The organism is Marivita sp., assembly GCF_017643905.1.
Taxonomy (GTDB): Bacteria; Pseudomonadota; Alphaproteobacteria; order Rhodobacterales; family Rhodobacteraceae; genus Marivita.
In genome coordinates, this window is the sequence record NZ_JAEPMO010000008.1 from 1 (window position 1) to 50840 (window position 50840).

At 60.7% G+C, this 50840-nt stretch carries 47 protein-coding genes and 2 pseudogenes; 25 read left to right on the forward strand and 24 right to left on the reverse strand.

The window, feature by feature from the left end; all coding sequences use genetic code 11:
- Positions 1 to 221: 221 nt before the first annotated feature.
- The 5 genes from JJ869_RS02140 to JJ869_RS02160 are packed head-to-tail and all read right to left on the reverse strand — an operon-like array spanning position 222 to position 6609.
- Positions 222 to 2330 carry an NAD-dependent epimerase/dehydratase family protein gene (locus JJ869_RS02140; protein WP_292264328.1) on the reverse strand — a complete coding sequence of 703 codons (2109 nt, stop codon included), beginning with the start codon at positions 2328 to 2330 and terminating at the stop codon, positions 222 to 224.
- 13 nt (positions 2331 to 2343) lie between these two features.
- Positions 2344 to 3312: a glycosyltransferase family 2 protein gene (locus JJ869_RS02145; RefSeq protein WP_292264329.1), complete on the reverse strand. Its 969-nt coding sequence runs from the start codon at positions 3310 to 3312 to the stop codon at positions 2344 to 2346.
- Positions 3309 to 4565 (reverse strand): glycosyltransferase, encoded by a 1257-nt coding sequence (locus tag JJ869_RS02150; protein WP_292264330.1) that lies wholly within the window; start codon positions 4563 to 4565, stop codon positions 3309 to 3311. Before JJ869_RS02150 ends, JJ869_RS02145 begins: the two co-directional genes overlap by 4 nt.
- The gene (locus JJ869_RS02155) at positions 4562 to 5494 is read right to left on the reverse strand and encodes an NAD(P)-dependent oxidoreductase (protein ID WP_292264331.1); all 933 of its coding nucleotides are present in this window, start codon (positions 5492 to 5494) and stop codon (positions 4562 to 4564) included. Before JJ869_RS02155 ends, JJ869_RS02150 begins: the two co-directional genes overlap by 4 nt.
- Positions 5482 to 6609 (reverse strand): Gfo/Idh/MocA family oxidoreductase, encoded by a 1128-nt coding sequence (locus tag JJ869_RS02160; RefSeq protein ID WP_292264332.1) that lies wholly within the window; start codon positions 6607 to 6609, stop codon positions 5482 to 5484. The genes JJ869_RS02155 and JJ869_RS02160 overlap by 13 nt, the downstream gene beginning before the upstream one ends.
- Before the next feature lie 265 nt (positions 6610 to 6874).
- Here JJ869_RS02160 and JJ869_RS02165 point away from each other — a divergent pair, with 265 nt between their 5' ends.
- Entirely contained in the window at positions 6875 to 7660 is a 786-nt protein-coding gene (locus JJ869_RS02165) for a WecB/TagA/CpsF family glycosyltransferase (RefSeq protein ID WP_292264333.1), read from the forward strand.
- A gap of 6 nt (positions 7661 to 7666) precedes the next feature.
- On the opposite strand, the gene JJ869_RS02170 is transcribed toward JJ869_RS02165, so the two are convergent.
- From JJ869_RS02170 to JJ869_RS02180, 3 genes are all read right to left on the reverse strand, one after another.
- Positions 7667 to 8305, reverse strand: a complete 639-nt coding sequence (locus JJ869_RS02170; protein WP_292264334.1) for an ATP-binding cassette domain-containing protein — start codon at positions 8303 to 8305, stop codon at positions 7667 to 7669.
- Positions 8298 to 9941, reverse strand: a complete 1644-nt coding sequence (locus JJ869_RS02175; RefSeq protein WP_292264374.1) for an ABC transporter permease subunit — start codon at positions 9939 to 9941, stop codon at positions 8298 to 8300. The genes JJ869_RS02170 and JJ869_RS02175 overlap by 8 nt, the downstream gene beginning before the upstream one ends.
- 82 nt (positions 9942 to 10023) lie before the next feature.
- Positions 10024 to 11229: an ABC transporter substrate-binding protein gene (locus JJ869_RS02180; RefSeq protein WP_292264335.1), complete on the reverse strand. Its 1206-nt coding sequence runs from the start codon at positions 11227 to 11229 to the stop codon at positions 10024 to 10026.
- A 161-nt stretch (positions 11230 to 11390) separates the two neighbouring features.
- Between JJ869_RS02180 and JJ869_RS02185 the strand changes: the two genes are divergently transcribed.
- The 7 genes from JJ869_RS02185 (at position 11391) to JJ869_RS02215 (ending at position 18050) form a co-directional block, all read left to right on the forward strand.
- Complete coding sequence (locus JJ869_RS02185) at positions 11391 to 11996, forward strand: CDP-alcohol phosphatidyltransferase family protein (RefSeq protein ID WP_292264336.1); 606 nt, start codon at positions 11391 to 11393, stop codon at positions 11994 to 11996.
- A gap of 171 nt (positions 11997 to 12167) precedes the next feature.
- Positions 12168 to 13685 carry a 2,3-bisphosphoglycerate-independent phosphoglycerate mutase gene (gpmI, locus tag JJ869_RS02190; protein ID WP_292264337.1) on the forward strand — a complete coding sequence of 506 codons (1518 nt, stop codon included), beginning with the start codon at positions 12168 to 12170 and terminating at the stop codon, positions 13683 to 13685.
- A complete protein-coding gene (locus tag JJ869_RS02195; protein WP_292264338.1) occupies positions 13682 to 14812 on the forward strand; it encodes a peptidase M23 in 1131 nt (376 codons plus the stop codon). The genes gpmI and JJ869_RS02195 overlap by 4 nt, the downstream gene beginning before the upstream one ends.
- Positions 14809 to 16146 (forward strand): S41 family peptidase, encoded by a 1338-nt coding sequence (locus JJ869_RS02200; protein WP_292264339.1) that lies wholly within the window; start codon positions 14809 to 14811, stop codon positions 16144 to 16146. The genes JJ869_RS02195 and JJ869_RS02200 overlap by 4 nt, the downstream gene beginning before the upstream one ends.
- A 54-nt stretch (positions 16147 to 16200) precedes the next feature.
- Entirely contained in the window at positions 16201 to 16683 is a 483-nt protein-coding gene (locus JJ869_RS02205; protein WP_292264340.1) for an RNA pyrophosphohydrolase, read from the forward strand.
- Positions 16683 to 17165: a hypothetical protein gene (locus tag JJ869_RS02210; RefSeq protein WP_292264341.1), complete on the forward strand. Its 483-nt coding sequence runs from the start codon at positions 16683 to 16685 to the stop codon at positions 17163 to 17165. The genes JJ869_RS02205 and JJ869_RS02210 overlap by 1 nt, the downstream gene beginning before the upstream one ends.
- Before the next feature lie 27 nt (positions 17166 to 17192).
- Complete coding sequence (locus tag JJ869_RS02215; RefSeq protein ID WP_292264342.1) at positions 17193 to 18050, forward strand: MBL fold metallo-hydrolase; 858 nt, start codon at positions 17193 to 17195, stop codon at positions 18048 to 18050.
- Between the two features lie 13 nt (positions 18051 to 18063).
- Here the strand turns inward: JJ869_RS02215 and JJ869_RS02220 are convergent, their stop codons facing one another.
- The 4 genes from JJ869_RS02220 to JJ869_RS02235 all read right to left on the reverse strand — a co-directional run bounded on the left by JJ869_RS02220 (position 18064) and on the right by JJ869_RS02235 (position 21862).
- A complete protein-coding gene (locus JJ869_RS02220) occupies positions 18064 to 18840 on the reverse strand; it encodes a transglutaminase family protein (RefSeq protein ID WP_292264343.1) in 777 nt (258 codons plus the stop codon).
- 60 nt (positions 18841 to 18900) lie between these two features.
- Positions 18901 to 19677 (reverse strand): NAD(P)H-dependent oxidoreductase, encoded by a 777-nt coding sequence (locus tag JJ869_RS02225; RefSeq protein ID WP_292264344.1) that lies wholly within the window; start codon positions 19675 to 19677, stop codon positions 18901 to 18903.
- 55 nt (positions 19678 to 19732) lie between these two features.
- Positions 19733 to 21076 (reverse strand): lytic murein transglycosylase, encoded by a 1344-nt coding sequence (locus JJ869_RS02230; RefSeq protein WP_292264345.1) that lies wholly within the window; start codon positions 21074 to 21076, stop codon positions 19733 to 19735.
- A 78-nt stretch (positions 21077 to 21154) separates the two neighbouring features.
- The gene (locus JJ869_RS02235; protein WP_292264346.1) at positions 21155 to 21862 is read right to left on the reverse strand and encodes a YafY family protein; all 708 of its coding nucleotides are present in this window, start codon (positions 21860 to 21862) and stop codon (positions 21155 to 21157) included.
- Positions 21863 to 21961: 99 nt separating this feature from the next.
- On the opposite strand from JJ869_RS02235, the gene JJ869_RS02240 reads away from it, so the two are divergent.
- Positions 21962 to 22684 carry a glutathione S-transferase family protein gene (locus JJ869_RS02240; RefSeq protein WP_292264347.1) on the forward strand — a complete coding sequence of 241 codons (723 nt, stop codon included), beginning with the start codon at positions 21962 to 21964 and terminating at the stop codon, positions 22682 to 22684.
- Positions 22685 to 23286: 602 nt separating this feature from the next.
- Positions 23287 to 23793 carry a hypothetical protein gene (locus tag JJ869_RS02245; RefSeq protein WP_292264348.1) on the forward strand — a complete coding sequence of 169 codons (507 nt, stop codon included), beginning with the start codon at positions 23287 to 23289 and terminating at the stop codon, positions 23791 to 23793.
- Positions 23794 to 23816: 23 nt separating this feature from the next.
- Here JJ869_RS02245 and rnr read toward each other — a convergent pair whose 3' ends face one another.
- From rnr to dapE, 3 genes are read right to left on the reverse strand one after another with little or no spacing between them, the layout of a single operon-like run.
- Positions 23817 to 26105 (reverse strand): ribonuclease R, encoded by a 2289-nt coding sequence (rnr, locus tag JJ869_RS02250; protein ID WP_292264349.1) that lies wholly within the window; start codon positions 26103 to 26105, stop codon positions 23817 to 23819.
- A 48-nt stretch (positions 26106 to 26153) separates the two neighbouring features.
- Positions 26154 to 26582, reverse strand: coding sequence for a GNAT family N-acetyltransferase (locus JJ869_RS02255; RefSeq protein ID WP_292264350.1), 429 nt, complete (start codon positions 26580 to 26582; stop codon positions 26154 to 26156).
- Positions 26579 to 27727: a succinyl-diaminopimelate desuccinylase gene (gene dapE, locus JJ869_RS02260; protein ID WP_292264351.1), complete on the reverse strand. Its 1149-nt coding sequence runs from the start codon at positions 27725 to 27727 to the stop codon at positions 26579 to 26581. Before dapE ends, JJ869_RS02255 begins: the two co-directional genes overlap by 4 nt.
- Positions 27728 to 28001: 274 nt before the next feature.
- Here dapE and JJ869_RS02265 point away from each other — a divergent pair, with 274 nt between their 5' ends.
- Positions 28002 to 29573, forward strand: coding sequence for a Hint domain-containing protein (locus JJ869_RS02265; RefSeq protein WP_292264352.1), 1572 nt, complete (start codon positions 28002 to 28004; stop codon positions 29571 to 29573).
- Positions 29570 to 30649: a Hint domain-containing protein gene (locus tag JJ869_RS02270; protein ID WP_292264353.1), complete on the forward strand. Its 1080-nt coding sequence runs from the start codon at positions 29570 to 29572 to the stop codon at positions 30647 to 30649. Before JJ869_RS02265 ends, JJ869_RS02270 begins: the two co-directional genes overlap by 4 nt.
- On the opposite strand, the gene JJ869_RS02275 is transcribed toward JJ869_RS02270, so the two are convergent.
- Positions 30646 to 30996, reverse strand: a complete 351-nt coding sequence (locus JJ869_RS02275) for a hypothetical protein (protein WP_292264354.1) — start codon at positions 30994 to 30996, stop codon at positions 30646 to 30648. The genes JJ869_RS02270 and JJ869_RS02275 overlap by 4 nt on opposite strands.
- A gap of 113 nt (positions 30997 to 31109) precedes the next feature.
- Between JJ869_RS02275 and JJ869_RS02280 the strand changes: the two genes are divergently transcribed.
- Positions 31110 to 31505 (forward strand): rhodanese-like domain-containing protein, encoded by a 396-nt coding sequence (locus tag JJ869_RS02280; protein ID WP_292264355.1) that lies wholly within the window; start codon positions 31110 to 31112, stop codon positions 31503 to 31505.
- 27 nt (positions 31506 to 31532) lie between these two features.
- Here JJ869_RS02280 and dapD read toward each other — a convergent pair whose 3' ends face one another.
- Positions 31533 to 32360, reverse strand: coding sequence for a 2,3,4,5-tetrahydropyridine-2,6-dicarboxylate N-succinyltransferase (gene dapD, locus JJ869_RS02285; protein WP_292264356.1), 828 nt, complete (start codon positions 32358 to 32360; stop codon positions 31533 to 31535).
- 195 nt (positions 32361 to 32555) lie between these two features.
- Between dapD and JJ869_RS02290 the strand changes: the two genes are divergently transcribed.
- A complete protein-coding gene (locus tag JJ869_RS02290) occupies positions 32556 to 33641 on the forward strand; it encodes a hypothetical protein (protein ID WP_292264357.1) in 1086 nt (361 codons plus the stop codon).
- A 24-nt stretch (positions 33642 to 33665) separates the two neighbouring features.
- On the opposite strand, the pseudogene JJ869_RS02295 reads toward JJ869_RS02290, so the two are convergent.
- Positions 33666 to 34584: pseudogene (locus JJ869_RS02295) on the reverse strand (threonine/serine dehydratase).
- 72 nt (positions 34585 to 34656) lie between these two features.
- Here JJ869_RS02295 and JJ869_RS02300 point away from each other — a divergent pair.
- Positions 34657 to 35499: a TIGR00730 family Rossman fold protein gene (locus JJ869_RS02300; RefSeq protein WP_292264358.1), complete on the forward strand. Its 843-nt coding sequence runs from the start codon at positions 34657 to 34659 to the stop codon at positions 35497 to 35499.
- Here the strand turns inward: JJ869_RS02300 and JJ869_RS02305 are convergent.
- On the reverse strand, positions 35447 to 37510 hold the full coding sequence (locus JJ869_RS02305) for a hypothetical protein (RefSeq protein ID WP_292264359.1): 2064 nt from the start codon (positions 37508 to 37510) through the stop codon (positions 35447 to 35449). The genes JJ869_RS02300 and JJ869_RS02305 overlap by 53 nt on opposite strands.
- Before the next feature lie 239 nt (positions 37511 to 37749).
- Between JJ869_RS02305 and JJ869_RS02310 the strand changes: the two genes are divergently transcribed.
- The 3 genes from JJ869_RS02310 to JJ869_RS02320 all read left to right on the forward strand — a co-directional run bounded on the left by JJ869_RS02310 (position 37750) and on the right by JJ869_RS02320 (position 40270).
- Complete coding sequence (locus JJ869_RS02310; protein ID WP_292264360.1) at positions 37750 to 38772, forward strand: aspartate-semialdehyde dehydrogenase; 1023 nt, start codon at positions 37750 to 37752, stop codon at positions 38770 to 38772.
- Positions 38773 to 38978: 206 nt separating this feature from the next.
- Positions 38979 to 39743 carry a hypothetical protein gene (locus JJ869_RS02315; protein ID WP_292264361.1) on the forward strand — a complete coding sequence of 255 codons (765 nt, stop codon included), beginning with the start codon at positions 38979 to 38981 and terminating at the stop codon, positions 39741 to 39743.
- 200 nt (positions 39744 to 39943) lie between these two features.
- Entirely contained in the window at positions 39944 to 40270 is a 327-nt protein-coding gene (locus tag JJ869_RS02320; protein WP_292264362.1) for a hypothetical protein, read from the forward strand.
- Here JJ869_RS02320 and JJ869_RS02325 read toward each other — a convergent pair whose 3' ends face one another.
- Positions 40271 to 40921 carry a carbonic anhydrase gene (locus JJ869_RS02325; protein ID WP_292264363.1) on the reverse strand — a complete coding sequence of 217 codons (651 nt, stop codon included), beginning with the start codon at positions 40919 to 40921 and terminating at the stop codon, positions 40271 to 40273. It lies immediately after the preceding gene.
- 145 nt (positions 40922 to 41066) lie between these two features.
- On the opposite strand from JJ869_RS02325, the gene JJ869_RS02330 reads away from it, so the two are divergent.
- From JJ869_RS02330 to JJ869_RS02345, 4 genes are read left to right on the forward strand one after another with little or no spacing between them, the layout of a single operon-like run.
- Positions 41067 to 41450 carry a hypothetical protein gene (locus JJ869_RS02330; protein ID WP_292264364.1) on the forward strand — a complete coding sequence of 128 codons (384 nt, stop codon included), beginning with the start codon at positions 41067 to 41069 and terminating at the stop codon, positions 41448 to 41450.
- A 59-nt stretch (positions 41451 to 41509) separates the two neighbouring features.
- Positions 41510 to 42895: a leucyl aminopeptidase family protein gene (locus JJ869_RS02335; RefSeq protein WP_292264365.1), complete on the forward strand. Its 1386-nt coding sequence runs from the start codon at positions 41510 to 41512 to the stop codon at positions 42893 to 42895.
- A complete protein-coding gene (locus JJ869_RS02340) occupies positions 42892 to 43770 on the forward strand; it encodes an NlpC/P60 family protein (protein WP_292264366.1) in 879 nt (292 codons plus the stop codon). The genes JJ869_RS02335 and JJ869_RS02340 overlap by 4 nt, the downstream gene beginning before the upstream one ends.
- 28 nt (positions 43771 to 43798) lie before the next feature.
- Entirely contained in the window at positions 43799 to 45043 is a 1245-nt protein-coding gene (locus JJ869_RS02345; RefSeq protein WP_292264367.1) for an MFS transporter, read from the forward strand.
- A gap of 58 nt (positions 45044 to 45101) precedes the next feature.
- Here JJ869_RS02345 and JJ869_RS02350 read toward each other — a convergent pair whose 3' ends face one another.
- Genes JJ869_RS02350 through JJ869_RS02365 form a run of 4 tightly spaced genes read right to left on the reverse strand, consistent with a single transcriptional unit; the run spans position 45102 to position 48269 of the window.
- On the reverse strand, positions 45102 to 46019 hold the full coding sequence (locus tag JJ869_RS02350; RefSeq protein ID WP_292264368.1) for an ornithine cyclodeaminase: 918 nt from the start codon (positions 46017 to 46019) through the stop codon (positions 45102 to 45104).
- A 21-nt stretch (positions 46020 to 46040) separates the two neighbouring features.
- Positions 46041 to 46502, reverse strand: coding sequence for a YaiI/YqxD family protein (locus JJ869_RS02355; protein WP_292264369.1), 462 nt, complete (start codon positions 46500 to 46502; stop codon positions 46041 to 46043).
- A complete protein-coding gene (gene fghA, locus JJ869_RS02360) occupies positions 46499 to 47329 on the reverse strand; it encodes an S-formylglutathione hydrolase (RefSeq protein WP_292264370.1) in 831 nt (276 codons plus the stop codon). Before fghA ends, JJ869_RS02355 begins: the two co-directional genes overlap by 4 nt.
- A 13-nt stretch (positions 47330 to 47342) precedes the next feature.
- The gene (locus tag JJ869_RS02365; RefSeq protein ID WP_292264371.1) at positions 47343 to 48269 is read right to left on the reverse strand and encodes an AEC family transporter; all 927 of its coding nucleotides are present in this window, start codon (positions 48267 to 48269) and stop codon (positions 47343 to 47345) included.
- A gap of 101 nt (positions 48270 to 48370) precedes the next feature.
- Between JJ869_RS02365 and JJ869_RS02370 the strand changes: the two genes are divergently transcribed.
- From JJ869_RS02370 to JJ869_RS02380, 3 genes and pseudogenes are all read left to right on the forward strand, one after another.
- On the forward strand, positions 48371 to 48532 hold the full coding sequence (locus tag JJ869_RS02370) for a hypothetical protein (protein WP_292264372.1): 162 nt from the start codon (positions 48371 to 48373) through the stop codon (positions 48530 to 48532).
- Between the two features lie 59 nt (positions 48533 to 48591).
- Positions 48592 to 50436: a DNA mismatch repair endonuclease MutL gene (mutL, locus tag JJ869_RS02375; RefSeq protein ID WP_292264373.1), complete on the forward strand. Its 1845-nt coding sequence runs from the start codon at positions 48592 to 48594 to the stop codon at positions 50434 to 50436.
- A pseudogene (locus JJ869_RS02380) lies at positions 50433 to 50840 on the forward strand (DNA recombination protein RmuC); the annotation flags it as partial. The gene mutL and the pseudogene JJ869_RS02380, both read left to right, overlap by 4 nt.

Genomic DNA, 50840 nt, shown 5'->3' on the forward strand with positions numbered 1-50840 from the left:
ACAATCACCCCGGAACAATTGGAGCTCTTCGACACCCTCGATATACCAAAACCCGCTTGATCCCTTCTCGGTAGTCACACAATGGCAGACCTGGCCATAACAATATCAATCACTTAGACGATTTGCTGTCGAACTTGGCTAAGCCGCGTTCTCGATCTGTGACAGTGCATTCTGTCAAGAATACGTCCGATTTGAGGGGATTGTTTATCAAATGAAGGCGATCAGAACCCGAACAGATTGGCTTTCCCGATCGCCTCTTCGATGAAACGGGCCTTATCCTGTTCCGGTTTCCACCCCAATTCCGTCTTCGGTTTGGTGTTCACGAAGGGCGAAAGATGCGCCCGGCTTTTCCAATCCGCAAGCGAAGGCCGGGTCAACCCACGCCGCCGCAACGCATAGACCTTCAGCACATGTTTGACCGCATCCGCCGCCCAGAACAGCGTCAGGTTCCCGGTACTGACCCTGATCTTCGCACCCAACGATTTGTGGATCGCATCGAAATAGCCTTTGCCCGATAGCATCGGTTCCCCGATCAGGTTGTAGCTTTGCCCAACCGCATTCGGGTGTTCGCCCATCAGGATCAAACCCTCGGCCACATCGTCGATCAGGACGAAGGGCAGGATGTTCAACCCATTGCCCCAGATGCGCACAGCGCCCGCGCCATGCCAGCGGCCGATGCCCCAATGCTGCAAAGGTCCGCCATGCCCGACCACGATACCCGGACGCGCGATGACCAAGGGCAATCCATCCCGTCGGTGCATCTCCATCAGCCGTTTTTCGCATTCCGCTTTGGACCGCGCGTACATGTTTCGGTCGCTCATATCGTCCGGGAAGGCCAGGTCTTCGGTGATCTTCTGCTCCGGGGAGGACATGTCATAGCTGGCGATCGTACCTGTATAGACCAGCCGCTTGACCCCGGCTTCCTGACAGGCCTCGGCAATGCGAACGGCCACACCAACATCATGCTCCAGCGCCTCGTCCCACGTGCCTTCCAGTGACCGGGCCAGATTGTAGACGACGTCGATGCCTTGCATCGCCTCGACCAACGCCGCCTTGTCGTAGAGCGAGACTCCGACCGTTTCGACCTCGTCTGGCAGGTCAGGGAAGGGGCCGAAGCGACCCCGACTCAGAACGCGCACATCCTGCCCTTTGGCCACAAGCGCGCGGGTCAGCGCACGACCGATGAACCCGGTCCCGCCAATCACCATCGCAGTCGGCTTCGGATCGCGAGTCTTTGCCTTGGGCGGGGCGGCTTTCAACTGATCTGCCGGGATGAGCGCCAACGCCTGATCCAGCGCTGTCATCACCTTGACTGCGCTCTCGCCCGAGAAGCGCGCATCCGGCGCTTTGTCGGTGCGCAACGCGTCATAGATCGCCGCATCCATCCCCTGAAAGCTCAGCGCGTAAGGGGATTTGCGGTTCAAGGAAAGCACCTGAGTGAACGTATTGCCAAGCCCTTCGCGCAGGTGCTGCCAAGACAGGTCCAACTTCCGCCGCAGCGGGTTCAACACCAGATCGGACGCATTCTCGCGTTCGACCACCAGCGTATCCGCAGCAAAATCCAGCCGCGCCCGACCGGACGACCCCCGCAGGGTCAAAGACCGGTCGTCAATCGTTTCGACCATGGAAATGGTCAACGTCACATCCACATCCCCGGCCTGCGCCATGATCCGCCACGCCTGATGGCGGGTGTCGTCCCCCGGCAGATCAACGGGTTTGGACAGATGGACGGACTGGATGTCTGGCACCCCGAAGAGATCGACAATGAAACCCATCAGGTGCGGCCCAAGCTCCAGAAGCAGGTTCTTTGGCTCGCGCAGCAACCAGATGCCGAATGGTCCCGACCGCAACGGTGCAAGCGGCAGACACCAATGTACCTCGGCCACGGAAACGCGTCCCAGTTCCCCACGCGCCAACATACCCTTGAGCCGGTCATAAGACGGCAGCCCCATGAAGTTGTGACCGGCATGGAACCGCACACCGTGTTCCTGTGCGACTGCCTCGATCTCGGCGGTCTCTGCCGCTGAGGTTGCCACCGGCTTTTCCACCAGCACGTGCATCCCGGCCTTGAGGCACTGGATCGCCAGCGGGTGATGCAGATGCGGCGGCGTCAGGATATGAACCGCATCGCAGACCTTGGCCTCGATCAGGTCGGCCACGTCCCCAAAGGCCCGCACGCCAAGCCCCTCGGCCAAGCCCTTGGCTGCAGCCTCGGACGGATCACAAACAGCGGTGATCTCGACCCCATCGGTCGCCCGCAATGCATCCGCGTGCCAGCTTGCGATATACCCGGCCCCGATCAGACCAACGCGAATTTTCGAAGACGCCATCCGTCTTTACCTCTTACTTGTATTCGATGATGCGCATCTGCGCATTGTTCAGGCGCCGCCAGTGAAAGCGGATCATGCCGATGACATTCGGAAACTTGGACAAGGTGAGGTACACCGCATGCGCGCGCGCCTCCTCTTTCGGCAAGCCTTCGGCGACCAAGCCACGCGTGGTTTTCCAATAGGACAGTGCGTAAAGACCGAAAATCAGAACCGGCATCGCGGGCGAAGACAGCGTTCCGACCACAGCCACAATCGGCAGGAGCAACCCATAGACCCAGCCGCGCTGCCGTTCGCGCACGAAATAGTCGGGATGCAAATGACCCACCTGCGCAAACCCATGCCCGGTGCGTTCGGCCCGTTTCCACCATTGGCTAAACCGCATCATGTTTGCATCATGCCCGGCCATCGGCTCGGCAATGCGCACCAGCCGCCACCCCGCCTTGCGCAGCCGCGTGCAGAACTCATCATCCTCGGCAGCGATCACGCTGGGATTGAACCCACCCACCTCTGCAAAGGCTTCGACACGCACCATCATGTTGCCGGGGCAGGTGAGGATCTCTCCCGCCGGACGTGACCACTCGACGTCGAACATCTGGTTGAACACACTCGCATCGCGCCGCATCTCGCGCTGCTGACCGGTGACCAGCGCAAGATCGGTTTCGGACCGCAACCTTGCCTCGGCCTTGTCAAGCCAGCCATCGGCCATGATGCAATCACCATCAAGGAACTGCACCACATCGGGCGGATTATCCTCCGCCATCAATGCAGCGAACCCTTCGTTGCGCGCACGGGCGGCGGTGAAGGGCACGGACATATCGAGCTTGACCACGACGGCCCCTGCCTGTTCCGCATTGACCACGCTTTGGTCGGTGGAGCCGCTGTCTACATAGACCATGCGCCGCGCCTGTGGCGCGACTGAGGCCAGCGACCGGACCAGTTTCTGCCCCTCGTTTCGCCCGATCAGAACGACATCGACACTCATGACATTGCCTCTTCTGACGGTCGCAAGTGCGGCACGAGACGGCCTTCGCCATAAGCGACGATCAGCTCCGACAACCAGCGCGCTTCCTGTGCCGCGTCATACTCCGCGACCACCTTGGCCCGTCCAGCCGCGCCATAGGCCTGACGCAGGTCCGCATCCGACAGCAACGCATCCAGCGCCTTGGCAAAGGCGTCTACATCGCCCGGCGGCACAAGGCGACCGCTCGCGCCATCTTCGACCAATTCAGGAACACCGGCGATGCGCGTGGTCAGAACGGGCACCTGTGATGCCATCGCCTCCATCAACACGACGGGCACACCTTCGGCAAAGCTGGGCAGGACGAAGACATCCGTTTGTGCGAGTTCCTCGGCCACTTCGGCCTGGGATTTGTATCCCAGAAAGACGATGCGGTCCTGCAAGCCCCGCTTGGCAACCTCCGCTTCCAGCGCTTTGCGGTCCGGCCCGTCGCCGACAAGGCGCAGCGTCAGGTCAGGGTAGGTCGTGGCCAATCGCGCCACGGCGTCGATCAGGATCGGCACGCCTTTGACGCCGGCCAATCGCCCGACAAAGAGCGCCCGCAAGCCGGTTCGAACCGGCTTGGGCGCGTACCGGGACGGGTCCACGCCGCAATGCACGATGTGCAACTTGTGCCAATGTTGCGCGTCCGCAAAACACATGAGTTGCGACCGACAGAAATGGCTGATGCACGACACAAAGGCTGCTCGAGCAGCCTTTTCGTCGATCCGCCAATGGTGCGGCTCGAAAAAGATGTCGGGCCCGTGGATCGTAAAGCTCCACCGCAGCCCTGACAGTTCACCCGCCAGCATCGCCACCGTGCACGACGCCTTTGCAATGTGGTTGTGCAGATGGGTCACGCCCTCGTCTGCCAGCTTGTCGGCAAGCACTCCGGCCTCGACGAAATAGATCAGGTTATACAGCCGCCCCTTGATACCTTTCGGTGCGGTCCGCCACGCCAACCCAAGCGCCGACAGGTAGCGCCCCGGCGTTTTCATCCACCGCCAATGTGCCTTCAGCGTGGTTTTCGGATTGCGCACCGCGTCCAACACCTTGAACGTGCGCGCATGTTCCTCGCGCTGTTCCGGGCCGACGAGGTGTTCCGCGCCGGTTGTCCGGATCGAACACGTTAAAACCTCGTGCCCCAGCGCGCGCAGATTGGCGACCTCGCGCTGGATGAACGTGTCGCTCGCGCGGGGGTATTCGCCGGTCAGATAAGCGATCTTGGGCAGGGTCATGTCGCAGCCTCCCACGCAGGAGAGGGGTCTGGCAGAGTGATCCAAGAAGGCAGGTCGAATTTGTAAGTCATGGGCATCAGCCGTTGCCTCAGGACCGGTGCGCGCAACAGGCCGGGCAGACGGGACGCCAAAGGTGTCAACACGCGCGCGAGGGTCCAAAGAAACCCGAGAGGAAGCGGAAGAACCAGTTTCGGCCAGCCGCTTTCTTGAAGCTTTGCAATCACTTGCCCTCGCGTCGGCAAAGAGGGATCAACCAGTGTGATCGTGTCCCGAAGCCGATGCGCAGTCGCTCGCACAAGCGCTGCGGCGCATCTTTGGACATGACACATCGGCAATGGATCGCCAGACGCAGCGCGGAACAAAGCCGGTCCTGCACCAATGCCCAGATGCGCGTTCCAAAGGTGGTCCGCATCATACACGATGCCCGGCCGTACCACCGTGACAGAGTCAATACCGGCCTTTGAAACTAGGCTCTCCTGCTGGGCCTTCGCATCCGAATAGGCATCGCGCGCGGTATCTGTGGTCACAAGCGGTGTTGTGACGGTCACCGCTGCGCCAATCGCCACTTTGGACGTGTCATACACCGCCAGCGAACTGGCCAGCGTGAGGTGACCAATACCGGCCTTCTTCATGGCTGCGATCACGTGTTCGGTGCCCGCAAGTGTCAATCGCGCATGATCATTCGCATCGCCGGACATGGCGGCGGCGAGGTGGATGACCGCGTCACATCCCGTCATGGCCGATACAAGCGACTCCACGCTGTCCCGTACGGTCAGGTCAACCGAAACGTACGTTACACCCGTACGGTTCGCGCCGATGCGCCTCTGCACTGCCACAACCTCCAGCCCCACGTCCAGCGCAGCGTCGACAGTGGCGCTCCCGATGAACCCCGAGGCGCCGGTGATGAGGACTCGTTTCACCGCGCCCATGGCATTGGCTCCATCGGATCACAGCGGGTGGTCATGGCTTGTGCGCCAGAGTGTTCGCCCGCGTTCTGCATCGCCAGCTTGACCTCGGTCATGTGCAAGGCAAAGTCGTTCGACAGGCGGGACGGGCGACCTTCGCGGAGCGCATCCAGCATTTCTGAAGGTCCGAGCATGAAGTTCATCGCAGCCGCGCCCCAGCGTTTGACCTTGGGATGGGTCTGTTGGCCGAGCTTGATGGTTTTCGGGAAGGGCGATTCCATCAGGCGGCGGCGGATCGTCATGCGTTTGGCAAAGGTGACTTTGGCGGAATTGTCCCACGCCGCCTTGCAGGCCAGAACGCCGCCATCGCCGACGATGCGGATCTGGTGATCATGCGGGGCTACGATGGAGCAGGTGAGCCGCGTCATCGGCCCGTCTTCAAAAAACAGCGTGGCAACCGACAGGTCCGGCGCATATGGCCCGGTGCCTTCCTTGCCGGGAATGGTCTCAGCCGACGCCGCCACCACGGTGCGCACCGATCCAAACCACGAGATCAGCCAGCCAAGGTAGTAACCCGCGTGTTCGAGCGTACAGCCGACGCGGAATTCATCCTCGAACGGCCAAGGTGCGCCGGATTCGGAGATCCATTTCTTGTAGGCGGCCTGCGGCACAAACCCGTCGTCCAGTTCGGCATAGATGGCGCGAGGTGTTCCGGCGATACCGGTGCGCAGCGCATGACCCAAGGTTTGCGCGGCCTCACCCAAGACGCTGCAGGGGGCGGACGCAAGCATCAACCCGGCGGCTTCCGCCTGCGCATGCAAGGCCTTGGCGTCCTCGACCGTCATAGCCAGCGGCTTTTCGGAATAGGTGTGGCATCCGGCGGCAAGGCTGGCAGAGTTCACTTCGAAATGCGCAGACGGATTCGTGAGGTTGAGCACCACGCCATCGCGCGGGTGTTGGTCCAGCAATGCGTCCATCGACGCCACTGAGGGCACGTTCCAGAATGTGCAGAACTGCGCCAGACGTTCGGGGTTCTTGTCGTAAACACCGGCCACGGTGATTTCGTCCATCGCCTGAAGCGACCGCATATAAAGATCGGCCACAAAGCCACAGCCGATGATCGAGACAGTCCCGTTCATGCCGCGACCCAATAGGATGTGCGACCGTAGGCCGAGGCTCGGACGATACGGAATCGGTTACAGTTCACGGGCTGCTCATGTGCTTCTGTGCGTCTTTTCGCAGGGCTTAGACCATCCAATCATGGTCATATTTCGACAAACGTCGGGTTTCTCGTGTGTCTTAGGATAATTTTTGCCGGAATGTCTTGATTTTGCGGCGGCGTGGCCGCGATTTGGCCGCATGATGCATGTAGACATCCCCGAATTGACGAATGAGGAGGCGCTTATGCGCTTTTGGGGCGAAGCCTTTGACGTGACCGTCAACGTACCCGATTGGGTCGCTCTCGAGCGGCACATCTCTTCGCGTCTGCGCGTTGGTGAAGGGTTTTCACTGGCGACAATCAATTTGGACCATTTGGTAAAATTGCGTCAGGATCAACGCTTTCGGGATGCCTACGCCGCGCAGGACCTGGTGGTGGCCGACGGCAATCCCATTGTCTGGATGTCAAAACTGGCCGGACGCCCGGTGTCGTTGATCCCCGGCTCTGATGCGATTCTGCCACTGGTGCGGATTGCTGCGGCGCATCGCAAGACGCTGGCCTTGGTGGGAAGCACGGATGAAACCCTCGCTGCGGCGAAGGCGTATCTCGAACGTGAAGTGCCCGGCACGCAAATTGTCGCAGCGATTGCCCCTCCCATGGGATTCGACCCGATGAGTGCTTCGGCCGATGCGGTTCTGGATGCGTTGTCCAAAGCAAAGGCAGACATTGCCTTCCTCGCCCTTGGCGCCCCCAAGCAGGAATTGTTTGCCGCCTACGGACGAAACAAGCTGCGAAATGTCGGCTTTATCTCAATCGGTGCGGGGCTGGATTTCTTTTCTGGTGCACAAGTGCGCGCGCCCGCTTGGGTGCGGGCGATTGCGATGGAATGGCTCTGGCGCGCGTTGTCTCAGCCGGCCCGGCTGATCCCGCGCTATGCGAAATGCTTTGCGATCCTGCCGTCGGAAATCGCCCACGCTTTGAAACTGCGCTATGGGTCTGTTTCCACCCGGCCCGCGCCGGAAGGTGAATAGACCCGGCTAGTCCAACCGATGAACGCGGCCGCCCGCTGCTTCGGCATCGGCGTGATCATGTGTGACCAGAAGCACCGGCAACCCTTTGGCCCGCGCCTGATCGAACACCAGCGAACGCACCTGATCGCGCCGTTCGGTGTCGAGCCGCGAGAACGGTTCGTCCAGCAACAACGCCTTCGGCGCAGAAAGCAGCATCCGCATCAGCGCGACACGCGCTTTCTGACCGCCGGACAATGTTTCGGGGTCACGGTCGGAAAACCCGCCAAGCCCGATATCTTCAAGAGCCGCCGCAATCTGTCGGCCGCGCTCGATCCGGCATTTGACCGAAGCACGCAATCCGAAGGCAAGGTTTTCGCCCACCGACAGATGTGGGAAAAGCAATTCGTCCTGAAACAGGATACCCACGTGCCGCTGCTCTGGCGCGAGGTTGGTGATGTCGGTGTCGTTCAGAACAACCCGCCCCTTGGCCTCGAATGCCGGGGCAAGCGTGCCTATGATGTAAGACAGCAGCGTGGATTTACCCGAGCCGCTGGGACCCATCACGGTCAACACCTCACCGGGGGCGACGTAATCCGAGATATCGACCAACGTCCGCCCATCCCGGCGGATCATCACATGGTCAAGTGTCAGTCCGGGATCAGGCATGACGCAGCCCCTTGCGATTGCGCCAGACGATGGCGGGAAGAAACAGCGCCAGCGCAAAGGGCAAGAGCGCCAGCGCGGTCTGGCTGAGCGCATAAACTGAAATCACCCGCCGGTCACCCCCAGAGGCCAATGCCACGGCTTCGGTCGTCAGGGTTTGCACGCGCCCCGCACCTGCCAAGAGGGTCGGCAGGAATTGACCGATCGACACTGCGAAGCCTACGGCAGCAGCGGTCAGGATCGGGCGGAGCAGCATGGGCAAACGCACTCGCCAGAGCACACCGTTGCACCCCGCACCCAAGGCCCGCGCGACATGGCCATAGCGTGCGTCCCACGCGCGGAAGGGATCGGCCAGTGACAGGAACACATAGGGCAGGACGAAGATGATATGCACGGCGATCACTGCAGTGCGGTTGCCGTCGATGCCAGTATATATCGCCAAGGTTTGCAGCCCTGTCAGAAAGGCGATCTGGGGCACGATCAGCGGGACATAGAGCAGCCACAGCGCCCAGCTTCCCGGCCTCAGCCCGTGGCGTTCTTCGGCTTCAAGACAGGCGATGGTCAGCAACAAGGCCACCAAGGTTGCAATCGACGCGATGATCAGGGTTTCTGTGATAATGGGCCATAGGTTCATCGCATGGCGCATCCATGTCTTGGCCGTAAACGCACCCGGCAGCAGATCCGGAAAGCTCCAAAGCCCGGCAAAGGACCACACCAGCAGGCCCAGAATGCCGAACACGATGGCGCTGGCGCTCAGGATCGCGGCGGTCAGGGACACCGCTTTGAAACTGCGTGTGGCACCGCCCCGGCGGCCCGACGCCACCCAGCGGCGTCCCATATGACCAACCCCGATTTCACCCAAGCGCCACAGGATCAATGCGCCGATCACCAAGGTGAGTTGCCATACGGCGGCGGCTGACCCGAGAAAGCGCTGTGACAGGTCGGGGTCGTTCATCCACCGCAGGATCTGAACCGCCAGCGTCGGGGGCGTGGTCGGCCCAAGGATCAGGGACACATCCACTACGGTCATGGAAAACGCGAGCACTGCAAAGACGGGCAGCCTGATCTGCGCATAGACGCGCGGGAAAACCGTCTTGAACCACGCCGTAACGGGCGCATACCCGAGGGCCAGAGCCGTATCGCGGGCCTGGCTGGTGCGGATCTGGGTCAGGGCCGCCAGTGTCATCAACAGCAGGAACGGCACTTCCTTGACCACCAAGCCGGCAATGAGGGACAGGCCATAGGGGTCTTGCAGGATCAACAGATCAGGCGGTCTGTCCCATCCCGTCAGCCATGGCGAGGTGGCGCGCGCGATCCAGCCGGAAGGGGCGATCAGGAACGCCAGCCCAAAAGCTGCCGCTGCATGGGGCACGGACAGCAGCGGCGACAGCATCCGTTCGATGATGCGGAACGCATGGGAACCGCTCCACGCCGCACAGATCAGGGCGACAAGCAGCAGCGACAGACCCGTTGCCACAATCCCGGTGGTGACGCTCAGAACGCTGGCGCGGGTGATGCCGGGCCAGTCGAACAGCATGGTAAAGGCGTTGAGGCTGATCCCGTCACCGCCCAAAGCGGGCATGTAGCCAAAGGCGGGCGCAACCGTGCCCAGCAACCCGGCCACTACGGGACCAACCATGATGGCAAGGGTCAGAAGCGGGGCCCATGGCAGAAACCGGGCCCGCGCCGAGGGCGTGTTGCAGCCTGCGCTCACGCCACGCCTATTGCGCGACGCCGTACCGGTCGGTCCAGTCTTCCTCGAGCTTGACCATCCAGCTTGGATGCGGCTCTGACAGGGTCGCGCCCAGCTCTGCCGGGGGCAGCGTGGCAATGCCCAGTTCCAGCGCATCGAACCGCGCACGATCCTCACCGGACAGCTTCGCCAGATCAAGTACGGTGCCCAGGCCCCACACTTCGGGATCCTGCATCATCGCCTGCGCTTCGGGTGACATCATGAAATTGGCCACCACCATCGCACCCGCCTTGGCGTTTGCATTATATGGAATGGCAACAAAGCTGGCATTGCCGATGCTGCCTGCATCCATCACAAAGGTCCGCACTGTATCCTGCAACTGACCATTGGCAATCGCGTTGCTGGCCTCGTTCGGGTTGAAGCTGATCGCAAGGTCGATCTCGCCATCAGCCATCAACTGGATCTGGCGCGACTCGTTCTGCGGATAGGCGCGGCCCGACCGCCAGAGCGTCGGTGTCAGACCGTCCATAAAGGTCCAGAAGTCGGCGGTTGCCGCATCGTAATCGGCCTCTTCGACTGGTGATTGCAGGACAGAGGCATCCGGCACGAATTCGATCAGGGCTTGCTTCAGGAAAGTGGAGCCAAGGAAGTTCGGCGGCTGCGGATAGGTGAAACGCCCCGGATTGGCAGCGGCATAGGCGGCAAGGGCCTCCATGGTGGTCGGAGGTGTCTCAAGCCGTGCGATGTCATAATAGAACACCACCTGCGCCATGCCCCACGGTGCCTCAAGCCCGTCGGTCGGCACGGTGAAGTCGGACACCACCGCCGGTTTGCCCGCCACATCCACATTCGCCCAGCTCGGGGTCTGTTCAACCCATGGTCCGAACAACAGGTCCTGACGCTTCATGGCGGCAAAGTTTTCGCCATTGATCCAGATCATGTCGACGGCCCCGCCTTCATCTTTGCCAGCGGTCTTTTCCGCCAGCACGCGACTCACCGCATCGGCGGTGTCCGAGAGCTTCACATGCTCCAGCGTGACGCCGTAGTCCTCGTTCACCCGCTCGCCGATCCACGCGATAAAACTGTTGATCGTGTCCGACCCGCCCCATGCGTTCCAATAAACCGTTTGACCGCGTGCCTCTTCGGTGACGGCAGTCCAATTTGACGGGTCCGGTTCCGCCTGAGCGGCGAAGGCGGTGACAGTGGCAAGCGTGGCAGCAAGTATGGTGCGCATGAAGTCTGGTCCTTGGTCCTGTGGGCAGCGCCCGGGTGTCTGGCGTTAAAACCAGCACTACCCTGTTCCGGTCAAATGACAAACAAGTGTGCAAGATTTCAGTGTACCCCCATGGTTCGGCCCGGTATGGCGGTTTTCGACCTGTTTTTTGAGGCTGACAGATGATCGACGCTGCCATATTGCCGCTAGTCAAACACGCCATCGACCGCCCAGCCAGGGCGCTTGTCGCGCGGGGGATCAGTGCGGACCAGATCACCATTGTGGGCTTCGGGATCGGTCTGATCGGAGTTCTGTTGCTGTGGATAGGGCTGTTCTGGGTTGCGCTGGTGTGCCTTGCCCTTAACCGGCTCGCCGATGGTCTGGACGGTGCGGTTGCGCGTCTGACGACCCCCTCCGACCGCGGCGCGTTCCTCGATATCGCGCTCGACTTTATGTTCTACGGCCTCTTTCCGCTTGGCTTTGCGCTGCATGATCCAGGCGAAAACGCTCTGCCCGCCGCCGTGCTGATCTGCAGCTTCATCGGCACCGGATCAAGCTTTCTCGCCTTCTCCATCATCGCCGAAAAACGCGGGATCACGTCCGACGCGTACCCAACGAAAGGCATCTACTATCTCGGCGGCCTGACCGAAGGCACCGAGACCATCGCACTCTTCGTCGCCATGTGCCTGTTTCCCGTGGCCTTCCCGTGGTTCGCCTACGCCTTCGCCGCGCTCTGCGCGATCACCACTCTGACCCGCTGGGTGGCGGGGTGGCGGATGTTCGGTTAGTGTGCGCCTGATCTTCTTCTCTTTCCAAATATGCCGGGGGTCTGGGGGCAGAGCCCCCAGCTGATCGGATCGTGCCTGCGGTTCGATCACACAGCCACTGCGCCCTCTCCACATCCCGCGCCACCTCTGCTACACCGCGCGCAAGACCGGGCCGAGCAGAGGACACCGTATATGACCACCCCGAAACCTGTCGTTCTGACCATCCTCGACGGCTGGGGCCTGCGTGACGATCCAACGGCGAATGCGCCAAAACTGGCCAATACGCCGACGATGGATCATCTCATGGCGACCTGCCCGCATGCGACGCTGATCACCCATGGCCCCGATGTGGGCCTGCCCAGCGGGCAGATGGGCAATTCCGAGGTGGGGCATACGAATATCGGCGCGGGCCGGGTGGTGGCAATGGACCTCGGCCAGATCGATCTGGCCATCGAAGACGGCAGCTTTTTCGAGAATGCCGCGATCCGTGATTTTGCCAAGGCAGTCAAAGATGCCGGCGGCCGGGCGCATATCATGGGTGTGGTCTCGGATGGCGGGGTGCATGGCCATATCAACCATATCAAGGCGGCCGTGAAAGCTTTGACGGATCAGGGCGTCGAGGTGGTTCTGCACGCCATCACCGACGGGCGCGACGTGGCGCCGACCTCGGCCAAGGGGTTTATCGACGATCTTGACGCCAGTCTGCCAAAGGGTGCCAGCATCGGAACCGTCATCGGGCGCTACTTTGCCATGGATCGCGACACCCGTTGGGATCGCGTGGAACGGGCCTATAATGCGATGATCCTAGGGCAGGGGAACAGTGCGAACACGGCGGTCCAGGCCGTTTCGGAGGCATACGCCAAAGACCAGAACGACGAATTCATCGAACCCTGTGTGATCGGGGACTACACCGGCCTGAATACAGGCGACGGTTTTTTCTGCCTCAACTTCCGCGCCGACCGGGCGCGCGAAATCCTTGCCGCCATCGGCGATCCCGACTTCGACGATTTCAAGCGGGAGCAGCCAGACCTGTCCGGTTTGCTGGGCATGGTGGACTATTCCAAGGCGCATAATGCCTACATGACAACCGCATACCCGAAGCAGGAGATCCGGAACACGCTGGGCGAATGGGTTGCCAAGCACGGACGCAAACAGTTCCGGCTGGCGGAGACCGAGAAGTATCCGCATGTCACCTTCTTCCTGAACGGCGGGCAGGAGACACCGGAAGAGGGCGAAGACCGCTACATGCCCAAAAGCCCCAACGTGGCGACCTATGATCTGCAACCCGAAATGTCGGCGGATGAGGTGACAGAGAAATTCGTGGCCGCCGTCGAGGCAGGGTATGATCTGATCGTCACCAATTACGCGAACCCCGACATGGTGGGCCATACCGGCGATCTGGACGCCGCGATCAAGGCCTGCGAGGCGGTGGATGCCGGTCTGGGCAAGGTGCTGGCCGCCGTAGAAAAGGCCCGTGGTGCGATGATCGTGACAGCCGATCACGGCAATTGCGAAACCATGGTCGATCCTGAAACCGGCGGGCCGCACACCGCGCATACGACGAACCTTGTGCCTGTGGTGCTTTACGGTGGGCCAGAGGGTGCCACGCTCGCCGATGGGCGGCTGGCCGATCTGGCACCGACCCTGCTGGCGCTGATGGGGCTGCCGCAACCTGACGAGATGACCGGGAAAAGCCTGATCCGCACATGAGGCACCTTGCGCTTCTTTTCTGCCTAATTGGCGTGCCCCTTTCGGCCCAGACCCCGGCCGAGGCTGCGCGCAGCGCGATGGTACAGTTGGAAGACGCAACAGCCCAGCTTGATGCAGCCGAGTCCGCGCGGGATCGGGTACGGGCCCTGACCGAGGCCGTGCACGCGTTCGAGACTGGGCTGGCCGCAATGCGCGATGGGCTGCGGGCGGCGTCGATCCGCGAAACCGAATTGCGCCGCGATCTTGACGCACGCGATACCGAGGTCAGACGCCTGCTTGCGGCGCTGTCGGCGATTGGCCCGGGTGCGGGACCGCTGAACTTTGTGCATCCCGATGGCCCCATCGGGACCGCGCGGGCAGGACTGTTGATGGCGTCGATCACGCCCCCGCTCACCGCTGCGGCATCAGACCTGCGCGCAGATGTGGAAGAGGCAACCGCCCTGCGCCAATTGCAGCAGGACGCTGCGAACACGTTGCAAAATGGGCTGGCCGATATTCAGGCGGCCCGCACTGCGTTAAGTCAGGCGATGGCCGACCGCACGGATCTGCCGCGCAAATTCACCGAAGACCCGGTCAAGACCGCGCTGCTGATCGCAGCTTCTGAAACGTTGGACGGGTTTGCGGCCTGGTTGAGCCAAATCTCTGAGAACGAGGCTGATCTTGATCTGCCCGCCGCCAGCAATCGCAAGGGCCGGTTGCCGCTCCCGGTTACCGGCGAGATCCTGCGCCGGGCGGGCGAGACCGATGCGGCGGGTGTGACGCGACCGGGTGTCCTGATCGCGACCCGGCCTCGCGCACTTGTGACAACACCGGCTGCGGCGACGATCCGCTACCGGGGGCCGCTTCTGGATTACGGATTGGTCAGTATCCTTGAGCCTGAACCTGATATCCTGTTCGTGTTTGCGGGACTCGACACCGTCTTCGGAGAGACCGGTCAGGTGCTGCCAGAGGGCAGCCCGGTCGGTTTGATGGGCGGTCCGGCGGGAGAAACCAACGATATTCAATCACCATCCGGTGAAAGGGCTGGCGAAGCGCTGTCCGAAACGCTCTATATAGAAGTCAGATTGGGCGACACGCCAGAGGACCCCCTAGGGTGGTTCACACAGGATAAGGGAAGGACCGAATGAAGAAAGTAGTCATGGCGGCCATGGGCGGCACACTTGCAGGCATCGTGGCCACGACGCAATTCGTGGGTCCGCTGATCGCGCAGGAAAGCGCGCGCACCACGAATGTGTACGAACAGCTCGACCTGTTCGGGGACATTTTCGAACGCATCCGTGCGCAATATGTCGAAGAAGTGGATGCCGGTGATCTGATTGAAGCGGCCATTGACGGCATGCTGACCTCTCTGGATCCCCATTCCAGCTACCTGTCGCCCGACGATGCCGCAGACATGCGGGTGCAGACGCGTGGGGAATTCGGTGGTCTGGGGATCGAAGTCACCCAGGAAGAAGGCTTTGTGAAGGTCGTATCGCCCATCGACGGCACCCCTGCCGAGGAAGCCGGGATCGAAGCGGGCGACTTCATCACGCATGTGGATGGTGCGTCTGTATTGGGTCTGACGCTGGATGAAGCGGTCGACATGATGCGCGGTCCTGTCGGCTCTGAAATCATCATCACGGTGGTGCGCGAAGGCGAGGCCGAACCGTTCGACGTGTCGATCATTCGCGACACGATCAAACTGACGGCGGTTCGTACCCGCTTGCAAGGTGATGCGGTGGTCCTGCGTGTGACCACGTTCAACGACCAGACCTACGCCAACCTCGAAGAAGGCTTGGCCGAACAGGTCGAAGCGGCGGGTGGCATGGACAATGTCGAAGGCATCGTGCTCGACCTGCGCAACAACCCCGGTGGTCTGCTCAATCAGGCGATCCGCGTCAGCGATGCATTCCTCGAAAAGGGCGAAATCGTCAGCACCCGTGGCCGCAACCCCGAGGATGGTGACCGCTACAACGCCACGCCCGGCGATCTGGCTGACGGCAAGCCGATTGTCGTTCTGATCAACGGCGGCTCGGCGTCTGCATCCGAAATTGTGGCCGGTGCGCTTCAGGATCACCGCCGCGCCATCGTCGTGGGCACCAAGTCCTTCGGCAAAGGCTCGGTTCAGACGGTGATGCCGTTGCGGGGCGATGGTGCGATGCGTCTGACAACGGCACGGTATTACACGCCGTCGGGTCGGTCGATTCAGGCGCTGGGCGTGTCGCCGGACATCGTGGTGGCCCAGCCGCGTCGTCCCGAAGCCAGTGCTGAGGACGAGGAGACAAACGCATTGAGCCGGTCCGAAGCCGATCTGCGCGGCAGCCTCGACAATGACAGCCTGACCGAGGACGAGATTCAGCAGATCGAAGCTGACCGCGCCAAGGCCGAAGCTGCTGCAGCACTGCGTGAAGAGGATTACCAGCTGGCCTATGCCATCGACATCCTCAAGGGCCTGACCGCGCTGCAGCCGTCGAAAGAGTAAGACCATATCGCGGCGCGGGGTGTTCCTGCGCCGCACGTTTACAAAGGCCCCAGAATGACGCCCGAACAGATTGCCAAGCTGCCCTACCGTCCCTGTGTCGGCGTGATGCTGGTCAATCGTGAGGGAAAGGTCTTTGTCGGCCAGCGGCTCGACAACCCCGGCCCGGCTTGGCAAATGCCGCAGGGCGGGGTGGACAAGGGCGAAAGCCCGCGCGACGCGGCGCTGCGCGAGCTGTGGGAAGAAACCGGGGTTCTGGCCTCTCTCGTCAAGGTCGAGGCCGAAACCAAGGACTGGATACCCTACGATCTGCCGCATGATCTTGTCGGCAAGCTCTGGAAGGGGCGTTATCGCGGTCAGGAGCAGAAATGGTTCCTGATGCGCTTTAACGGCACCGACGATCAGGTCGATATCGCGACCGAGCATCAGGAATTCAGCCGGTGGCAGTGGATGGCGCCGGACCAGCTCATCAACAACATCGTGCCGTTCAAGCGGCATGTCTACGAACGGGTGCTGGCGGCCTTCAAGGACCACCTGTGATGAGGTTGGGCGTTGTCCTTGCGGGCCTGCTGATGGCACTGGCGCAACCTGCCCATGCGCTGAGTTGCGCACCGCCGGATATCGCCCGCGACTTTCAGCGGGCCGCGCAATCCGACGACGCCTATATCATCGTCAAAGGCGATCTGTTCTTCGATGAGGCCCAGCTGCCTGACCGCACCGATCTACGCACTTCCCGCAAACGTGACACGAAGGATATCGAAGGCTGGCTGGCCGGATATTCCCTCACCAAGGACGGGTTCACCAAGCGGTTCGAACGCGACGTGATCCTGCGGGTGTCCTGCCTTGGCCCTTGGTGCGGCGGAACAGGGAAAGGCGAGCATCTGGCGTTCCTCAAACAGGAAAAGCTCCAATGGGTTGTGCAGATCAGCCCGTGTCCCGGTATGACATATGCATCACCGACCGCCGAACAGGAGCAGAAGGCGCTGTCCTGTTTCCGCGGCGAAGACTGTAGCGCAGACTGATAAGATCAGTTCGAATGGGAACATGCGATGCTTTGTAAAATCGGTGAGGTCGAAGTCTGGAGACTGCTTGACCTACATGGTCCCTTCATGACGCCCGATGCGCTTTTCCCGACTGCGGGGCCGGATGTTGCCGAGGTGATGGAGAGCCATGTACCCGGCTCGATCTGCAAATCCACAGGCTGCCTGATCCTGCCGATTCAAGGGTTCCTTCTGGTCACTCCGACCCATCGGATTCTCGTCGACAGTTGCGTTGGCAATGATAAAACCGTTCCTGCCTTTCCAGACTGGCACCAGCGGTCAGACGGGCGGTTCTTGGCATCGCTCCATGCGGCGGGTCTGACCGTCGATGACATCGACTACGTATTGTGCACGCACCTGCACACCGACCATGTGGGTTGGAACACGCGGCTCGAGGATGGTCGTTGGGTTCCCACGTTTCCCAAGGCGCGTTACCTCATACCCGCCGCCGACGAAGCGTTCCACAAGGACCGGATGAGCGATCTTTACACCGAAAGCGTCTTGCCTGTGATCGCCGCTCGTCAGGCCGAGATGGTGCAGACGGGGCATATGCTTGGCGATCACGTGACCCTTGTCCCGACGCCGGGGCATACACCGGGTCATGTCTCGGTTCAAATCCGGAGCGGCAGCCGCGAAGCGATCATCACCGGGGATGCCCTGCATTCTGCGGCACAGTGCTGGCATCCGGAATGGCATTTCAAGTTTGATGCAGATGCAAAACAGGCGGTCGAGTCCCGCCGCTTTCTGCTGCAAACTGCGGCTGAGGCAGAGTGCCTTGTGCTTGGAAGCCATTTCACGCTTCCCTCGGTGGGGCGGGTGTTCGCCGAAAAGGACGCGTTTCGCTGGACCGATCTGTCAGAGCTTTGATGGCCCTGCGAGACTAGGCCTGTGTTACAGACACGCTCTGCGCAACAAACTCCGCCTGACCAAAGATGTTGAGGAACGCCACGGCTGCCGCATCCGCACCGACACCGATCCGTGCAATGTCGGCTGACGTCCCCATGCCTGTGGGATCGACAAGGTGCCAGCCGCCGTCCAGATATACCTCTGCCACCGCATGGAAATCAGGCGGGGTCACACCCGGCGCAAAGACGCTGGCAAAGCGCGCGGGGATTGTCGCAGCGCGGGCCAATGTCACCAGCACATGCGCATAATCGCGGCAGATGCCCTGCCGCTGAACAAAGCTGTCCAGAGCGGTGGTCTGCGCGTTGCTGACGCCCGGCACATACTGGAACGACCGCTCGATCCAGTCGCGCATCGCGGTGATCTGTGCGCCGCCTGAAAGATGCCCGAACTCGGCTGCAACGAAGGTCTGGAACTCGTCCGAAGGGCAGTAGCAGGATGGCATCAGGTATCGCACCGTATCACCGGGCAACCGATGCGGAGGCACCGCGTCAAGCAGGCTGAGATCCAAAGACGCGCGGTCGATCCGGACTTCTGCGCGATAATCGCACCGGAAAAGACCATCGGCCCGCAGCCAGATGCGATCGCCCACTCCTTCGTCGGCAGCGACGCGGGCGAAATCGCTGACATCGGAAAAGTCGATTTGCGCATTTTGGACAGGCTGATCCGGCAGATGTGCGGCCTCGATTTGCAGCAGCAGGTCAGTGGGTCTGGACAGCTGGTATTCCAGATGCACGTCGATGTTCAGGATCAAGGGCGCTCTCCCATTGGGCTCTACGCCCTTTAGGCCCGCGCTGTGTCTTGCACAAACACTCTATTCGTCAAACGCGGCCCTGTGACGAATAAATGGGGTGATGGAGGCTCTGTCGCTGCGCAACTGACCCGTTCCGTCGAAATCATCATCCCTATTGAAACGCAGTCTGGGCCGCGTGGAAAACCCGGCCATGATGTCTGTTTGTGCACCCAGCGCTGCGGTCAGGCGGTTGACCAACTGTGTTTCGCGGTCGCCCCGGTGATAGCCATGCACACCATGCACCACGACAGGCTCCAGCACGTCGAACCCCAAGTAGCGCAGGGTATAAGCAGCGGGCCACAACAGAAGGCGAATATCGCCTTCCTTCCCGTTATATGCGCTTTCAGCAGCGTTCGACCCGGTGGTCACACACATCAGCGCTTGTTTGCCCCGGCACATGCCCCTGTCGAACCGGGCGTCGACATCGTGCAGTGCACCATGCTGGGATGCGCGGTCGAACCAGCCTTTCAGGATGGCGGGCGGGGCAAACCACCAAAGTGGGAAGTGCAGGACCATACGGTCGGCTTGCTTGATCTTGTCGACCTCTGCCCCTACGTCTTTCGGAGTTGACCCGGCATCGGCCGCGCGTTCCTGCGCCTTGAGCGGATCAAAGGGCGTGTCCTCGGGCCAGTCCCCATAGTGTGCCGCCCGTTCCACAGGATCGAATCCCATCTGGCACAGATCCGACCGCAGAACCGTGTCACCCTGCGCCAAGGCTGCCGCCTCGGTCGCATCCGACCACGCGCCATTGAATGAGCGCCTGTCGGGATGCGCGAGGACGATCAAGGTTGTTGGCATATCTCGGGCCTTTCGCCGAAGGGGCAGGGATCACACCACCGTTTCGGAGTTCAGCCTAGCGCAGTTTCTTGAGGATGTTCAAAGAGGCGTATCCATCGGGGATATCGCCAATGGACGTTTGGAACGCCCGCACGGCGTTGATGGTCAATGGCCCGATCTTTCCGTCGATCTTCTGGGTGTCAAACCCCTTGGCGCTCAGAAGACGCTGCATTTCGATCCGCTCGTCAAAAGTCAGCGCCCGGTCCTCGCGCGGCCAATCTGACCGGATCGGACCAGCACCAGTGATCCGGTCGCTCAGATGCCCAACCCCGATCACATAGGCGTCGGCGGTGTTGTAGGTTTCGATCACGTCGAAGTTCTTGAAGATCAGAAAGGCGGCCCCCTTGGCACCCGCTGGCAAAAGGACCGAGGCAGACCCATGGTCCGGGACCGCTTTGCCATCCAGATCTACGATCCCGATCTGCGTCCACTCCGAAGGCATGCGCAGGATGTCCCGGTTGGCCAGCGTGTAGTCAAAGCCTTGCGGGATGCGCACCTCGACGCCCCAGGGCATGCCTTTGATCCAGCCGTTCTTCGCAAGGTAATTCGCTGTTGACGCCAGCGCGTCGGCGGGATCGTCCGACCAGATGTCGCGCTTGCCATCGCCGTCGAAATCCACAGCAAGCGATTGATACGAGGTCGGGATGAACTGTGTATGCCCCATCGCCCCGGCCCAACTACCTTTGAAATTCGCAAGGCGCACATCGCCGCTTTGCAGGATCTTCAGGGCTTCGATCAGTTGCTCCTCGAAGAAGTCGCTGCGCCGCGCGTCATAGGCCAAAGTGGCCAAAGACCCGATCACCGGGTTCGACCCCCGGAAGGTGCCATAGGCCGATTCTAGGCCCCAGATCGCAACAATCACATCCTTGTCGACGCCGTATTGTGCTTCGATCCGGTCCAGCAATGCATCGTGTTTGCGCAGCGCCGCCTTGCCATTGTTGACCCTCGCGTCAGACGCGGCACTGTCGAGGTAATCCCAGATCGTCTTGGTAAATTCCGACTGGTTGCGGTCACGGCGGATCACGTCGGCATCGTATTGCACACCGGCGAAGGCAAGGTCGAACACATCGGCCGAAATGCCCTGCCGCAGGGCGCGGGCGCGGAAGCCTTTGATCCAGTCCTCGAACCCGGATTGGGTGGCGGCGGGAACAAGCACTTCGGGTGTCGACGTCACCGCAGGCCGCAAGGCCGGGCGCAGGGAATTGCGCGGTGCGGTGACCGACACCAGCGACACGGCGCTGCGGCTGACTTCGCTGTCGGTGGAGGATCGGCTGGCGGGACGGGTGGTGTCGTCGCCCGTCTGTGCCGGGGCCATGGACCCCGTCATTGCCAATACCGAGGCGATCACCAGATACCGCATGTCTTCAACCCCTGCTGCTCGTGTCCGTTTGCCGGACTTTTCTCAATCCTAGCGCGACCCGGGCTTTTTGCGAAGGGATCAAAAGCGCACCAAGCGGTCTCTTGCCGCTTCATTGAGATTGTCGAGGTAGGTCTTGAGCAACGGCACCCGTCCTGGGCGGAACGAACGGTCGGTCACGTGCAGGTCCGACATGCGATCCAACCGGAACGCCCGGTAGTCATCGCGTGTGAGGCACCACGCCAGCAGACAATGCGATTGATCGAAGAGCATGATGCTCAGCGGTTTCACCTCGCGTTGAGTGGATGCGCCGTTTTTGTCAGTATAGGCAAAGCCGACGATCCGTTCGTCCCAACAGGCCTCGCGCAAGGTGCCTGAATCAATTGCGGGCAGGGCAGGCGGATGGAACCGGTGCGCCACCAGAACCGAATGGCGCAGCCGGTGCGCCTGCCGCTCTGGCAGTCGCGCGCGCAGCTTGGTCAAGGCGCTCCGGGCCGCGTCGGCCAGTGCCGGGTCACCCACAGCGGCCACCTCGCGAAGCCCAAGCACAAGCGCTTCGAGTTCGTCATCCTTGAAACCGAGCGGAGGCAGATGCGCGTCCTCGATCAGGGTGTAGCCAAACCCCGCTTCCCCGTCGATCACGGCGCCAAGTTCGCGCAGCGTGTCGATGTCGCGGTAGAGCGTGCGCGGGGACACGCTGGTCGCATCAGCCAACTGCGCCGCTGTCACAGGGGCGGGCAGATTGCGCAGGGCTTGCATCAATTGGAACAGGCGATGGGTGCGGCTCATATCCCGAGCTTTCTACTATGCCAAACTTTCTACAGCATGCTGACAAAAACTGATAGTGTGCCGCGCTACTTCTGAAGCAGCACTGACTTGGAGACCCAAATGCTCACACTCATCACCTATCCAGAAGGCTTTGACGAACCCAGCCTCAGCCCGTTCTGCGTCAAGTCCATGATCCAGTTGGACATGTCGGGCGAAGACTGGCGGCCCGAATACGCAAATACGCCCTCAGAGGCCCCGATTGGCCGTCTGCCTGCGCTGCGCACACCGGAAGGCGTGATCCCGGAAAGCGGGTTCATCCAGACCTATCTGGAAAAGCGCGGTGCGGAATTCTATCCCGGACTGTCGTCCAAGGACAGGGTGCTGGGTCATGCCCTGATCCGCATGATCGAGGAACATCTGCGCGTCGCTGTTGCGCATGATCGGTGGTTGGATGATCGGTGCTGGGCCAAGCTGGTGCCCTTGGCCTTCGGCAGTATTCCGTCTCCGATGCGCCCCTTCATCGCCAATATGGTGCGGCGGCAGGTGCGGAATGGCCTGAAAGGGCAGGGTTTTGCCCGAATGACAGAGGACCACCGCATGCAATGCGTGACCCCGGACCTTGACTGTCTGACCGACCTGCTTTGGGACAAAAGCTTCCTGCTGGCCGATCATCCGACAGCCCCCGACACGATTGCAGTGCCGGTGCTCAGCATGTTGGCCGGGTTGCCCGCGGATACCGCGATCCGTCGCGCTGTGCGGGGGAATGAAACGCTGATGGGTTATATCCAGCGCGGACGTGCTACGCTCTATCCGAAATTCACCCGTTCCGCCGCTGCCGCGTGACCGTGTGTTTGGTCGTTTGGTTCCAAAAGTGGGCGGCACTTAAGCGCCGCCCATCCTATTTTTCGTTTGAGTCCGTTCAACCGCCGACGCAAAGCCAAACAGACTTCGCTTTCAGTACCCGCTACTTACTTGGGCCAGCCGCGCCAATGAGCGCGGACATGCTCGACGCAACCGAACCGACGACGCCGATAGCGCCTGATCCACAAATGCTTACGCATGCCCTTCTCCTTATGGTGAAGAGGGTTTCACTTGATGCGGCCGGATGTTTGTGGAATACTAGAGGTGCTAGTCGGTAGTTATCCATGGGTATCTGCCCGCGGTTTTTACTGCCTTTATTAGGGGAGCCAGGCCGATTGGTCTGGCTTTTCCCGTTTTAAGGTCTTTCGCGTTGGGCAGCGTCAGCGCGAAAGACCCCGGCCTCTTCTCATACCTACCTCCGTAGTACTACGACGGTTCCCCGTCTGCATACAGAATACTGCAACTGTAGGCCCCGTGCAAGGCTGTGACCCGGGAAAAAGTTCGGTTCTGTATGTTCCGTAATTCAACTCTTGTTGTTTCGGCTTACATCTCGTGATAAGCGTTGTTTACAAGGGGAGATTGCTATGAATGCTATTGGAAAACTTCAGGCTGAGCGTCAAAGGCTGGTGGAGCGACTGGACCAAATTGACAACATATTGCGTCAGTATGAGGAGCTACAGCGTATGGCTGAAAGCTATTTTCTGGCTGATGAGACACCTGAAAATACGTCAATGGCGCGTACCGATTCGGATTCAATGCAGGCCAGCGAAGTTCAGAATTACTACATTCGTAATCGTGTGATGCCGGGCTTTCGTAGGCAAAAGACGCCTATGCAAGAATTTGAAAACATAGTGATTGAAATTCTGTCTGACGCGGATGCCCCGCTTGATCGAAGCGATCTCTATACTGCGTTAACGGAGCGTGACGTGGTAATCGGGAGTCCAGATATGAACTCCGACCTCAACACACTGTCGGCACGTATGTCGCGCATGAAGGAGAAAGTCGTTAATGTAAGCGGCTTTGGATATTGGCTGAAAGATCGAGCCTTTCCGCCCGGAGGATACGACCCGGATGACGAAGTTGAGCCGTAGTACCTACTTGGACTTACTATCCTTCACCCGTTCCGCCGCTGCCGCGTGACCTTGCGCTTGGTCTTGGCGTCTTTCTTCTTGGCCTTGGCCACTTTGCGCTTGGGTCCACCCTTGCCCTTGGGGCGTGTCCCGCGCCCCATGCGGCCTTTGCCGGATCCGCTTGGCAACTCGGCGTCCTGAAGCGTCAGCAGTTCCAGACCTATGCCCCCGGTGACAGGCGCGGCCTCGACCAGTTTCACGGTCACACGCTGGCCCAGACCGATCATCACGCCAGTGTCAGACCCCATCAGAGTCCCGGCGTCGGCGTCGAAATGGAAGTACTCGTTGCCCAGCGACCGGATTGGGATCAGCCCGTCAGCGCCAGTTTCGTCCAGCTTCACGAAGACCCCAAACCGCGCGATGCCGCTGATCCGACCGGTGAATTCGGCCCCGACCCGGTCCGACAGAAAGGCGGCGAGATAGCGGTCGGTGGTATCCCGTTCGGCCATCATCGACCGGCGTTCCGTGTCGCTGATATGCTGCGCGGTGGCTTCAAGTCGGTCGATATCTTCAGGCGACAGCCCGTCATCGCCCCAGCCATGGGCCTTGATCAGGGCGCGGTGAACGATCAGATCGGAATAGCGCCGGATGGGCGATGTGAAATGCGCGTAGTTCTGTAGCGCAAGGCCGAAATGCCCAAAGTTCTCCGGGTTGTAATACGCCTGCGTCATGGACCGTAGCGTGGCGAGGTTGATCAATTCGGCCTCGTCTGATCCTGCCGCATCATGCAGCAGACGATTCAGTTGCGCGGTCTTGAGCACCTGCCCCTTGGCCAGCGTCAGACCCGCTGCCTCGGCAGTTTCGCGAAGCGACTCCATTTTCTCGGGCGGCGGTTCCTCGTGCACCCGGAACAGCAGCGGCGTGCGTTTGGCGATCAGCGTTTCGGCAGCCGATACATTGGCGAGGATCATGAACTCCTCGATGAGCTTGTGGGAATCCAGACGGTCGGCAAAGTTGACCGACTGAACCGTCCCATCCTCGGCAAGCACGATTTTGCGTTCCGGCAGATCAAGGTCCAACGGCTGGCGCCGGTTGCGGGCCTCGCGCAGGGCTGCATAAGCGGCGTAAAGCGGGCGAATGATCTCGGACACAAGCGGCGCAACCTTGTCGTTCGGGTTGCCATCCATGGCAGCCTGAACCTCTTGGTAGTTCAGCGACGCGACCGACCGCATCAACCCGCGCTGAAAGCTGTGGCTGAGCTTGTTGCCATGCGCGTCGATCACCATGCGCACCGCCACACAGGCCCGCGGCACCCCTTCGTGCAGCGAACACAGATCGCCAGACAGACGGTCGGGCAACATCGGCACCACGCGGTCTGGGAAATAGCTGGAATTGCCGCGCTTGCGCGCCTCTTGGTCGAGCGCAGATCCAGAGGTCACGTAATGGGCCACATCCGCGATGGCGACCCAGATCACGTGGCCGCCCTCGTTCTTGGGATCATCGTCGGGGTACGCCAGACACGCATCGTCGCGGTCGCGGGCATCTATCGGATCGATGGTGATCAGCGGCATGTCCCGCATGTCGGTCCGACCCGAAAGGCCGGCCGGTTTCATCGCGTCCGCCTCGGCAATCACGTCGTCGGGGAAACTGTCGGGGATGCCGTGCTGGTGAATCGCGATCAGCGACACCGCGCGCGGGGCAGATGGGTCACCCAGCCGTTCGATGATCCGCGCACGTGGCAGGCCCATGCGCCCGGCGGGTCCGGCCTGTTCCGCCTCGACCAATTCGCCATCCTTGGCCCCGCCCGTCGCGTCTGGCGCAACCATCCATTCCTTGTCCGACCCTTTGTCGATCGGCTTGATCCGCCCGCCTTCCGAGGATTTGGCAAAGATGCCCACCACTTTGCGCGGGTTCGAGCCGATGCGACGGATGAGCCGCGCCTCGTAATTGTGGTCTTCTTCATGCACCACCTGCAGGCGCGCAAGGATACGGTCGCCTTCGCCTAAAGCGGGGTCCGAGGCGCGCGGGATCACGAGGATGATCGGCTCTACCCCTTCGCCGTGCCATTCCAACGCACGGGCATAGAGATCGCCGTCCGGCGTCGGTGCCTTCACTTGCAACACGCTCACGGGCGGCAAACGATCCGGGTCGCGGTAGGTCTTCTTGCGCTTTTCAAGATGACCTTCGGCCTCCAGCTCTTTCAGCAGGCGCTTGAGGTCGATCCGCGCGGCACCTTTGATGCCAAAAGCTTTGGCAATGTCGCGTTTCGCGGTGAGGGTCGGGTTGGCGGCAATCCAGTCGAGAATGTCCGCCTTGGTCGGCAATTTGCTCATACGACTCAGGTAGCACGCGCATCGGGTCGCGTCATGGCGAAAGTCACGTCAGGTGTCGAAGCGGAGCTGCATCATGCGATGACTGATGCCTGCGTCGTCAAACACCTCGCCATAGGCGGTGAAGCCCAGTTTTTCGTAAAAGCCCAATGCATCGATCTGTGCACCAAGGGCAGCACGGGTGATGCCGGGCATGTCCCGCAGGACGCCCAACGTCTCGCGCATCAGGGCTGACCCAATTCCGTTGTCGCGCAACTCACGCAAAACGCAAACGCGCCCAATCTTGCCGGTGTCCCCTTTGACCACGATCCGCGCCGCGCCAACCGGCGTGCCTTTGTCTGTTGCCAGCAAATGAATTGCAGTCGCGTCAAGTTCGTCACGCTCCAATTCGACAGGAACGCTCTGTTCCTGAACGAACACCGTATACCTGATCGCATAGCATTCGGTCGGGTCCGCGACCTTCGAAACCGTCACGGTCATTGCGCGAAATAGTCCTGAAGGATGCGGGTGTAGATCGCCTTGAGCTGCACAATCTGCGCCACCTCAACGCGTTCATCGACCGCATGCATCGTCTTGCCGACAAGGCCGAATTCGACCACCGGGCAATGGTTTTTCACAAACCGCGCGTCCGACGTGCCGCCGGTTGTGGACAGTTCCGGTGTCACACCGGTTTCCGCCTCGACCGCCTTAGCCACGAGATCGGACAGCGGCCCCGGTGGGGTCAGGAATGCCTCGCCTGAAATCTTGATCTTCACCTCGGTCTTTGTGCCGAATTCGGCATCTACCTTGGCGGCTTCGTCGCGGAGCCAGTAAGAAAGGCCCTCTCCTGTGTGGATGTCGTTGAAACGGATGTTGATGCAGGCCCGCGTCTCTGCAGGGATCACGTTCGTTGCCGCATTGCCGGTGTCGATTGTCACCACCGCTAAAGTCGAGGCATCGAAATGGTCAGTCCCGGTGTCCAACTCGTGCGAGGCCAGACGGTCCATCAACCGCGCCACCGCGGGCATCGGGTTCAGGGCGCGGTGCGGATAGGCGGAATGGCCCTGTTTGCCAGTCACCGTGAACCACGCGTTCATCGACCCGCGTCGCCCGATTTTCATCATCTGACCCATGTGATCCGGGCTGGTGGGTTCGCCAACCAGACACACGCTCATCTGCTCATCATGGGTTTCCATCCAGTCGAGCAACGCCATCGTGCCGTCAATCGCACCGCCCTCCTCGTCGCCAGTAATTGTCAGGATCACCGCGCCGTCCGGGGGTGTGTCGCGGACGAAATCCACCGCAGCTGCCGCAAAGGCAGCGACCCCCGATTTCATGTCGGTGGACCCGCGCCCATACATCATACCGTCTTTGATCTCGGCCCCGAAGGGCGGCATCGACCACGCGTCCGGATTACCCAGCGGCACGACATCGGTGTGCCCGTTGAAGCCGAAAGTCCGGGCATGGCCCTTGTCGCCCCAACGGGCAAACAGGTTGGACACCCCACCCCGATCGACGCGGGTGCAAGTGAACCCGGCACCCTCCAGCAAGTCTTGCAGCAAGACCAGCGCGCCACCTTCTTCGGGCGTTACCGAGGGGCAGCGCACAAGCGCTGCGGTCAGGTCTACGGGATCGGTCGGTGTCATCGGATTTGCCCTCTGTTCAGTGCCTGACCTTGGCTAACGTCAACTGCCGGCAGAGGCAAATGTGACGAAAAGGACTCAATTGCCGCCTGTCCTTTTGGTTTCGATGCTATCGAAAGAATGACACATCCACTCTCTTTCGTATTAACTATTGAGCAACAAAGATAAAAATGGCTCGAGGCAGAGCAGCAGTCAGTCCACGGGGTCGGCACGGTGAAAACATCGGTCGATCAGTCATCCGTGTCTGGAACATGCCTTGGGTCTCATCGAGGCAAAAATGGCAACAGGCGCCGAGCTTACATACAATACAGGTGCCAGCGCGCTTGCGATGGCAAACGCGATCTTTGGATCGGGCGTCACAGTTGTGGGCGCCAGCTACAGCGGTGACAGCAGGGCTTCCGCGATCTACAGCAACGGCGATGCCTTGGCTCCGGGTGTCACACCGTCGGATACAGGCGTCATCCTGTCGACCGGACAGGTCACAGCATTTACCCAAAGCAGCGGTGACCCCAACCGCAGCGGGTCGACGACGACGAGCAACTTTGGTCAGAACAACAACCCTGATTTCAACGCGGCCGCCGGGACCAGTACGTTCGACGCCACATATCTCGATATCGACTTTATTCCCGAAAACGACGTGATGACGATGCGCTTCGTCTTCTCGTCCGAGGAATACCCGGAATTCACAAACTCGATCTATCAGGATTTCGTCGGCGTCTGGATCAACGGCCAACAGGTCGACATCGTTGCCGGCGACGGGGATGTTGACCCGGCGAACCTCAACACGACCGCGAACATCAACCTGTTTAAGGACAACACGGGCGACGACTACAACACCGAAATGGACGGGTTTACCGTCACCCTCACGATGACAATGCTGGTCAATCCCGGCGAGGTGAATTCGATCCGGATCGGGATCGCCGATGTGGGTGATGCGAACTACGACTCGAACCTTTTGATCGCCGCGGACTCGGTACAGACCGAACTTGTTGCACGGTCCGACATCGTGAGCATGTTCACGAACCGGACCAAGGTTCTGGATGTCCTCGACAACGACATCAACCTGACCGGCGGTGTCATGTTCATCACGCATATCAACGGTATCGCCGTCAGCGTGGGTGACAGCGTCACGCTGGGCACCGGTCAGGTCGTCACGCTGAACGCCGATGGCACGCTGTCGGTGACCTCGGATGGCGATTTTGAAACTGTCAACTTCACCTATGATGTCGCAAGCAGCACTGGCGAAATCGACACCGGCTTTGTAACGATCGCAACGGTGCCCTGTTTCGTGGCAGGCACTCTGATCGAAACAGAGCTTGGTCCCCGTCGTGTCGAAGACCTGCGCCCGGATGATCTGGTCTGGACGATGGATCACGGCTTGCAACCGCTGCGCTGGAGCGGCCAGCGCACTGTCGCGGCCGTTGGCGCGTTTGCACCCGTGCGTGTGGCGGCAAGAACATTCGGCAACCACGGCGCATTGATGCTGTCGCCTCAGCACCGCATTCTGGTGCGCGATCCTCTGGCGGATCTGGTGTTTGGTACACCCGAAGTGCTTGTCGCCGCCAAGCATCTGGTCAACGGGCGCACCGTACAGACCGTAGAGGGCGGCACCGTCACCTATGTGCATCTGCTGTTCGATCAGCACGAGATCATCCTGTCCAACGGCTTGGCGACCGAAAGTTTCTTGCCCGGTCCACAAACGCTCGACGCCTTTGAAGAGGACATCATCGAAGAGATCGTGAGCCTTTTTCCCGAACTCGATCCCGAAACAGGCCAGGGCTATGGCGTTGCAGGCCGCCAGATCCTCAAGAAACACGAAGCGCAGATGTTGTTCGGAGCCGCCGCATGAGTTGGTTTGCGCTTTTGGATTGCGAAAAGCGCGCGCCATGGCTGCGCGAAGAGGTTGAGGACATCCTTGACCGAAGACCTCGCGCCTGTGTTCCACAAGGGTCGATCGTTCTGGAAACCCGACTGTCCCCGGATGGGCGCCCCCAGACACTTCTCAGCTACAAGCGTGAAGGCACCCAGGTTTGCAGCTTTTCGCTGATGTCCACGCCTCACGGCAGCCTTGTCCTGGTCATTGCCCAAGGCGAAGACGTGGTACACGAGGTGGTCGAGCGCGGTCGCGAGGCGCGGACCGATACGTTGCAGGTGACGATCAGCTGGGACGTAGAAAAACAACTCGGGCGCATGGTCGTCGCACGCCCTGAAACCGAACATGTCCTGATCCAGCACTTTGTCATGAAACGTGCTCCGTTGCTGGCCGACCTCGTCGCACTGGCCCACCCCAAGGGCCTGACAGAGATCGACCCAGATGTGATTTTCGTGGCGCTGTCTACGGACATTGAACCCGTTGGCCCCATGCCGACGCTGGCGCCATCTGTCCCCATCGAAACGGCGCAAGGTGTGCGTCTGGCCATGACGCTACAACAGGGCGACGTGGTGCGTTCGGCAAATGGCAAGCTGGTTCCGGTGCTGCATGCTGTATCGCGCACTGTCCCGGCGCTGGGCTCGTTCCGTCCGGTGCGCTTGCGGGCGCCCTATTTCGGTCTCACGCAGGATGTGGTGGTGTCGCGGCACCAGCGCCTCTTGGTCAGCGGCCCCGAGGTCGAATACCTGTTTGGCCGCGAACAAGTGCTGATCCCCGCTTCGGCTCTGGTCAATGGCTATGCTGGTCACTTCGAACCGGCCCCGCGCTTTGTCACCTATCATCAGGTGCTCTTGCCGCATCATGACGCGGTTCGAATTCCGGATGCCGCCTTGGAAACGCTCTATATCGGCCGGATGCGGCGCGACAAGGCGCTGTATTCGGCGTCAGTGCTCAGCGACCTGTCCCGCGCTCTCCTGCCCGAGCATCACCGTGCCGGATACCAGGTGCTGCGCGCCTTTGAGGCCATCACGCTAGCCGAGGCGCGCGCCGCTTAATCCCGGTCTTCATCGCCGAAATACGGCGTAACCTGTGCCACGATCACGGCGTTTTCATCCAGCGCCTTTTGCATCAGTTCGATCTCATCGGCTTCGATCTCGTGGCCCTGTTCATTGCGCTCTTCCAAGGTGCCGTAGCCGGTCACGTCCAGCGGTGCCATGTCCGCCTGTTTCAGGATCGCCACGGTTTCGCGCACCGCTTCGGCTTCGTCGACGCCGGACGCGTAGCACATCAGCGCCGCCCCCGTGGCTCCTTTGGGCAGGCCATCGCCAGACTTGCGACCGACCTCGACCACAAGGGTGTAAACCGCATGCGGTTTTTTGGGTTTCTTTGGGGTATCGCTCATTCTGCGGCCTGTCTGATCAATGTGCCCCGCATCTGCCACGAAACCCGCTGCGCGTCGAGGGTTGTTGCCGCGCCATTGCTGGTCATACTGCCGGGCAAACAGGGAGGGACGATATGAAATCGGTCAAAGACATGGTGGCAGCCGCGAACGAAGTGGTCGATCACGCGCCCGCATCCGAGATGATGGAGCTGCATGGCCAAGACGGGGTAACTTTTGTCGATCTGCGCGATCCGCGCGAGTTGGAACGTGAAGGTATGATCCCCGGTGCGTTCCACTGCCCGCGCGGCATGCTGGAATTCTGGATCGACCCGGACAGCCCCTATGCCAAGCCGCAGTTACAGACCGGCAATCGGTTCGTCTTCTATTGCGCGTCAGGCTGGCGATCCGCCCTGTCGGCGAAAGTCGCGCAAGAGATGGGGCTTGAGAATGTCAGCCACATCACCGACGGGTTCGGGGGCTGGAGAAAGGCGGGCGGCCCTGTTGGTGAGAAGCCCGCCAAGACAACGTAGGGTGCGTGCTGGCACGCACCGCCGCGATCAATCGCGCAGCAGCTCGTTGATACCGGTCTTGGACCGCGTCCGCTCGTCAACCCGCTTCACGATCACCGCACAATAGAGGTTGATGCCGTTCTTCGACGGCATCGACCCGGCCACCACGACCGAATAGGGCGGCACTTCGCCGTACATCACTTCGCCGGTTTCGCGGTCGACGATCTTGGTCGATTGGCCGATGAAGACGCCCATACCCAGAACCGAACCTTCGCGCACGATGCAGCCCTCGACCACCTCAGACCGCGCCCCGATAAAGCAGTTGTCTTCGATGATGGTCGGACCGGCCTGCATCGGCTCCAGCACGCCGCCGATACCCACGCCACCCGAAAGGTGCACGTTCTTGCCGATCTGCGCGCAGGATCCCACGGTCGCCCATGTGTCGACCATCGTTCCCGAGTCAACATAGGCCCCAAGGTTCACGAAAGACGGCATCAGCACCACACCCGGCGCGATATAGGCCGACTTGCGCACCACACAGTTCGGCACCGCGCGGAAGCCTGCCGTGCGCCACTCGGTGTCGCCCCAGCCCTTGAACTTGCTGTCGACCTTGTCCCACCAGCCGCCGCCCTGCGGGCCGCCGTCCTGCTGTTCCATGTCCTTGATGCGGAAGCCAAGCAGCACGGCCTTCTTGGCCCACTGGTTCACATGCCAGCTGCCATCCTCCTGCTTTTCGGCAACCCGCAAAGACCCGCTGTCCAGCGCGTTCAGCGTATCTTCAATCGCTTCGCGGGTTTCCCCGCCGGTGGACGGTGTGATCGTATCGCGCGCGTCCCACGCGGCTTCGATGGCTGTTTCCAGGCTGGTGATGTCCATGATGGCCTCCTCGCTGTTCGGTCGATGCTCCTTAAGCAATCGCAGGGCTGGGGGCAACGACGCGTTTTGTCGGGTGTCTCAGCAAGGTTCTGGGCCTACCCCAAGCAAGAAAAGCTTGTGCAGTCTCCAATGCGCGGTAATCTGCCAACATTCTTTGTTCAGACTTTTTGCACAAACTAATTTTGAAGGCCAAATATGCCACTTGAGCACCTTACTTGTTCCGTTGGTTTAGGCGGATTGAATTTCCCCAACGATTTGAGGGAAGTCCGCTTTCTCATTGACATGCATCTCTTCGGGAATTCGCGGTTTCGCGATGCGTGTTCGTCAGCTGGCCTGTTGAATATCGACGGGCTTACGCTGCAGACAGATCCGGATCCAACGACTGCAGCAATGACTGGAAGCGCTGTTGTTCAGTTTCAGAACAAGATCATGCGATGGTCAACCGACCGCTGTGACGGCCGAGTCGATCCCAAGGGAAAAACCTGGACCGCTCTGACGGGTGCTGTGGGAGGCGGAAACATTGCTCCCACAGACGTGACATCGGCGCTTCCCGCAATTGGCGATGCGCTTTCCAACGTTGGCTTCAAGGCATTCAATCAGGGCACGTACAAAACCCAAACTCTAGGCTACAAAAGCAAGGGCAAGGACGTCACCATTTCACAGCAGGGCTGTTTTCTGTGCACGATGACGATGGCTGCCACGGGCATTGGTCGACCGACGTCTGTTTGGCCGTCTGGAGTGTTGGCAAAGGACCTTACTCCGGTACATGCAAACGACATTGCCAAGAACAACCAATGCTACACTCCGAATGGGCTAAATCCATTTAAACTTGCGCCGCTGCTTGGCATGAAAATCCGGCGGTTCGGACCAAACGGAGCGAATGACGGGGATGAGCCATTGCCCGCAGATCCGGTGGCACAGGTCGATGGTCATATCGGATCTGGCGGCGTCGTCGCGGCACATGTCGACTACAAAGACAAGCAATCGGACGATTTCACGCGCGGCGATCATTGGGTTTTGATTACCAACAAAGCGTCGGATGGCGCGTTCAGAGGCTACGACGCCTTGGACCCATCAGGCGGTGCGACAATGGGTATGAGCAAGAACCTTGCCGTTAATCCGCGCGAGCTGGGCTACTTTCGCAAATGGCTTGAGGACTACAACTTCAAATACCTCAAGGGATATCTGTTCGGCATACCGTCGCCTGCCTCAACCATTGAAAGGCAGGGGTTTCAGAAGAATTATCGCATGGTTCGCTATTGTCTTTTGTCTCGGTCCTGAAGTGACCCGGCGTTTAGGAGGACGTCATGGAAACTGCGGCTCCGGCGCGATGTTCCCACCACAGACCAGAACCGCCACGCGTTCGCCGGGGGCCGGCACGTAAGCGCCTGACATCAGGGCGGCAAGCGCGGTGGCCCCCGCCGGCTCGACCAATTGCCGGTGCGCGTTCCACAGTGCCTGCTGCGCCTCGATGATCGCGCCATCAGGAACACGCACGCTTTCGACACCGCCATCCTTGGCCAGATCAAAACAGATGTGTCCGATCCGCCGCGCACCCAGTGCATTCGCCGCGACACCCGACACGGCAACATCGACCGGCGCGCCGGTCTCAAGCGCCGCGTGCAGCGCGCACGAGGTCATCGGCTCGACCGCGACAACCTTGCGTCTGTCGCCCAGCCACGCCAGCGCTCCGGCAATCAGCCCTCCGCCCCCCAACCGCAATCAGCACCGTGTCCGCATCCAGACCTTGCCGTTCCCATTCCGACATCACCGTGCCCTGACCAGAGACGGTCAGCGGTGCGTCATAGGCGTGGATCTGCATCGCACCGCTTTCCGATGCTTCGCGTTCGGCCAGTTCAAGCGCGTTGGCATATTCACCGGGCACAACAGTCAGTTCGGCCCCCGTGCGCTGGATCAGCCCGATCTTGGCCGGACCTGCGATCTCGGGCACAAAAATCCGCGCCCTGTGCCCCAACTGGCTGGCCGCAAACGCCACCGCTGCGCCGTGATTGCCCCCGGATGCGGCCACCACACCGGCTTCCGGCACATCCGCCGCCAGCAGCGTGTTGAACGCACCCCGACATTTGAAACTGCCTGTATGCTGCATCTGCTCGAGCTTGAGCGCGATGTCCCGGCCGAAGGCCGCGCTGCTCAGCACCGGCGTTTCCACTATATGGCCGGTGATCCGCGCTTCTGCCGCTTTGATGTCGTCCTGCCATTGCATGGCGTCGCCTCTCTGGTCACTTTGAGCCGGACGCTATAGGTCTGACAGCAGGCGAACAAGGAAGTGATCCACATGAAAGACCATCGCAACAGCCCGTTTCGTGATGCTGGCCTTGACCGCAGCGCGGCCCGGCATGTGCCGGACACGGCTCAGACGCGTTCCCCGGCGTACAGGCTGGCTTTTGCGGATGATGAATTCCTGTGCCGCGAGGAACTGCGCCCGGTGCGGTTGCAGCTTGAACTTCTCAAGCCGCAGCTGATGCTCGACGAGCACCAGATCGAAAGCACGGTCGTTCTGTTCGGGGGGGCCCGCATCCCGCGCCCGGCCGAGGCAGACAAGGCGCGCACCAAAACCTTGGCGGACCTGTCGCATTTCTACGAAGAGGCGCGCAGCTTTGCCCGGCTGATGACCCGCAAATCCATCGACAGCCAAGGCCGCGAATTCGTCGTTGTCACAGGTGGCGGCCCCGGCGTGATGGAGGCCGGAAATCGCGGCGCGGCTGAGGAGGGTGGCAAGTCCATCGGCCTCAACATCGTGCTGCCGCATGAACAGGCCCCGAACGAATACGTCACGCCCGAACTGTGCTTCAACTTCCACTATTTCGCGATCCGCAAGATGCACTTCCTGATGCGCGCCCGTGCGATCTGCGTCTTTCCCGGCGGGTTCGGCACCTTGGACGAGATGTTCGAATCTCTCACCCTGATCCAGACGGGCCGCATGCAGCGCGTGCCGTTCCTGCTGTTTGGGCGTGCCTTCTGGGAGAAGATCATCAATTGGGACGCGCTTGCAGACGCGGGCACGATCAGCCCTGAAGACCTCGATCTGTTCCGCTTTGTCGAAACCGCCGAAGAGGCGGCCGGGATCATCGAGAATTGGGCTCCCGCGCCCGCCCGGTCGGATATTCCCGGTCGCTGACCGCTGCCATCCCCGGCGGTGTCGAGAACAGCCGGAACCCGACACGTTCCCACAGCAGCGTCCAGACGCGCTGATCTGTGAAGTAGTGACTGTGTCCACCATCACCGACACAAAGGTCATTGCCCGGCGGGATGCCCGTCGTACCGATCGTCTGACCGACATAGTCCTTTGTCCGGTAAAGATTGTGCCAGACCAAGTCTTCCGAAATGTCCCTGCGCGTCAGCGGATAATTCTCGGGGAAATATTCCTCGTAGATATGCGAAATCGGTGACCCCATCGTGATCAGGCGAATCCGCCTCGGCAGCGTGGGGTCTGTTGCGGCCAACCCCGGCATCAAACGCTGCAAGGATCGCGCGGCGACCACAGTTCCCTGTGAATGGCTGATCACTGTGATCCTGTCGGGGGCCAGCGCGTTCAGCATGAACAGGAACACCCTGTCGAACCGCGCTTCGATCAGTGCACGGCGGGGGTAATTCCCTTCGCGCTCATCCGCTGGCACCGTCCATTTGCATTCCGCCCTAACCAGATACACGATCACGTCGCGCGCCACACCCAATGCTGCCGCAACCGTTTCATTGAAATTGTAGATCAACAGCGCCACCCCAAGCGCGATGGTGATCGACAGGGTGCGGAACGGCGCAAAGGGATTGGCGGCCTGCGAGTTTCCAGAGATGTCGCCGCCAAGGATCAGGATCAGCACCAGCGCCACCGGAAAGATCACGAGGATCACCCGCACCCAATTGTTCACGATCACCCGTGCGCCCGCAAAATAGGCCAGCACTGCGGCTGCAATCGTCAACAGCATGAAGGCCACCGAAATCGCCAGCGTTCCCACCGCTTGCTCCATGTGCAGGCATAGAAGACCAAAGGCGGTCTGCCCATCGCTGGTCATCTGGGCAAGGGACGGAGCATCCCCAAGCGACGCAACCAGCGCTGCGCAATTGGCATGTGTGCGGTCGAACTGACCCAGAAGCTGTTGCAAAACGAGCCAGAAGCCCGTCGTGAAGACGGACCAGAACATCAGCATCGCACCACAGACAGACGGATAAATGATGCGCTTGGGCGTGTCCTTGAACCCGACCAGAGACACCACGACCAACAGCGCCGCAAGCACCCAGAGCAGCCCCATCGCGAAGATGTTCACCTCGATGAAACAGGACAGGCTGTCGATCCCGAAATCCTGCGCCACCGGCACCGCATCGCCGAAGGCATCGGGCAGGGCGGCAAAGGCCGCGCAGCCCTTGCTTTGCGACGTAAGCGTGTCAGGCAGGGCCGCGAAAACGGATTGAAACTGTGCCCTCACCGCGTCGGCCGCAAACACGCTCAACGCTAGCAGCAGCGCCGCGAGCCCGGACCAGACCAGCACCCCCCGCCGGAACACGGTCATGAGAAACCGGGGATTCCTCGCACCGATATGTTTCAGATAGGCCCATAGGCCGACACCCAACCCGACATTGGCCACCAGAACCGACAGGTAGCCGACGCCGGGCAGGTAATCATGCCCCAGAACCAGAATCGTGCCCACCAACAGCATCGCATTGATGACCGCGATCCCACCGTAGAACATCCAGTTGAAGAAATGCACCAGACCCCGGTCGAACAGAGAGGTCTTGGTGTTCTCGACATTGTCCATCGCGACATAGCCAAGGCCGAGAATCAGTTTCAGCAGATCGAGAATCGTTGCGATGGCGCCCTTCGGCGCGGGGGACAGATCGGACCAGTGGACCTCGGCAAAGACGGCGCGTTGCTGACCATGGCCTGCCGGTTCCAACGTGTGCGTGTGACAGGTGAACACTGGCTGGACCGGGTCGTCGCTGCCTTCTGCGAAGTTCTGTTCCGTGAGCGTAAGATGCGAGGATTGCACCGATATCGGGGCCTCGGCAAGATCAGAGACAGGGCGTGACGGGTGCCGGGCAATCGCTCCGGCAACAACTTGATCGACGGTTTCCCCACAGGATTGTTCGCCGATCCCGTGAACCACGAGGATGAGGTGCGTTTCTGAATGTGACATGTGACCAAAAAAGGTTCGTGCTTAAATGCCGATCAGGGTACGCCGCTGGCAGGGTTCCGACAAGAAAATTCGCAAAAACGCTCTCAGCCGCGTCTGAATGGTCGTGGCAATCGCGCGAAAAGCCTGTGACAATCGCCCTGTGCAACACCCTTTCGCAGACGCAGCAACTCCTGTAAGAGCCACGCTCAGTCCAGCAGCCGGATACGACACCGGAGGCTGGCAAGTGAAAGGAGAGCCAAATGGGCTACAGAGTCGTCGTTGCAGGCGCCACCGGTAATGTGGGCCGCGAAATGCTGAACATTCTGGCCGAGCGCCAGTTCCCCGTTGACGAGATCGCCGCGCTTGCGTCGCGCCGGTCGCTTGGCACGGAGGTCAGCTTTGGCGACAAGACGCTGAAGACACAGGATCTCGACACGTTTGATTTCACGGGCTGGGACATCGCCCTGTTCGCCATCGGCTCCGACGCGACCAAGAAATACGCGCCGATCTCTGCCAAGGCAGGCTGTGTGGTGATCGACAACTCGTCGCTCTATCGCTACGACCCGGACGTTCCGCTGATCGTGCCGGAATGCAATGCCGACGCGATACACGGCTATTCCAAGAAGAACATCATCGCCAACCCCAACTGCTCGACTGCGCAGATGGTTGTCGCGCTCAAGCCGCTGCACGACCGCGCCCGTATCAAGCGCGTTGTGGTCAGCACCTACCAGTCCGTGTCCGGCGCGGGCAAGGAAGGCATGGACGAGCTTTGGGACCAGACAAAGGCGGTCTACAATCCGGTGACGGATGTGCCTCCTGCCAAGTTCCAGAAGCAGATCGCCTTCAACGTGATTCCGCAGATCGACGTTTTCATGGAAGACGGGTCGACCAAGGAAGAATGGAAGATGATGGTCGAGACGAAAAAGATCCTCGACCCGTCGATCAAAGTCACGGCCACCTGCGTGCGGGTGCCGGTCTTTGTGGGCCACTCCGAGTCGATCAACATCGAATTCGAAGATCATCTCGACGAAGACGAGGCCCGCGATATCCTGCGCGAAGCGCCGGGCATCATGGTGATCGACAAGCGCGAACCGGGTGGCTACGTGTCGCCGATCGAATGTGTCGGCGACTATGCGACCTTCATCAGCCGCATCCGTCAGGACAGCACCATCGACAATGGCCTGAACCTCTGGTGCGTGTCCGACAACCTGCGCAAAGGCGCTGCCCTGAACGCGGTTCAGATTGCCGAAGTGCTGGGCCGGGAAGTCCTGAAAAAAGGCTGACGGTTTCACAGCTTTCAAAAAAGGCGCCGCACAATTGCGGCGCCTTTTTTTATGCGCGCACCGCGTCGCGATGCAGTGCGCCGCTTGTTTCCAAACGTGGCCATGATCCACGGAATGGTCTTTATTCTTCTTATTGCTGCCTAAAAATCGGTCAGTTCGCCCCGTATGCATCCTTAGTTGTGCATAGAAGAAAGCGGGTCGGTATCATGTCTGAAACTGAAATTCCCTTGCTCTTCGAGAAGGGTCCACTGCGGATCAGATATCTCGAAGGTGATGGGCCCGATCTTGTTGTGAGCTTTTCTGGCGTCGGCAAGAAAAGGAACATCGAACCCCCACCCGAATTTCCCGGCATCGCATCGGCTGGCCGTCAGAACCATGTGCTGTTCGTCAGTGACAAGTCGCGAAGCTGGCTCAATGCCGATGGGATGGCCGATCAAATCCTGTGCTGCATCCGGGCAACGGCTGAACATGTGAACGCCGAGCGTGTTATCGCAATCGGCAATTCGATGGGTGGCACCATGGCGTTGCACCTGTCGCGCTTCTTCGACTTCGAACGTGTGATCGCGTTTACCCCGCAATTTTCTGTGCGGTCCGAAGAGGTGCCGGAAGAAGATCGCTGGTTCTACTTCAGAAAGCAGATCAAGACGTTTCATTTTCCGAAAGTCGAGGCTTTGCGGCCCAACGCGACCAAGTATTACATCTTCCACGGCGACGAAAAACGCGAGCTGGCCCATGCTCTGCGGTTTCCAAACGCACCGGGCATTTCGCATTACATCATGCCGGAAACCGACCATAACGTCGCTGCAAAGCTCAAGGATCGCGGCCTCTTGGCCCCGATGGTGCAGAATCTGATCGGTGGACAGCCGCGAAAATTCCGACGCCAAGTGGAAGACCTCGGCGGTATTCCGATCCTTCGGTTCACCCCACCAGCCGCGATTGGTCCAGCGCAAAACTTCGCTGCGATCCACTGATAGGCGCGTCCCGTTTTGAACATGTCCCGCGCTGGCGAATACCAGCGCGGGTATTCGCCATGCCTGAACAATGCTCACGGAACCCAACCGTCTGTTGCGTGTTCTTCACACAAAGGAGCGGTTCTTTTGGCTGCCCCATTCTTGCCGCAATTGGCTCGCACCCTTTTTGGATGCGTTAGGATATAGTGAAGGTGCCCCCGATGGCAGTACAATCCATTCCGTTCTCGACAGAAACAACGTCCGGCATGCCCGTGCCTCTCGACAGTGAAACAGCGATGCTTCTGCGCACGGTTCTCTTGCCGCACTTCGAACGCGCGACAAGCTGGGGTGATCTCTGCGCCCGTCTGGCCTCCAAAGGCTACGAAATTACGTTCCGCAACGGCCATCTTGTTCTTGCAGACGAAAGCGGCAAGCCCGTCTGTACCGGGTCAATGATCGGGTCTCCGCTGGCACGACTGGCCGAACGGCTTGGTCGGCCCAAGCTGCGGACCGATTGCACCGGCGCATGTGCCACGCTGCAGAACTGATCAGACGGGGTAGAAGTCCCGGCTTTTGGGATCAAAATATTCCAGACCGCCTTCACCGATATCGGTCCACAGACCGTGCAGCGTCAGCAAGTCCTTTTCGACAGCCTCGCGGATGAACGGGAAGGTCATCAAGTTCTCCAGTGACACGATCACCGCTTCCTTTTCAAGCGCGCGAACTTGCCCCTCGGGTGTGTTCGTCGCCTTGACCCGCTCATAGCCAGGTCGCAGAATATCCATCCAGCGCCCAACAAAGCTCGACTGTTCTTCAAGATGCGGCGCATTGCCGGAACACATGTCAAGGCAGCCCTGAACCCCACCGCAATTCGAATGTCCGAGCACGATCAGATGGGCGACGTTCAGTGCCGTCACGGCATATTCCACCGCAGCAGATGTGCCGTGGTGGTCGCCATCGGGCTCGTAGGGCGGCACAAGGTTCGCGATATTCCGGTGGATAAAGAATTCGCCCTGATCCGCGCCAAAGATGGACGTTACATGCACCCGGCTGTCGCAACAGGAAATCACCATCGCCCGCGGGCGCTGCCCTTCGGTCGCCAGACGTTTGTACCACGCGCGGTTGTCCGAATAGGTCGTGGCTTTCCAGCCTTGGTACCGTTGAATGAGATACGCGGGCAGCGGCTTCGCGGCGTTCATGAAATCCTCCGCCTCTAGGGTCGTCGTTCCCAGCGGGATACGTGGAATTTGAACGGAATTCGAGAGAAAAACCGCAGCGAGCTTACCAATTGGCAAGACTGCTCTGCAAGAGTGCGCTTCGGGTCGGGGTGAGAAAGGATTTAACATGATGCAGAAGATCTCGGTCTTGCATCCGCGCGATACCGCATATTTCGACGAAGAAACGCTGAACGGTCTGAGCCGTGATCTGGGTCAGTCCGTTGCCGAAAACATCCTGTGCCGCGCGCTGGAAGATATTGCGGCACGCTTCGTCGTGATCTGTGACGAATACACGACTGGCAATCATCCTGCCTTACGCAAGTCGGTTCACGCGATCATCCCGATGGCGGATCAGATCGGTCTGCGGGGTTTGGCTCAGATCGGGCGGGATGTCGTCGCCTGCGTCGACACGGGCGACCCCGTGGCGCTTGCTGCGACGCTGTGCAGGTTCCTGCGCTCGGGTGAAATGGCGATGGCCTATGCCGATATGGGCTTCGATCTGTCTCTGTGATTCCGCTTGCAGCGCCTGTGCAAGGGCGTACCTTCTTTACATCGGAGAAGGGGAATTCCATGACTATCGCACTCGCGCCTGCGGGCACTAAAGCTTTGCCAATCCACGTTCTGGGCACAGAGGATGTCGCCCTCTGGGCGGGGCAGCAAAGCGACCGCATCCGCACCTGGGTCGAAGCCAGCACGTTCAAGGGCAACATCGGAACGGCGTTGATGATCCCCGACGACGCCGGCCACCCCGCGATGGCCTTGGTCGGCTACGGGACACCCGCTTCGCGCAAACGCGACCGATTTACCCTTGCAGCGGCGCTTTCGAAACTTGCACCCGGCACCTACCGTATCGAAAGCGGTATCGACGCGGATCACCTTGAGCAGGAATCGCTGGGTTGGCTCTTGGCCAGCTACAGCTTCAACCGGTACAAGGACCACCCGAAAGAGCATCCGTCGTTGGTCACACCCGAAGGTGTCGATGCCGACCGGGTTTCGATCATGGCAGAGGCGGAATTTCTCACCCGCGACCTGATCAACACCCCGGCCTCTGACATGGGTCCGGCAGAGCTTGAATCCGCTGCGCGCGGCTTGGCTGACAAACACAAAGCCAAGATCACGGTTATAACCGGCGACGCGCTGCTCAAGGAAAATTTCCCGATGATCCACACCGTGGGCCGCGCCTCCGATCGCGCACCCCGGCTGATCGATATGTCCTGGGGCAATCGTGGCCCGAAGATCACGCTGGTGGGCAAAGGCGTCTGTTTCGACACAGGTGGACTGAACCTCAAACCTGGCAGTTCGATGGGCCTTATGAAAAAGGACATGGGCGGCGCAGCCAACGTTCTGGGTCTCGCCCATATGATCATGGCCTCGGGACTTGAGATGCGCCTCCGCGTCCTGATCCCGGCGGTTGAAAATTCCGTCAGTAGCAACAGCTTCCGCCCGCAGGACATCCTGACCTCGCGCAAGGGCCTCACGGTTGAGATCAACAACACCGACGCCGAAGGCCGTCTTGTGCTGGCGGACGCACTGGCCCTCGCCTCCGAAGGCGAACCGAACCTGATCGTGTCGATGGCAACTTTGACGGGCGCGGCCCGTGTTGCCGTGGGCCCAGACCTCGCGCCCTATTACACCGATGACGATGTCGCGGCGACCTCGCTTGATCTTGCCGCGCGGCGCATGGCCGATCCCGTCTGGCGCATGCCCTTCCATGAGCCTTACGAGGCCATGATCGAACCCGGCATTGCGGATCTCGACAACGCGCCCAAGGGCGGGTTCGCGGGCTCCATCACGGCAGCACTTTTCCTGCGTCGCTTCGTCAACGCGCAAGACCGCTACATCCATTTCGACATTTATGGCTGGCAACCCAGCGCCGCTCCGGGAAGACCGAAAGGTGGCGCGTTGCAAGGGGCGCGCGCGCTCTTTGCGGCATTGCCGGACATGATGGATCTATGACCGACAGGCGCACGCTCTGGTCTACTGCCGCAGCAGGCGAGATCGCGCAGATCTGTGCGCAACACGGTCTGGAGCGGGTCGCCCCAGAGGTCAGGCGGATTGCTCAACCTGTCGCCGATCTCTGCGTGTCACCAAAAGGGGCGCGGGACCGCCAGATGTTGTACGGTCAGGGCTTCACGCTCCATGCCATGTCAAACGAGGGGTGGGCGTTCGGCGAAACAGTGGCAGATCGCTATTCAGGCTGGATCGAGCTGTCGCATTTGGAAAACCAAACGGACGCCGCACCAACCCATCGGATCACCGCGGCAACATCTTATGCGAAATCCACGGAAGGCCTGAAAACACCGGGACAGGTGACGCCCTTGTCCATGGGCTCTGAACTGGTGGTTGCGGAAGACATGGACGGATGGTCGCGTGTTGCTTGGTCAAATAAACAGGACGCTTGCGAATGGTTCGTGTCGTCCCTTCACCTCGCCCCGATCAATTCAATAGAGACCGATCCCGTCACCATCGCCGAACGCCTGCTCGGCACGCCCTATCTCTGGGGCGGCAACTCTGCCTTTGGCATCGACTGTTCCGGCCTCGTTCAAATCGCCTGCCACGCCTGCGGCATCCCCTGTCCCGGTGACAGCGATCAGCAAATGGCGCAACTGGGGGAAACCCTTGATCCCGGCACACCACCTCAACGCGGCGATCTGCTGTTCTGGAAAAGCCATGTCGGCTGGATCGCAGACCCGGACACGCTTCTGCACGCCAACGCCTATGCGATGTCTGTCACCCGCGAGCCGCTGCAAGCGGCCATCGACCGGATCGCAGCGCAGGGCGATCAGGTCCTCCGCCACGCCCGCTTGACCCCCGGCAAAAAAGGCGTCTAATCGCGACATCTTTTCCGGAGCCTTCCCTATGCAAGCCCGCGCCTCCATTTTCAACCCCGTGCTCATCGGCGGGTGCATCATCATCCTTGTGTCCTTCGCGATCCGCGCCAGTTTTGGCGTGTTCCAGATTCCGATTGCCGAGGAGTTCGGCTGGCTGCGTGCCGAGTTCTCGCTCGCGCTGGCGATCCAGAACCTCGCCTGGGGCATCGGGCAGCCGCTCTTTGGGGCGCTGGCCGAAAAGATCGGCGACCGGAAGGCGATTGTTCTGGGGGCACTCACCTATGCCGCGGGTCTGGTGTTGTCATCCTTTGCCGTCACGCCGACCGCGCATCAATTCTACGAAATCCTCGTTGGTTTTGGCGTTGCAGGCACCGGCTTTGGCGTCATCCTCGCCGTCGTGGGCCGGGCCAGTTCCGATGAAAACCGCTCCATGAGCCTTGCCATCGTCACCGCTGCAGGCAGCGGCGGGCAGGTTTTCGGCGCGCCGCTCGCGGAATGGTTGCTGACCTTCCTGAGCTGGCAAACGGTGTTCCTCTGCTTCGCCGCGTTCATCCTTGCAATGTTGCTTGTATTGCCCTTTATGCGCTCGCCCACGCCACCAGCAACCAAGGCCGAACTTGAGGAAAGCATGGGCACGATCCTTGTCCGTGCCTTCCGCGACCCGTCCTACACGCTGATCTTCCTGGGCTTCTTCAGCTGCGGATATCAGCTGGCCTTCATCACCGCGCATTTCCCGGCTTTCGTGACCGAACTTTGCGGCCCGATCCAACCGGGCGGCGTGCTCCACTCGATCGGGATCACCACCACCTCGGCGCTGGGCGCGATATCGATTTCGCTCATCGGGTTCATGAATATCGTCGGCACCCTGACCGCAGGCTGGGCCGGCAAACGCTTTACCAAGAAATACCTGCTTGCAGGAATCTACACAGGCCGCACGATCATTGCGGCCCTCTTCATCATGTTCCCGATCACACCGACATCTGTGCTCCTGTTCTCGGCGGCGATGGGTAGTCTTTGGCTGGCAACAGTGCCGCTCACATCGGGGGTGATCGCGCATATCTACGGGTTGCGTTACATGGGCACGCTTTATGGAATCGTGTTCTTCAGCCACCAATTGGGCAGCTTCATGGGTGTGTGGCTTGGGGGCCGGATGTACGATCTTCACGGCGATTACACGCTGGTCTGGTGGATCGGTGTCGGCGTCGGAGCCTTCAGCGCGCTGGTGCACCTGCCCATCCGCGAGAAACGCCAACCCGTCCCGCTAGCCGCCTGACAGGGGCGCGTTTCGGTCAACCGAAACGCGCGATGCGACGACGCATCGTCCCCCGGCCCTACCGGTTTCGCCAGCGGTCCAGAATGTAGCGGCTGACCATCAGGTCCAGATGCGCCCCGCCGCCATTCTTGAACACCGTGATTTCATCGTCTGACCGTCGTTCGAATGCGCGCAGATCATAGTAATCCGCGACGATGTCACCCTCGCGGATGACCCCCCGCGCAATCGGATCCTTGATCTCCCCGATATGCCCGACAGTCGTATCTCGCGAATCCACGAACAGCCGCCCCTGCGCCAGTACAGCGTCATCCGCCTCTCGCATGTCGGGCCTATATGCGCCGATCAGGTCCACATGGGCACCGGGCCGCAGCCAATCCCCCCGCAAGACAGGCGCGGTCGACATGGTGGCACAACTGACGATATCGGCCCGCCCCACGGCATCAGCCAAGTTGTCCACCGCCGTCGCATGCGCGAACTGTTCCGCCAAGTCCCGCGCCTTCGCACCCGTCCGGTTCCAGATCAGAAACCGCGCCTCTGCAAACGCCGCCGAATACGCCTCGATCAGAGACCGCGCGACTGTGCCCGCTCCCACGATCAGGATCACAGAACTGTCCGCACGCGCCAGCCGCCTCGCCGCAAGCAGGCTGTCCCCGGCGGTTTTCCATTTGGTCACGAGGTGAAAATCGACAATCGCCTCCAGCGTGCCGTCGACATCGGAATAGACCGACACCCCACCATTCACCGCAGGTTTCCCAAGACCGGCATTGCCCGGAAAGATCGTCGCCGATTTCACGGCTAGCCCAAGCCCGTCGATCCACGCCGCCCGGTTCAAAAGCGTGTCGCCCCCGCGATAGAGAAAACTGTCCGTGATCTCGGCTTTGGGCAGGTCATGCCCCGCCGCCATCGCATCGGTCAGGCCGATCCAGTCCAGCTGCGCCTCACCGTCCGCAAAGGGGATGATCTCGGGTGTTGTCATCGCTGCCTCTCCCATCAAGTCCTAGCGCGGCACATCCTGCGCCGCCGCCCGCATCTCACGTTCCAGCGCATCCAGAAACCGCGACCGATCCGCCTTGGAAAACGGTTTGCCACCGCCTTGCCGGAAGGGATCGGCGGCACGCAGATCCGCCATCAGGTCGCGCGTCGCCAGCACCTGCCCGATATTGCGGGCATCCAACCGCTCGCCAGTGTGCTTAAGCACCCGTGCGCCATTCTCGACACAACGCGCCGCCAGCGGAATGTCCCCGGTGATCACGACATCGCCGGGTCCGGCCCGCTCCGCGATCCACATATCGGCCACGTCCGGTCCGTCGGGCACCACGACCACCTCGACAAACGGGTTCTCCGACATCCGCAGCCCGCCGTTTGACACCAGATACATCTGCGCCTTGTGTCGCGTCGCAACCCGCTCTGCCTCGGCCTTCACCGGACAGGCGTCCGCATCGACGAAAACCCGCGTCACAGCCCCAGCGCGTCTGCATGAAACGCGATGTGATCGGGAATGAAGGTCGAGACAAAGAAATACGAATGGTCGTAGCCCTTTTGCATCCGGAACACGCCGTCCTGACGTCGCGCCGCCATCGCGTGGCTCAATGCCTCTGGCTTGAGCAGGTCAAGGAACTGATCAGACGCACCCTGATCCACCAGCACCGGTCCATCAAACCCAACCGCCTGCATCTGCACCGTTGCGTCATGCTTGGCCCAAGTGCTTTCATCCGCCCCCAGATAAGCACCCAGCTGCTTGCGGCCCCAATCGCTCTGGCTCGGATTGGCAATCGGCGCAAAGGCCGACACCGAGGCAAACCGCCCCGGATTCGCCATCGCAATCGTCAGCGCGCCATGACCGCCCATCGAATGCCCGGTGATCGCCTGCCGATCCAGATCGACGGCGAACGCCTTGCCCAACAGCGCAGGCAATTCCTCGGCCACGTAATCCCACATCCTGAAATGCGGCGTCCAAGGGTCTTGCGTCGCGTTCACATAGAACCCCGCGCCCTTGCCCAGATCATAGGCGTCGTCATCCGCCACCGCGTCTCCACGCGGGGAAGTATCTGGGAACACCACCGCCATGCCGGCCTCGGCAGCAAAGCCCTGCGCCGCCGCCTTGGTCATCGCGTTCTCATGGGTGCAGGTCAGCCCCGACAGGTACCACAGAACCGGCACCGGCCCGTTCTTGGCTTGCGGCGGCAGAAAGAGCCCGAAGGTCATGTCGCAGCCACAGGCGTCCGACGAATGTCGGTACACGCCCTGCACCCCTCCGAAACAGGTGTTCTCTGATACGGTTTGCATCGCGCTTCCTTTCCTAAACAAGAACCTGACTGATCACGTAGGACACGGTCACGATGCTGACCGTGGTCGAGATCAGGATAGCGGCAGACACCCGTTGCGGCGCCACCTTGTAATGCTGGGCCAAGATGAACACGTTGCCCGCCACTGGCAAGGACGCGGCGGCCACCACCACACCCGCATTGTAGGGGTCAGCCGGAAACAGCACGTAAACGCCAAGCGCCACAGCCGCCGGGTGTATGATAAGTTTGCAGAAACTCAACCATCCCGCGACGTTCAGCCGCTCAGCCGATTTGCTGGCCAAGGAAGCTCCGATGGCGAACAACGCGCCGGGTGTCGCGGCAGCCCCAAGGATGGACAGGAATTGATTGACCGGCTGGGGAATCGGCGCGCCGGTGGCAGACACCATGAACCCCGCCACGATCGACACGATCATCGGGTTTTTCAGCAGCCCCATACCCACCGTCTTGAAGATGCGCATCGACATGCGCCCTTCGCGCGATCCCACCACAAGGATGACGATCAGCGAAGAAAACACCACGAGGTCGATGGTCAGAACAAGCAGGATCGGCCCAACCGCCTCTTGCCCCATCAAGAGCGCCAGCATCGGCACACCCAGAAACCCGGTGTTTCCAATCGCGGCGACCTGACCTTCGAACGCCGCTGTTTCGGTGTTCATGCCGCGCAGGAAAGCGACCGCCATGCCAACACCGTAAACAAAAGCGGTGCCCCAGAGATACCCCGCCGCGATCCGCCAGTCGAAAATCTCGGCCAGAGACAGGTTCGCCGAAAAGCGAAAGATCATCGCGGACAGGGCAAAGTAAAACACGAACTTGGTCAGATAGGCGGTCGCTTCCTCGGTGAAGAACCCGGTCTTGCCCGCGCCGTAACCTACGGCGATCAAGGCGAAAAACGGCAGGGTCTGAAGGAAGATGTCCAGCATATGTGCCGTGTTACCATGCAGACGGGCGGGGTCAATCTCGACAGGGTTCTGTTAACCACCTATATTTAGACTAGGCGTGTATTCCTGTTCGGGACGCTTCAATGACACTGCAAGAACAATCCATTGCCGACGACAAGATGCGCGCGGAAATCGCGAAGCTTGTCGCTGAAACCTCTGAAATCAACCAGAACATGAAGTATCGCTTCTGGGTCTTGATGGCGGCTTACGTCAGCGCGATGGGTATTCTGTTCAAGTTTTTCTGACGGAAAAGCATCCCGAAACCCCATAGAAGAATCGCGCGCTGCATGCTACATCTCGTGGCATGAACTCTCACGCACCCAATATACGCGCCTCAATTCAACTGCTTGAGGAAAGCGCGATCAACCGCATTGCTGCGGGTGAGGTGGTTGAGCGTCCGGCATCAGCGGTCAAGGAACTGGTGGAAAACGCCATTGATGCCGGGGCGACGCGTATCGACGTCGCCATCGCTGACGGTGGCAAGACTTTGATCCGTGTCACCGATGACGGTTGCGGTATTCCCCCCGAAGACCTGCCGCTCGCAATCGCCCGCCATGCGACGTCCAAGATCGACGGGTCTGACCTACTCAACATCCACAGCTTCGGGTTTCGCGGCGAAGCGCTGGCATCACTTGGGTCTGTGGGTCGCCTGACCCTGACCAGCCGGGCCGAGGGTCATGATGCTGCTGAACTGTCGGTCACGGGCGGCAAGACCGAGCCGATCAAACCCGCCGCTCTGTCGCGCGGCACCGTCGTCACATTGCGCAACCTCTTCTTCGCCACACCCGCGCGGCTGAAATTCCTCCGCTCGGACCGCGCCGAGATGCAATCGATCTCGGATGTCCTAAAACGCCTCGCGATGGCGGAACCTTCGGTCAGCTTTACCCTGCGCGATGTGTCCGGCGGCGGCGAAGGCCGTGTGACTTTCCGCGCCGATGCGGTGACGGGCGATCTGTTCGACGCTTTGAGGGGTCGGTTGACCCAAGTGATGGGTCGCGAGTTCACCGACAACGCCGTCACAATCGACGCGGATCGTGAAGGTGTGCGACTCACTGGACTGGCAGGTCTGCCCACCTATTCGCGCGGTGCTGCGGTGGCGCAGTTCCTTTTCGTCAATGGGCGCCCTGTGCGAGACAAACTTCTGATTGGCGCATTGCGCGGGGCCTATGCCGATTTCCTCAGCCGCGACCGTCATCCGGCTGTGGCGCTCTTCATCGACTGCGACCCGCACAAGGTGGATGTGAACGTGCACCCGGCGAAGTCCGAAGTGCGCTTCCGCGACCCTGGTCTGGTCAGGGGCCTGATCGTGTCCGCCCTGCGCCACGCCTTGGCCGAGGCAGGACACCGTGCCTCCACCACAGTCGCGGGGGCAACGCTCGGCGCGATGCGACCCGAGGCCCCGCAAGGCCAACCGCGCATCTACCAGATGGACCGCCCGAGTCTCGCTGCGAAACAAACGGCCTACGCCATGCAGTCGCCCGGTTTCGCAGACATGCAAGCCACCTATTCCGGGCGCGTTGTCGAGGTCGAGGAGGTCTCGGAAGAGATCGCCGATACCCCACGCGAACACCGACCGCTCGGCGCCGCGCGGGGGCAGGTACACGAGAACTACATCATCGCCCAGACCGAAGACGGGATTGTCATCGTCGACCAACATGCCGCGCACGAGCGTCTGGTCTATGAAAAGCTCAAAGCCCAGATGGCGCAAAATTTCGTACCGGCCCAGGCGTTGTTGATCCCGGATGTGGTTGAGATGAGTGAAGGTGACAGCGCCCGGCTGCTGGACATTGCCGATGATCTGACCCGCATGGGCCTGACCATCGAACCCTTCGGAAGCGGTGCAGTAGTGGTGCGGGAAACCCCTGCCATTTTGGGAGAGGTCAATTCCGATGCCCTGCTGCGCGATATCCTTGACGAACTTGATGACCAAGGCGAGGCGCGCGCGGTGCAGGACCGGATCGAAGCGATCCTCAGCCGGGTGGCGTGCCATGGCTCCATCCGGTCGGGCCGTCAGATGCGGGCGGAAGAGATGAACGCTCTGCTGCGCGAGATGGAGGCAACCCCCTATTCCGGCCAGTGCAACCATGGCCGACCCACCTATGTCGAACTGAAACTCAGCGACATTGAAAGACTGTTTGGCCGCACATGATCCAGATCGGTGATCTTGTCCTCGACTTGAGCGATCCGGTCGTCCTGCTGGCTCTTGGCTTGGGTGGGCTGGTTTTTGTGCTGCTCGTCATGTCCCTCCTGTCCGCCCGTCGCGCTGCGAAACTGAGCGAGCCGTTGGTCTACCAGCTGGCCCAAGTCGGTCAGCGGGTGCAAAGCCTGAGCGATGGGCAGGAACGACTGTCGGGTGGCCTGCATCATGTCAGCGAAGCACAGGCGCAAAGCCAGACCGCGATGCTGCAATTGATGGAGCGGCGTCTGGCGCAGGTGCAGGAGCAGATGAACGAGAACCTGCACGGCTCCGCCCGACGCACGGCGCAATCGCTGGGGGATCTCCAGCAGCGACTCCAGAGCATCGACAAGGCGCAGGAGAACATCACCAAGCTG

What these genes read in the sequence shown, in the direction of transcription:
- JJ869_RS02140 (WP_292264328.1), bottom strand. Translation starts at nt 2,330, where the DNA reads ATGGCGTCTTCGAAAATTCGCGTTGGTCTGATCGGGGCCGGGTATATC.
- JJ869_RS02145 (WP_292264329.1), bottom strand. Translation starts at nt 3,312, where the DNA reads ATGAGTGTCGATGTCGTTCTGATCGGGCGAAACGAGGGGCAGAAACTG.
- JJ869_RS02150 (WP_292264330.1), bottom strand. Translation starts at nt 4,565, where the DNA reads ATGACCCTGCCCAAGATCGCTTATCTGACCGGCGAATACCCCCGCGCG.
- JJ869_RS02155 (WP_292264331.1), bottom strand. Translation starts at nt 5,494, where the DNA reads ATGGGCGCGGTGAAACGAGTCCTCATCACCGGCGCCTCGGGGTTCATC.
- JJ869_RS02160 (WP_292264332.1), bottom strand. Translation starts at nt 6,609, where the DNA reads ATGAACGGGACTGTCTCGATCATCGGCTGTGGCTTTGTGGCCGATCTT.
- JJ869_RS02165 (WP_292264333.1), top strand. Translation starts at nt 6,875, where the DNA reads ATGCGCTTTTGGGGCGAAGCCTTTGACGTGACCGTCAACGTACCCGAT.
- JJ869_RS02170 (WP_292264334.1), bottom strand. Translation starts at nt 8,305, where the DNA reads ATGCCTGATCCCGGACTGACACTTGACCATGTGATGATCCGCCGGGAT.
- JJ869_RS02175 (WP_292264374.1), bottom strand. Translation starts at nt 9,941, where the DNA reads ATGGTTGGTCCCGTAGTGGCCGGGTTGCTGGGCACGGTTGCGCCCGCC.
- JJ869_RS02180 (WP_292264335.1), bottom strand. Translation starts at nt 11,229, where the DNA reads ATGCGCACCATACTTGCTGCCACGCTTGCCACTGTCACCGCCTTCGCC.
- JJ869_RS02185 (WP_292264336.1), top strand. Translation starts at nt 11,391, where the DNA reads ATGATCGACGCTGCCATATTGCCGCTAGTCAAACACGCCATCGACCGC.
- gpmI (WP_292264337.1), top strand. Translation starts at nt 12,168, where the DNA reads ATGACCACCCCGAAACCTGTCGTTCTGACCATCCTCGACGGCTGGGGC.
- JJ869_RS02195 (WP_292264338.1), top strand. Translation starts at nt 13,682, where the DNA reads ATGAGGCACCTTGCGCTTCTTTTCTGCCTAATTGGCGTGCCCCTTTCG.
- JJ869_RS02200 (WP_292264339.1), top strand. Translation starts at nt 14,809, where the DNA reads ATGAAGAAAGTAGTCATGGCGGCCATGGGCGGCACACTTGCAGGCATC.
- JJ869_RS02205 (WP_292264340.1), top strand. Translation starts at nt 16,201, where the DNA reads ATGACGCCCGAACAGATTGCCAAGCTGCCCTACCGTCCCTGTGTCGGC.
- JJ869_RS02210 (WP_292264341.1), top strand. Translation starts at nt 16,683, where the DNA reads ATGAGGTTGGGCGTTGTCCTTGCGGGCCTGCTGATGGCACTGGCGCAA.
- JJ869_RS02215 (WP_292264342.1), top strand. Translation starts at nt 17,193, where the DNA reads ATGCTTTGTAAAATCGGTGAGGTCGAAGTCTGGAGACTGCTTGACCTA.
- JJ869_RS02225 (WP_292264344.1), bottom strand. Translation starts at nt 19,677, where the DNA reads ATGCCAACAACCTTGATCGTCCTCGCGCATCCCGACAGGCGCTCATTC.
- JJ869_RS02230 (WP_292264345.1), bottom strand. Translation starts at nt 21,076, where the DNA reads ATGCGGTATCTGGTGATCGCCTCGGTATTGGCAATGACGGGGTCCATG.
- JJ869_RS02235 (WP_292264346.1), bottom strand. Translation starts at nt 21,862, where the DNA reads ATGAGCCGCACCCATCGCCTGTTCCAATTGATGCAAGCCCTGCGCAAT.
- JJ869_RS02240 (WP_292264347.1), top strand. Translation starts at nt 21,962, where the DNA reads ATGCTCACACTCATCACCTATCCAGAAGGCTTTGACGAACCCAGCCTC.
- JJ869_RS02245 (WP_292264348.1), top strand. Translation starts at nt 23,287, where the DNA reads ATGAATGCTATTGGAAAACTTCAGGCTGAGCGTCAAAGGCTGGTGGAG.
- rnr (WP_292264349.1), bottom strand. Translation starts at nt 26,105, where the DNA reads ATGAGCAAATTGCCGACCAAGGCGGACATTCTCGACTGGATTGCCGCC.
- JJ869_RS02255 (WP_292264350.1), bottom strand. Translation starts at nt 26,582, where the DNA reads ATGACCGTGACGGTTTCGAAGGTCGCGGACCCGACCGAATGCTATGCG.
- dapE (WP_292264351.1), bottom strand. Translation starts at nt 27,727, where the DNA reads ATGACACCGACCGATCCCGTAGACCTGACCGCAGCGCTTGTGCGCTGC.
- JJ869_RS02265 (WP_292264352.1), top strand. Translation starts at nt 28,002, where the DNA reads ATGGCAACAGGCGCCGAGCTTACATACAATACAGGTGCCAGCGCGCTT.
- JJ869_RS02270 (WP_292264353.1), top strand. Translation starts at nt 29,570, where the DNA reads ATGAGTTGGTTTGCGCTTTTGGATTGCGAAAAGCGCGCGCCATGGCTG.
- JJ869_RS02275 (WP_292264354.1), bottom strand. Translation starts at nt 30,996, where the DNA reads ATGAGCGATACCCCAAAGAAACCCAAAAAACCGCATGCGGTTTACACC.
- JJ869_RS02280 (WP_292264355.1), top strand. Translation starts at nt 31,110, where the DNA reads ATGAAATCGGTCAAAGACATGGTGGCAGCCGCGAACGAAGTGGTCGAT.
- dapD (WP_292264356.1), bottom strand. Translation starts at nt 32,360, where the DNA reads ATGGACATCACCAGCCTGGAAACAGCCATCGAAGCCGCGTGGGACGCG.
- JJ869_RS02290 (WP_292264357.1), top strand. Translation starts at nt 32,556, where the DNA reads ATGCCACTTGAGCACCTTACTTGTTCCGTTGGTTTAGGCGGATTGAAT.
- JJ869_RS02300 (WP_292264358.1), top strand. Translation starts at nt 34,657, where the DNA reads ATGAAAGACCATCGCAACAGCCCGTTTCGTGATGCTGGCCTTGACCGC.
- JJ869_RS02305 (WP_292264359.1), bottom strand. Translation starts at nt 37,510, where the DNA reads ATGTCACATTCAGAAACGCACCTCATCCTCGTGGTTCACGGGATCGGC.
- JJ869_RS02310 (WP_292264360.1), top strand. Translation starts at nt 37,750, where the DNA reads ATGGGCTACAGAGTCGTCGTTGCAGGCGCCACCGGTAATGTGGGCCGC.
- JJ869_RS02315 (WP_292264361.1), top strand. Translation starts at nt 38,979, where the DNA reads ATGTCTGAAACTGAAATTCCCTTGCTCTTCGAGAAGGGTCCACTGCGG.
- JJ869_RS02320 (WP_292264362.1), top strand. Translation starts at nt 39,944, where the DNA reads ATGGCAGTACAATCCATTCCGTTCTCGACAGAAACAACGTCCGGCATG.
- JJ869_RS02325 (WP_292264363.1), bottom strand. Translation starts at nt 40,921, where the DNA reads ATGAACGCCGCGAAGCCGCTGCCCGCGTATCTCATTCAACGGTACCAA.
- JJ869_RS02330 (WP_292264364.1), top strand. Translation starts at nt 41,067, where the DNA reads ATGATGCAGAAGATCTCGGTCTTGCATCCGCGCGATACCGCATATTTC.
- JJ869_RS02335 (WP_292264365.1), top strand. Translation starts at nt 41,510, where the DNA reads ATGACTATCGCACTCGCGCCTGCGGGCACTAAAGCTTTGCCAATCCAC.
- JJ869_RS02340 (WP_292264366.1), top strand. Translation starts at nt 42,892, where the DNA reads ATGACCGACAGGCGCACGCTCTGGTCTACTGCCGCAGCAGGCGAGATC.
- JJ869_RS02345 (WP_292264367.1), top strand. Translation starts at nt 43,799, where the DNA reads ATGCAAGCCCGCGCCTCCATTTTCAACCCCGTGCTCATCGGCGGGTGC.
- JJ869_RS02350 (WP_292264368.1), bottom strand. Translation starts at nt 46,019, where the DNA reads ATGACAACACCCGAGATCATCCCCTTTGCGGACGGTGAGGCGCAGCTG.
- fghA (WP_292264370.1), bottom strand. Translation starts at nt 47,329, where the DNA reads ATGCAAACCGTATCAGAGAACACCTGTTTCGGAGGGGTGCAGGGCGTG.
- JJ869_RS02365 (WP_292264371.1), bottom strand. Translation starts at nt 48,269, where the DNA reads ATGCTGGACATCTTCCTTCAGACCCTGCCGTTTTTCGCCTTGATCGCC.
- JJ869_RS02370 (WP_292264372.1), top strand. Translation starts at nt 48,371, where the DNA reads ATGACACTGCAAGAACAATCCATTGCCGACGACAAGATGCGCGCGGAA.
- mutL (WP_292264373.1), top strand. Translation starts at nt 48,592, where the DNA reads ATGAACTCTCACGCACCCAATATACGCGCCTCAATTCAACTGCTTGAG.